At 62.4% G+C, this 56,004-nt stretch carries 56 protein-coding genes, 1 pseudogene and 1 riboswitch (2 of these 58 running past the window's edge); of the genes and pseudogenes, 22 read left to right on the forward strand and 35 right to left on the reverse strand.

Annotated elements, in window-relative coordinates:
- The 7 genes from JAB4_RS20755 to JAB4_RS20785 form a co-directional block, all read right to left on the reverse strand.
- On the reverse strand, window positions 1–351 hold the 5' end (the start) of the coding sequence (locus tag JAB4_RS20755; RefSeq protein WP_070223938.1) for an ATP-binding protein. The gene continues 1,113 nt to the left of window position 1, outside the view; 351 of the gene's 1,464 nt are visible here — the first part of the coding sequence; it begins with the start codon at window positions 349–351; its stop codon lies beyond the left edge, outside the window.
- A 14-nt stretch (window positions 352–365) separates the two neighbouring features.
- Window positions 366–1,205 (reverse strand): HDOD domain-containing protein, encoded by an 840-nt coding sequence (locus JAB4_RS20760; protein ID WP_070223940.1) that lies wholly within the window; start codon window positions 1,203–1,205, stop codon window positions 366–368.
- Window positions 1,202–1,534, reverse strand: a complete 333-nt coding sequence (locus JAB4_RS20765; RefSeq protein ID WP_070223942.1) for a hypothetical protein — start codon at window positions 1,532–1,534, stop codon at window positions 1,202–1,204. Before JAB4_RS20765 ends, JAB4_RS20760 begins: the two co-directional genes overlap by 4 nt.
- Complete coding sequence (locus JAB4_RS20770) at window positions 1,531–2,397, reverse strand: response regulator (RefSeq protein WP_083286963.1); 867 nt, start codon at window positions 2,395–2,397, stop codon at window positions 1,531–1,533. Before JAB4_RS20770 ends, JAB4_RS20765 begins: the two co-directional genes overlap by 4 nt.
- Window positions 2,398–2,543: 146 nt before the next feature.
- Window positions 2,544–3,002, reverse strand: coding sequence for a hypothetical protein (locus JAB4_RS20775; protein WP_070223944.1), 459 nt, complete (start codon window positions 3,000–3,002; stop codon window positions 2,544–2,546).
- 87 nt (window positions 3,003–3,089) lie between these two features.
- The gene (locus JAB4_RS20780; RefSeq protein ID WP_070300476.1) at window positions 3,090–4,352 is read right to left on the reverse strand and encodes a DEAD/DEAH box helicase; all 1,263 of its coding nucleotides are present in this window, start codon (window positions 4,350–4,352) and stop codon (window positions 3,090–3,092) included.
- A 218-nt stretch (window positions 4,353–4,570) separates the two neighbouring features.
- A complete protein-coding gene (locus JAB4_RS20785; RefSeq protein ID WP_175444696.1) occupies window positions 4,571–5,629 on the reverse strand; it encodes a DUF4105 domain-containing protein in 1,059 nt (352 codons plus the stop codon).
- A gap of 185 nt (window positions 5,630–5,814) precedes the next feature.
- On the opposite strand from JAB4_RS20785, the gene JAB4_RS20790 reads away from it, so the two are divergent.
- On the forward strand, window positions 5,815–6,519 hold the full coding sequence (locus JAB4_RS20790) for a hypothetical protein (protein ID WP_070223947.1): 705 nt from the start codon (window positions 5,815–5,817) through the stop codon (window positions 6,517–6,519).
- A 2-nt stretch (window positions 6,520–6,521) separates the two neighbouring features.
- On the opposite strand, the gene JAB4_RS20795 is transcribed toward JAB4_RS20790, so the two are convergent.
- Window positions 6,522–7,691, reverse strand: a complete 1,170-nt coding sequence (locus JAB4_RS20795) for a mandelate racemase/muconate lactonizing enzyme family protein (RefSeq protein ID WP_070223949.1) — start codon at window positions 7,689–7,691, stop codon at window positions 6,522–6,524.
- A 105-nt stretch (window positions 7,692–7,796) separates the two neighbouring features.
- Here JAB4_RS20795 and JAB4_RS20800 point away from each other — a divergent pair, with 105 nt between their 5' ends.
- Entirely contained in the window at window positions 7,797–8,717 is a 921-nt protein-coding gene (locus JAB4_RS20800) for a LysR family transcriptional regulator (RefSeq protein ID WP_070223951.1), read from the forward strand.
- Window positions 8,718–8,759: 42 nt separating this feature from the next.
- Complete coding sequence (motA, locus tag JAB4_RS20805) at window positions 8,760–9,623, forward strand: flagellar motor stator protein MotA (RefSeq protein ID WP_035820336.1); 864 nt, start codon at window positions 8,760–8,762, stop codon at window positions 9,621–9,623.
- 26 nt (window positions 9,624–9,649) lie between these two features.
- Here the strand turns inward: motA and JAB4_RS20810 are convergent, their stop codons facing one another.
- The 4 genes and pseudogenes from JAB4_RS20810 to JAB4_RS30760 form a co-directional block, all read right to left on the reverse strand.
- A complete protein-coding gene (locus JAB4_RS20810; protein ID WP_070223953.1) occupies window positions 9,650–10,048 on the reverse strand; it encodes a VOC family protein in 399 nt (132 codons plus the stop codon).
- Window positions 10,049–10,195: 147 nt separating this feature from the next.
- Window positions 10,196–11,662, reverse strand: coding sequence for a PLP-dependent aminotransferase family protein (locus JAB4_RS20815; RefSeq protein ID WP_070223955.1), 1,467 nt, complete (start codon window positions 11,660–11,662; stop codon window positions 10,196–10,198).
- A gap of 9 nt (window positions 11,663–11,671) precedes the next feature.
- Window positions 11,672–12,256: a LysE family translocator gene (locus JAB4_RS20820; protein ID WP_070223957.1), complete on the reverse strand. Its 585-nt coding sequence runs from the start codon at window positions 12,254–12,256 to the stop codon at window positions 11,672–11,674.
- Between the two features lie 463 nt (window positions 12,257–12,719).
- Window positions 12,720–13,336, reverse strand: a pseudogene (locus tag JAB4_RS30760) (IS5 family transposase); the annotation flags it as partial.
- Window positions 13,337–13,775: 439 nt separating this feature from the next.
- Here JAB4_RS30760 and JAB4_RS30765 point away from each other — a divergent pair.
- Both JAB4_RS30765 and JAB4_RS20835 read left to right on the forward strand, forming a co-directional pair.
- Window positions 13,776–13,928, forward strand: coding sequence for a hypothetical protein (locus JAB4_RS30765; protein WP_227742007.1), 153 nt, complete (start codon window positions 13,776–13,778; stop codon window positions 13,926–13,928).
- Between the two features lie 11 nt (window positions 13,929–13,939).
- Complete coding sequence (locus JAB4_RS20835) at window positions 13,940–14,434, forward strand: hypothetical protein (protein ID WP_070300474.1); 495 nt, start codon at window positions 13,940–13,942, stop codon at window positions 14,432–14,434.
- 777 nt (window positions 14,435–15,211) lie between these two features.
- Here the strand turns inward: JAB4_RS20835 and JAB4_RS20840 are convergent.
- From JAB4_RS20840 to JAB4_RS20855, 4 genes are all read right to left on the reverse strand, one after another.
- Window positions 15,212–15,598 carry a hypothetical protein gene (locus JAB4_RS20840; RefSeq protein WP_070223964.1) on the reverse strand — a complete coding sequence of 129 codons (387 nt, stop codon included), beginning with the start codon at window positions 15,596–15,598 and terminating at the stop codon, window positions 15,212–15,214.
- A 109-nt stretch (window positions 15,599–15,707) separates the two neighbouring features.
- Window positions 15,708–16,343: a Vat family streptogramin A O-acetyltransferase gene (locus tag JAB4_RS20845; protein WP_071650272.1), complete on the reverse strand. Its 636-nt coding sequence runs from the start codon at window positions 16,341–16,343 to the stop codon at window positions 15,708–15,710.
- Between the two features lie 134 nt (window positions 16,344–16,477).
- On the reverse strand, window positions 16,478–18,331 hold the full coding sequence (locus tag JAB4_RS20850) for a DUF4153 domain-containing protein (protein WP_070223968.1): 1,854 nt from the start codon (window positions 18,329–18,331) through the stop codon (window positions 16,478–16,480).
- 62 nt (window positions 18,332–18,393) lie between these two features.
- Complete coding sequence (locus JAB4_RS20855; protein WP_070223970.1) at window positions 18,394–18,831, reverse strand: hypothetical protein; 438 nt, start codon at window positions 18,829–18,831, stop codon at window positions 18,394–18,396.
- A gap of 81 nt (window positions 18,832–18,912) precedes the next feature.
- On the opposite strand from JAB4_RS20855, the gene JAB4_RS20860 reads away from it, so the two are divergent.
- Window positions 18,913–19,296 (forward strand): MerR family transcriptional regulator, encoded by a 384-nt coding sequence (locus tag JAB4_RS20860; protein WP_070224176.1) that lies wholly within the window; start codon window positions 18,913–18,915, stop codon window positions 19,294–19,296.
- A 108-nt stretch (window positions 19,297–19,404) separates the two neighbouring features.
- Here JAB4_RS20860 and JAB4_RS20865 read toward each other — a convergent pair whose 3' ends face one another.
- The 3 genes from JAB4_RS20865 to JAB4_RS20875 all read right to left on the reverse strand — a co-directional run bounded on the left by JAB4_RS20865 (window position 19,405) and on the right by JAB4_RS20875 (window position 21,945).
- A complete protein-coding gene (locus JAB4_RS20865) occupies window positions 19,405–20,046 on the reverse strand; it encodes a choice-of-anchor C family protein (protein WP_070223973.1) in 642 nt (213 codons plus the stop codon).
- Between the two features lie 136 nt (window positions 20,047–20,182).
- Complete coding sequence (gene rraA / locus JAB4_RS20870; protein WP_070223974.1) at window positions 20,183–20,677, reverse strand: ribonuclease E activity regulator RraA; 495 nt, start codon at window positions 20,675–20,677, stop codon at window positions 20,183–20,185.
- Between the two features lie 32 nt (window positions 20,678–20,709).
- Window positions 20,710–21,945: an MFS transporter gene (locus JAB4_RS20875; RefSeq protein ID WP_070223976.1), complete on the reverse strand. Its 1,236-nt coding sequence runs from the start codon at window positions 21,943–21,945 to the stop codon at window positions 20,710–20,712.
- Between the two features lie 100 nt (window positions 21,946–22,045).
- On the opposite strand from JAB4_RS20875, the gene JAB4_RS20880 reads away from it, so the two are divergent.
- Entirely contained in the window at window positions 22,046–22,846 is an 801-nt protein-coding gene (locus tag JAB4_RS20880; RefSeq protein ID WP_070223978.1) for a helix-turn-helix transcriptional regulator, read from the forward strand.
- Window positions 22,847–22,950: 104 nt separating this feature from the next.
- Here the strand turns inward: JAB4_RS20880 and fliD are convergent, their stop codons facing one another.
- From fliD to alr, 4 genes are all read right to left on the reverse strand, one after another.
- Window positions 22,951–24,336, reverse strand: a complete 1,386-nt coding sequence (gene fliD / locus JAB4_RS20885) for a flagellar filament capping protein FliD (protein WP_070223979.1) — start codon at window positions 24,334–24,336, stop codon at window positions 22,951–22,953.
- A 228-nt stretch (window positions 24,337–24,564) separates the two neighbouring features.
- Window positions 24,565–24,885, reverse strand: coding sequence for a PilZ domain-containing protein (locus JAB4_RS20890; RefSeq protein WP_071650264.1), 321 nt, complete (start codon window positions 24,883–24,885; stop codon window positions 24,565–24,567).
- Window positions 24,886–25,016: 131 nt separating this feature from the next.
- Window positions 25,017–26,393 carry a DNA repair protein RadA gene (gene radA / locus JAB4_RS20895; RefSeq protein ID WP_046683923.1) on the reverse strand — a complete coding sequence of 459 codons (1,377 nt, stop codon included), beginning with the start codon at window positions 26,391–26,393 and terminating at the stop codon, window positions 25,017–25,019.
- Window positions 26,394–26,466: 73 nt separating this feature from the next.
- Window positions 26,467–27,558 carry an alanine racemase gene (gene alr, locus JAB4_RS20900; protein ID WP_070223984.1) on the reverse strand — a complete coding sequence of 364 codons (1,092 nt, stop codon included), beginning with the start codon at window positions 27,556–27,558 and terminating at the stop codon, window positions 26,467–26,469.
- Between the two features lie 259 nt (window positions 27,559–27,817).
- Between alr and lplT the strand changes: the two genes are divergently transcribed.
- The gene (gene lplT / locus JAB4_RS20905; RefSeq protein ID WP_070223986.1) at window positions 27,818–29,080 is read left to right on the forward strand and encodes a lysophospholipid transporter LplT; all 1,263 of its coding nucleotides are present in this window, start codon (window positions 27,818–27,820) and stop codon (window positions 29,078–29,080) included.
- 36 nt (window positions 29,081–29,116) lie between these two features.
- Here lplT and JAB4_RS20910 read toward each other — a convergent pair whose 3' ends face one another.
- The 4 genes from JAB4_RS20910 to tsaB are packed head-to-tail and all read right to left on the reverse strand — an operon-like array spanning window position 29,117 to window position 32,148.
- Window positions 29,117–30,043, reverse strand: coding sequence for a DUF1853 family protein (locus tag JAB4_RS20910; protein ID WP_070223988.1), 927 nt, complete (start codon window positions 30,041–30,043; stop codon window positions 29,117–29,119).
- Window positions 30,036–30,938: a uracil-DNA glycosylase gene (locus JAB4_RS20915; RefSeq protein ID WP_070223990.1), complete on the reverse strand. Its 903-nt coding sequence runs from the start codon at window positions 30,936–30,938 to the stop codon at window positions 30,036–30,038. Before JAB4_RS20915 ends, JAB4_RS20910 begins: the two co-directional genes overlap by 8 nt.
- Window positions 30,935–31,426: a ribosomal protein S18-alanine N-acetyltransferase gene (gene rimI, locus JAB4_RS20920; RefSeq protein ID WP_070223992.1), complete on the reverse strand. Its 492-nt coding sequence runs from the start codon at window positions 31,424–31,426 to the stop codon at window positions 30,935–30,937. The genes JAB4_RS20915 and rimI overlap by 4 nt, the downstream gene beginning before the upstream one ends.
- Entirely contained in the window at window positions 31,423–32,148 is a 726-nt protein-coding gene (tsaB, locus tag JAB4_RS20925; protein ID WP_070223994.1) for a tRNA (adenosine(37)-N6)-threonylcarbamoyltransferase complex dimerization subunit type 1 TsaB, read from the reverse strand. The genes rimI and tsaB overlap by 4 nt, the downstream gene beginning before the upstream one ends.
- Before the next feature lie 186 nt (window positions 32,149–32,334).
- Between tsaB and dapC the strand changes: the two genes are divergently transcribed.
- From dapC to JAB4_RS20965, 8 genes are all read left to right on the forward strand, one after another.
- Entirely contained in the window at window positions 32,335–33,564 is a 1,230-nt protein-coding gene (dapC, locus tag JAB4_RS20930; RefSeq protein ID WP_070223996.1) for a succinyldiaminopimelate transaminase, read from the forward strand.
- A 17-nt stretch (window positions 33,565–33,581) separates the two neighbouring features.
- On the forward strand, window positions 33,582–34,409 hold the full coding sequence (gene dapD / locus JAB4_RS20935) for a 2,3,4,5-tetrahydropyridine-2,6-dicarboxylate N-succinyltransferase (RefSeq protein WP_070223998.1): 828 nt from the start codon (window positions 33,582–33,584) through the stop codon (window positions 34,407–34,409).
- A 231-nt stretch (window positions 34,410–34,640) separates the two neighbouring features.
- Window positions 34,641–36,188 (forward strand): FAD-dependent oxidoreductase, encoded by a 1,548-nt coding sequence (locus JAB4_RS20940; protein ID WP_071650265.1) that lies wholly within the window; start codon window positions 34,641–34,643, stop codon window positions 36,186–36,188.
- Between the two features lie 115 nt (window positions 36,189–36,303).
- Window positions 36,304–36,996 (forward strand): hypothetical protein, encoded by a 693-nt coding sequence (locus tag JAB4_RS20945; RefSeq protein ID WP_070311408.1) that lies wholly within the window; start codon window positions 36,304–36,306, stop codon window positions 36,994–36,996.
- A 263-nt stretch (window positions 36,997–37,259) separates the two neighbouring features.
- Window positions 37,260–37,616, forward strand: coding sequence for an ArsC family reductase (locus JAB4_RS20950; RefSeq protein ID WP_070224002.1), 357 nt, complete (start codon window positions 37,260–37,262; stop codon window positions 37,614–37,616).
- A gap of 69 nt (window positions 37,617–37,685) precedes the next feature.
- A complete protein-coding gene (gene dapE, locus JAB4_RS20955) occupies window positions 37,686–38,822 on the forward strand; it encodes a succinyl-diaminopimelate desuccinylase (protein ID WP_070224004.1) in 1,137 nt (378 codons plus the stop codon).
- Window positions 38,823–38,878: 56 nt separating this feature from the next.
- Window positions 38,879–39,769, forward strand: coding sequence for a 50S ribosomal protein L3 N(5)-glutamine methyltransferase (prmB, locus tag JAB4_RS20960; protein ID WP_070224006.1), 891 nt, complete (start codon window positions 38,879–38,881; stop codon window positions 39,767–39,769).
- Window positions 39,770–39,907: 138 nt separating this feature from the next.
- Window positions 39,908–41,902, forward strand: a complete 1,995-nt coding sequence (locus JAB4_RS20965) for an ATP-binding cassette domain-containing protein (protein WP_070224008.1) — start codon at window positions 39,908–39,910, stop codon at window positions 41,900–41,902.
- A gap of 41 nt (window positions 41,903–41,943) precedes the next feature.
- Here JAB4_RS20965 and JAB4_RS20970 read toward each other — a convergent pair whose 3' ends face one another.
- The gene (locus tag JAB4_RS20970; RefSeq protein ID WP_070224010.1) at window positions 41,944–42,444 is read right to left on the reverse strand and encodes a chemotaxis protein CheW; all 501 of its coding nucleotides are present in this window, start codon (window positions 42,442–42,444) and stop codon (window positions 41,944–41,946) included.
- A gap of 193 nt (window positions 42,445–42,637) precedes the next feature.
- On the opposite strand from JAB4_RS20970, the gene arfB reads away from it, so the two are divergent.
- Window positions 42,638–43,036 (forward strand): alternative ribosome rescue aminoacyl-tRNA hydrolase ArfB, encoded by a 399-nt coding sequence (gene arfB / locus JAB4_RS20975; protein WP_034749850.1) that lies wholly within the window; start codon window positions 42,638–42,640, stop codon window positions 43,034–43,036.
- 3 nt (window positions 43,037–43,039) lie between these two features.
- Here the strand turns inward: arfB and JAB4_RS20980 are convergent, their stop codons facing one another.
- Window positions 43,040–44,899, reverse strand: a complete 1,860-nt coding sequence (locus JAB4_RS20980) for a flagellar assembly protein A (protein ID WP_227742008.1) — start codon at window positions 44,897–44,899, stop codon at window positions 43,040–43,042.
- 269 nt (window positions 44,900–45,168) lie between these two features.
- Window positions 45,169–45,558, reverse strand: a complete 390-nt coding sequence (locus JAB4_RS20985) for a hypothetical protein (RefSeq protein ID WP_070224012.1) — start codon at window positions 45,556–45,558, stop codon at window positions 45,169–45,171.
- Between the two features lie 263 nt (window positions 45,559–45,821).
- Here JAB4_RS20985 and ompR point away from each other — a divergent pair, with 263 nt between their 5' ends.
- Window positions 45,822–46,523 carry a two-component system response regulator OmpR gene (ompR, locus tag JAB4_RS20990; protein ID WP_223278807.1) on the forward strand — a complete coding sequence of 234 codons (702 nt, stop codon included), beginning with the start codon at window positions 45,822–45,824 and terminating at the stop codon, window positions 46,521–46,523.
- Between the two features lie 13 nt (window positions 46,524–46,536).
- A complete protein-coding gene (locus tag JAB4_RS20995; protein WP_070224014.1) occupies window positions 46,537–47,895 on the forward strand; it encodes a sensor histidine kinase in 1,359 nt (452 codons plus the stop codon).
- Between the two features lie 150 nt (window positions 47,896–48,045).
- Here the strand turns inward: JAB4_RS20995 and JAB4_RS21000 are convergent, their stop codons facing one another.
- Together JAB4_RS21000 and JAB4_RS21005 are read right to left on the reverse strand one after the other, a co-directional pair.
- A complete protein-coding gene (locus tag JAB4_RS21000; RefSeq protein WP_070224016.1) occupies window positions 48,046–48,525 on the reverse strand; it encodes an Imm26 family immunity protein in 480 nt (159 codons plus the stop codon).
- A 93-nt stretch (window positions 48,526–48,618) separates the two neighbouring features.
- Entirely contained in the window at window positions 48,619–48,924 is a 306-nt protein-coding gene (locus JAB4_RS21005; protein WP_070224179.1) for a hypothetical protein, read from the reverse strand.
- Window positions 48,925–49,066: 142 nt separating this feature from the next.
- Here JAB4_RS21005 and JAB4_RS21010 point away from each other — a divergent pair, with 142 nt between their 5' ends.
- From JAB4_RS21010 to JAB4_RS21020, 3 genes are all read left to right on the forward strand, one after another.
- A complete protein-coding gene (locus tag JAB4_RS21010; protein WP_070224018.1) occupies window positions 49,067–50,224 on the forward strand; it encodes an iron-containing alcohol dehydrogenase in 1,158 nt (385 codons plus the stop codon).
- A 78-nt stretch (window positions 50,225–50,302) separates the two neighbouring features.
- A riboswitch (TPP riboswitch) is annotated at window positions 50,303–50,400 on the forward strand.
- A gap of 85 nt (window positions 50,401–50,485) precedes the next feature.
- Window positions 50,486–52,645, forward strand: coding sequence for a TonB-dependent siderophore receptor (locus JAB4_RS21015; RefSeq protein WP_070224020.1), 2,160 nt, complete (start codon window positions 50,486–50,488; stop codon window positions 52,643–52,645).
- 12 nt (window positions 52,646–52,657) lie between these two features.
- Window positions 52,658–54,754 (forward strand): prolyl oligopeptidase family serine peptidase, encoded by a 2,097-nt coding sequence (locus JAB4_RS21020; RefSeq protein ID WP_139143555.1) that lies wholly within the window; start codon window positions 52,658–52,660, stop codon window positions 54,752–54,754.
- On the opposite strand, the gene JAB4_RS21025 is transcribed toward JAB4_RS21020, so the two are convergent.
- The 3 genes from JAB4_RS21025 to JAB4_RS21035 all read right to left on the reverse strand — a co-directional run.
- Complete coding sequence (locus JAB4_RS21025; RefSeq protein WP_070224022.1) at window positions 54,751–55,287, reverse strand: ATP-binding protein; 537 nt, start codon at window positions 55,285–55,287, stop codon at window positions 54,751–54,753. The two genes, JAB4_RS21020 and JAB4_RS21025, sit on opposite strands and share 4 nt — an antisense overlap.
- Complete coding sequence (gene pnuC, locus JAB4_RS21030; RefSeq protein ID WP_070224181.1) at window positions 55,287–55,898, reverse strand: nicotinamide riboside transporter PnuC; 612 nt, start codon at window positions 55,896–55,898, stop codon at window positions 55,287–55,289. Before pnuC ends, JAB4_RS21025 begins: the two co-directional genes overlap by 1 nt.
- 85 nt (window positions 55,899–55,983) lie before the next feature.
- Window positions 55,984–56,004, reverse strand: the final stretch of a protein-coding gene (locus JAB4_RS21035) for a DUF2867 domain-containing protein (RefSeq protein ID WP_070224024.1). The gene runs 498 nt beyond the window's last position; the window shows 21 of its 519 coding nt (coding positions 499–519); its start codon lies off the right edge, out of view; the stop codon is at window positions 55,984–55,986.

Raw genomic sequence — 56,004 nt, forward strand, 5'->3', positions numbered from 1 at the left:
GGCAAAGAAATCCTCGGCCTCGAAGGCGCCGGGGATCACGGGAGAACGCTTCAGCTTGCCAAGGTAAAGGTCATTTTCGCCGAGCGCGATATCGTCGGCCACCAGCAGGTCGGCCAGGCAGGCGCGCGGCTGCGGATAAAACGCCTTCCAGTGGTCGCGCGTGCCGACCATTTCGGCGGCCGTAAAGCCCAGCAACTGTTCGCAGGCGCTGTTCCAGTGCGTCACCACGTGGTTCGTATCGATGGCGAAAGTGGCCACGGGATGGCCGTCGAAAAATGCCGACAGCGCGATGGTGTCGCCCTGGCGGCGTTCCGGCATGGCGGGCAGCGCCTGTCCTGCATCTGTTTCCATGGCCTCTATCCTGTTCATGCCAGCATGATCCGCGACATTTCATCGAAGGTGTGTTCCGTTTGCGCCAGCAGCGCCAGCCAGGCCTGCTCATCCAGCGCGACGCTGCGCCAGCCCGCCGGCGACAGCGGCGGCACCAGCGCATCGTCGACCCCGGCCAGATCGAGCGCCAGGGCGACGGCATTGGCCATGTGCACGGCCAGCGGCAAGCCGCCCGCTTCCAGCCGGTCGATGGCATGGTGGTCGGCCACCGCCTGCTGTATTGCCTCGGGAAACTTCCAGTAGGCGGCCAGGGCGCGGCCCACCTGCGCGTGGTCGATGCCGATGACGGCCAGTTCCGCCTCGGCCATCTGGCAGTCGTGCGCCTGGCGGTAGCTGCGCACGAGCGCGTGCTCGGCCGGGAAGCGCGTCACCAGCACCAGGGTGCCCAGGTCGTGCAGCAGGCCGGCCGTGAACGCCGTTTCGGGATTGACGCGCAAGTGCGGCGCCAGCAGGCGCGCGGCGATGGCCGTGGCCAGCGAATGGCGCCAGAATGCCTGGAAATCGAAGCCGCCGCTCACCGGCGCGAAGCTGCCCGTCAGGGCGCAGGCCGTGACGACGGTGCGGATGCTGTGAAAGCCCAGCACGGATACGGCTTGCGGAATGCTGGTGACCTTCGATTGCATGCCGTAGAACGAGGAATTGGCGATACGCAGGGTCTTCGCCGCCAGGCCCTGGTCCAGCTCGATCTTTTGCGCCAGCACGTGCACGTCCGTGTCGTCCTGATCCATGCTCGACAGCAGTTCCAGCACGACCACCGGCAGCGAAGGCAGTTCCTGTATCTGGCGGATGATATGTTCAAAGCTGAGCCGTGTCATGCCGCGCCCCCTTGCCGGTAGCGCTGCACCAGCGCCAGCAGCTGGGCCCCGGCGGAATCGGGCGGCGTGGCGCGGAACAGCACGGCCAGCCGTTCCAGGCGGCGCAAGCGTTCCTGCTCGGCGTGCGCCTGCGCGGCGGGGTCGGGCGCCTCATCCATGACGACGTGGCAGCGTTCCACATTGCGCCGGCGCAAAGCCGCCAGGTTCGCCGCCGTCAGGGTGGCGCCCTGGGCCAGCAGCACGGCGCCGCTGGCGTCGTTCAAGGCCTGCGCCAGCACCATGCCTTCCTGCGCCTGCTCCATGGAAATTTCGCGTCCGCTTTCACTCATGTATCCGCTCCATGACGACTCAGGGTGACCAGGCTGCCGCGCGAGCGCGAATGCAGGCCCATCGGATGGACCGCCACGGTATACGGCTGGCCATCGATGGCTGCCAGGCAAGGCGCGCCCTGCCCGTCAAACAATTGCGGCAAGACGATCGCCGCCTCGTTGCCCAGCAGGGCCGCGCCCCGTTCGAACAGGTTGGCCGCCGCCGCGTTGATGAAGGCGATCATGCCGTCCTCATCGAGGCCGATCACGGGCAGCGGCAGAAATTGCAGCAATTCGCGCGCGATGCCGAGGCTGACCTCGTCGCGGCTGATCTGATGCTGCTGCTGGCGCACCAGCGCCTGCATGGCGGCATTGGCCGCCGCCAGCGCCTGGTTGGCGTCGCGCAGCTGCGCATTGAGGCGCACATTGTCGTCGTCGATGCCCTTCAGGCGAAAGGCTTCGGCGATATGCTCGCGCAGTTGATGGTCTTCCCAGGGCTTGGTGAGAAACTTGAAGATGGCGCCCTCGTTGACGGCGTCCGTGACGGCCTGCAACTCGGTATAACCGGACAGCATGATGCGGATGGTTTGCGGACACAGCAGCTTGGCCTTGCGCAGGAAGTCGGCGCCCAGCATGCCCGGCATGCGCTGGTCCGACACGATCACGTCGACGGCATGGCTGGCCAGCACGTCCAGCCCTTCCTGGCCGCTGTTGGCCGTAATGATATGGTAGCCATCGCGCCGCAGCAGGCGCTTGAGGGAAGCGAGGATATTCGGCTCGTCATCGACCAGCAGCAAGGTGCGCGGCGGCGCCGCAGGCTGCTGCCCGGCGTCCGCCGCCAGCGCCGCCATACCCGGCATGCCATGCTCGTCGTGCACATCCATCGGACCATCCTCTCATCGCCATGGCGATATCGGAGCTTGCCTGGAGGGGAATCTGCCGCGCGAGACAGTCTTGCGAGTCTTGCGCGGCAGCCAGCTTGCGTTGAAATTATACGACTAAATATTCCTTCATTGCACTTATCCTGCACTTATCCGCGCCGCGCCGGACAAGGCGTGTTGCGGTAGAACACAAAGCCGCCCAGGCCGATGGCTTGCGTGTCGGCCTTCACGGCGTACACCAGCGTGTTCCTGGCCGCATCGACCCTCAGCAGATTCTTGTGCAGCACCGTTTGCGCGTGCGACAGTTCCAGAGACGGCGTCGGCGCCAATGCCAGACTTAGTTCGGACGTGGCCGCGTCATACGTCCAGCGGCCCGGGTTGAAAAAGGCGAAGCCGCCGTCGAAACGCAGGCTGCCATCCTTGAACTGGGTCAGGCAAATGCCGGGAAATTCGCTGGGCGGGTTGTACCAGGTGGCGGCCACGGCGGCATCGGCCGGCGTCTTGCCCGGCATCTGCATTCCGGTGCTGTCAGTTTTGCCGCCCAGGCCGGCGCAACCGGCCAGCGCCAGCGCGCCCGCCAGCACGCCCGCGCGTATGGTGTATATCATGTGCATTGCCGTCCCCTTGCTTTATAGAAACACAATCTTAAAGCGGGATGGCTGGCCGTTCAAGCGGCCAGCGCACATAAGGCCAATTTAATTGTCCCCGGCCGCCTTCGCCGCCATGGCAGCCGCTTCGCGCAATTTGTCCTTCTTGCTCTTGCGCGCGCCCTTCACGCCGCCGTTCACCGCATCGGTGACGGGATGCACGGGCGCAGGCAGTTCCGTCGGCTCGAAACCGGCCACCACTTCGCGCACGATGCGCAAGTCGTTGCGGTTTTCGATCAGGCGGAAATGCGCTTCCGTGTCGGCCGTCACGAAACTGATGGCCGTGCCGCTTTCGCCGGCGCGGCCCGTGCGGCCGATGCGGTGCGTGTAGTCGACGGCCGAACGGGGCAAGTCGTAGTTGACGACGGCTGGCAGGCCGGCGATGTCGATGCCGCGCGCGGCCACGTCGGTGGCTACCAGCACCTGCAGCCGGCACGCCTTGAAGTCGGCCAGCAGCTGGCTGCGCGTGCCCTGGCTGAATTCGCCGTGGAAGGCGCCCACGTGCAGGCCCGCGCGCTGCAGCTTGTCGGCCACGTGTTCGGCTGCGTACTTGGTGGCGACGAACACCAGCACGCGCTCCCACTGCTGCTGCAGGATCAGGTAGCGCAGCAGCTGCGTGCGGCGCGGCATGTCGACCGTGATGGCCCGCTGCACGATGTCGGGCTTGTCCTGCGGTTCGGACGCCACCTCGATGCGCACGGGCTCCTTGAGCAGGCTGTCGGCCAGCGCCTGCACGCTGTCGGGGAAGGTGGCGGAAAAGAACAGGTTTTGCCGCTGTTTGGGCAGCAGCGCCAGGATGGCGTTGATCTCGTCGCTGAAACCCATGTCCAGCAGGCGGTCGGCTTCGTCGAGCACGCACAGCGACACGCCGCCCAGCTTCACGGCGTTCTGGCGCACCAGGTCCAGCAGGCGGCCCGGCGTGGCGACGACGATATCGGCGCCGCCGCGCAAGTCCATCATCTGCGGATTGATCGACACGCCGCCGAACAGCACGGAAATCTTCAGTTTCACGGGTAGCGGCTTGGCCAGCGCGTGCACCGTCTGCCCCACTTGCGCGGCCAGCTCGCGCGTGGGCACGAGGATCAGCGCGCGCACCTGGCGCGGGCCGGAAGCGGGCGCCATCAGCGCCTGCAGCAGCGGCAGCGCGTAGGCGGCCGTCTTGCCGGAACCCGTCTGCGCCGCGCCCAGCACGTCGCTGCCGCGCAGGATAGCGGGAATGGCGGCCGCCTGGATGGCCGTCGGCGCGGCATAGCCGGCCTTGTCGACGGCACGGACCAGGGCGGGAATCAGACCCAGGGAGGAAAATGGCATAGCGGGCCTTCTTTATTCGTAAAGTGAGACCGGCCGCAATGTGCGGCCGGTCGGAATAGCGACAGTATAAGGCAATGACCGTTAACGCCCAACCAAACCTACTGCGCGTCGGCATAGGCGGCCTGCGATGCTCACTGTACTATTCGTACAGTTCCGCTTCTCGGCCACCTCTTCCTTCCGCTCGCTACGGTTTGATTGAGCGTCGTTGCGACAGTAGATCATTGCTTGGGCATTTGCAGCGTCGGATGGCCCGCGTCATCGTAGCCCGGCATGCCGCGCCGGATCGTATGCGAAAAGTCCGCATCGTCGTTGGCGGCCCGCGCGCGCGCCGTGATGTGACCGCCATCGCGCAACTGCTGGAAGGTCTGGCCAGGTACCAGGCCCTTGACGTCGAACAGATAGCGGTCGAGGTAGCCCGAGGCCATCAGCCGGTAATCGAGCGGCAGGCCCGGCACGATGCGGCGCACCATCTCGAAGACGATGGTGGTGCAGTTGGCCGTCAGGGTGTTGTAGAAGCGAGGCTGGTTCTTCAGCGCCTGCGCCTCGTCCAGGTAGGCGAGGAACAGCGAGCGCATGGCCGCTTTCGGCATCATCACGCGGTACAGATGCATGTCCTCGCCGCGCGCATTCGTGCGCACGCGCAGGATGTCGCGCTCGTCGGCGGCGATCAGGCTCATTTCAAAATGCTTGAAAAAGCCGCCGATGGCGGAAAAGCTCTCGCCCTTCTCCTTGCGGATTTCGATGGAAAACGTCAGAAAGCGGCCGTCGGCAAAGCCGAACGAGATCAGCGTATGCGCGATGTAGGGCCCCGTCCAGTACGACAGCGCCGTGTCCACCGTGCGCAGTTCGTCGAGGTCGTAACTGCGCTGCTCCCACTTGACCGTGTAGTCATCATCGCTGCGCCAGTCGAAATTGCGCACATTGTCCAGGGTGACGAGATTGCCCTTGACCGTACCCGTGACATTGCGCGCCACGTCGTCAGCCCACACGCGCTGCTGTTTCGGCGCGATCAGGCTCCACCACACGAGCAGCAGGATAAAGCCGGCCGCATACGGCAGCAGCACGCGCGCGTCGCCGCGCGTCCACCACAGCGCGATGCTGGCCACGCCCAGCGCGGCCCACAGCAAGGCGCCGATGGCTTGCGCCGCCGTGCCGCCGGACAGCTGGTACCACAGCGCCAGCGCACCCCACAGTGCAGTCAACAGGATAATCAGGGAAACGGCCATTTTGCCAATGCTGGCCAGCACGGAGCGGGCATGGTGTGATAAGAAAGTCATGCCCTGATTATAAGGGCAAGCGCAGGAAGAGGTGCGTCCGAGCAAGTACAGCCGAACAACAGGCACTGGCCGCACATCATTGCTTGCCTGCTAATTTATTTCATGAGAGCATATTGCAAAAATAAAATGTATAGACAAGGCATCCTGTCACCGCAGTGCGGCCTTGCCGATTTCCGGAGACACCTTTGCAAGCCCCTTCCCTCTACGCCCTCGCCGGCAGCCTCAATTCCCTGTTCATCATCGTCAGCCTGTTCGGCCTGTGGTCGCAGCTGCAAAAAATCTGGCGGCGCAAGCGCGATGCCTGTATCGGCGCGGGCAAGACGACGGACATCCTGTCGCTCAACCAGTTCACCGTCAGCTTCCTCGCGTATTGCGCGTTCTTCGTCTACGGCTATTCGATCACGCCGTTCAACCACTACATCGTCTGGCCCCGTTTGCTCGCTTCCCTGATCGCGCTGGCCATCCTGCATGAAATCGAGCGTGACCGCCGCAGCCTGACATCGCGCCATGCGCTGCTGGCCTGCGCGCTGCTGCTGTGCGCGGGCGTGGCGGGGCTGGCCTTCGGCCCCACGTTCAGCGATGAAAAGCGCGTGATCTCGCAAAGCCTGATCGTCGCCGTCACCGTGATGCTGGCGCAGGGCTATGCGCACCAGATCCGCCTCATTTACCGGTCGGGCAGGACGGGCGCCGTGTCGTTAAAGATGAGCCAGTTCATCCTGGCGATGGATGTCAGCACCATCTTCTTTGCCTGCGTCATGGGCCTGTCGACGGGCTGGCCATTGCTGCTGCTCGCCAGCGTCAGCGCCACGACCAAGCTGATCATCATGTGGCTGTTCCGCTGGGAGAAGAGCAGCCGCGCCGCGCAGGTCAAACGGCAGGCACCGGCCTGAGGTTATTGCCCGCTCAGCGCGCGCATTTCCGCATACAGGTTCGCCTTGCCCTCGAAGCCGATGCCGACCAGGTCCGGCATGGTGATGTGGCCGTTTTCCACGCGCACGCCATCGGGAAAGCCGCCGAACGGCTGGAATAAATCCGGATACGATTCGTTACCGCCCAGGCCCAGGCCCGCCGCGATATTCAAGGACATCTGGTGGCCGCCGTGCGGGATGCAGCGGCTGCGCGACCAGCCGTGCTGGTGCAGCATGTCCAGGGTGCGCAAATATTCCACCAGGCCGTAGCTGAGGGCGCAGTCGAACTGCAGCCAGTCGCGGTCGGCGCGCATGCCGCCGTAGCGGATCAGGTTGCGCGCATCCTGCATGGAAAACAGGTTCTCACCCGTCGCCATGGGCTTGTCGTAATAGCTGCGCAAGGTCGCTTGCAGCTCGAAGTCGAGCGGATCGCCCGCCTCTTCATACCAGAACAGATCGTACTGGCGCAGCGCCTTGGCGTAGGCGATCGAGGTATCGAGATCGAAGCGCCCGTTGGCGTCCACGCACAGCTTCTGCCCATCCTGCAGCACCTCCATGATGGCGTCGATGCGGCGCAAGTCTTCATCGAGCGAGGCGCCGCCGATCTTTTTCTTGACCACCGTGTAGCCGCGGTCGACATAGCTGCGCATCTCGTCCTGCAGGGCGGAAAGGCTCTGGCCCGGGTAGTAATAGCCGCCCGCCGCGTACACGAACACCTGTTTGTCGGGCACGCCCGTGCCGTGGCGTTCGGCCAGCAGCTGGAACAGCGGTTTGTTCTCGATCTTCGCCACGGCATCCCAGATGGCCATGTCGATGGTGCCGATGGCCACCGAGCGTTCGCCGTGGCCGCCCGGCTTTTCATTGGTGTACATGCAATCCCAGACCTTGTGCGGATCGAGGTTGGCGCCGTCCTCCGTGACGAGCGAAGCGGGATCTGCCTCGAGGATGCGGGGAATGAAACGCTCGCGCATCAGCATGCCCTGGCCATAGCGGCCGTTCGAATTGAAGCCGTAGCCGACGACGGGCTTGCCGTCTCGCATCACATCGGTGACGACGGCCACCAGGCTTAAGGTCATCTTCGTGAAATCGATGTAGGCGTTGCGGATGGGGGAAGAGATGGGGATGGTCTTTTCGCGGATCTCGACGATTTTCATGCGGCTCTCCTGTGGATGAAAACAATGACGCCAGCTTACCGCGATACAAAGCCATATAATCGATATCAATTTAAAGCATTATTCACTTGAAGTGAAAGATGAACCATGAAAACGGATGCCACCACGGAAATGGCCTTCTTTGTGCTGCTGGCCAAGCTGGGCAGCCTGTCGGCCACGGCGCGCGAGCTGGGCATCACGCCGCCCGCCGTCAGCAAGCGATTGGTGCTGATGGAGCAGCGCCTGGGCGTGCGTTTGCTCAACCGCAGCACGCGGCGCATCAGCCTGACGGGCGACGGCGAAAGCTATCTGCGGCAGGCGCGGCAGATCCTCGACGATATCCGCGCCATGGAGGAGTCGCTGGCCAGCGGCGGCGCCGAGCCGCGCGGACTGCTGCGCGTGAATGCCACCCTGGGCTTCGGGCGCACGGTGATCGCGCCCCTGCTGTCGCAATTCGCGCTGCGCCACCCGCAGCTGGAAGTGCAGCTGCAGCTGACGGACAGCCCCATCAACCTGGTCGAGCAGGCGTACGACCTGGGTATCCGCTTCGGCGACTTGCCCGACACCCGCCTGTCGGCGCGGCGCATCATGTCGAACCGGCGTTTCCTGTGCGCCTCGCCCGCCTACCTGCAGGCGCACGGCACGCCGCGGACACCCGACGACCTGGCGCAGCACCGCTGCATCGTGCACCGGCAGAACGACGACGCCTATGGCATCTGGCGCATGAGTAAGGGCCGCGCCAGCCACACGGTGAAGGTGCGCGGCACGGTGGCCAGCAACGATGGCGACGTGGTGCTGGGCTGGGCGCTGGACGGGCACGGCATCCTGCTGCGTTCGGAATGGGACCTGGCGCGCTACCTCGACAGCGGCCGCCTGCGCGTGGTGCTGGCCGACTATACGCTGGCGCCGGCCGACCTGTACGCCTACTACCCGAGCCGCCACCAGCTGCCCGCCAAAGTGCGCGCTTTTATCAATTTTCTCATCCAGCAATTGCAGCCGGAAGCGGCCACAGCGGCAGAATCAGGTTAAACTATAATATTGCGATATGGCAATATTATGAAGGAGTAGGTTTTGCTAGTCATACTCGGATTTCTCGTCGTGCTGTTTTCCGTCTTCGGCGGCTTCGCCATGCAGGGGGGACACTTGGGCGCCCTGTTCCAGCCGCTGGAACTGCTGATGATCGGCGGCGCCGCGCTGGGTACCTTCTTTGTCGGCAATGACGCCAAGGCCATCCGCGCCACGTTCGCCGCCCTGCCCACCCTGTTCCACGGCTCGCAATACACGAAGGCGCGCTACATGGAACTGATGGGGCTGATGTATGAAATCCTCAGCAAGATCCGCAAGGAAGGCTTGATGTCGGTCGAGGACGATATCGACGACCCCTACCGCAGCGCCATCTTCGTGAAGTACCCGTACACGCTCGGTGACGAGCACATCCTGGAATTCATCACCGATTATCTGCGCCTGATGGTGTCGGGCAATATGGACGCCTACCAGATCGAAAACCTGATGGATAACGAGATCGAGACGCACCATGAAGACGCGGAAATGCCGATCCAGACGATTTCGCAGCTGGCCGACGCCATGCCGGCCTTCGGCATCGTGGCCGCCGTGATGGGCGTCGTGCACACGATGGCCTCCGTCGGCTTGCCGCCGGCCGAGCTGGGTGTGCTGATCGCACAGGCGCTGGTGGGCACCTTCATCGGTATTTTGCTGGCCTACGGCTTCATCGCGCCGCTGGCGAGCTTGCTGCGCCGCAAGCACCATGAAACGGCGAAGATGTACCAGTGCGTGAAAGTGACGTTATTGGCCAGCCTGAATGGCTACGCGCCGGCGCTGGCCGTGGAATTCGGCCGCAAGGTCATTTCCGCCACGGAACGCCCCTCGTTCAGCGAACTGGAAAACCACGTGCGCCAGGTGCGCACGAAGAACTGATCCCGCCTGCCTGCTTACCCCGCGCGTCAGGCTTGCGGCGCCGTCCAGACCAGGTTCCACAGGTGGCCGTCGATATCCTCGAAGCCCTGGTCATACATGAAGCCATGGTCTTCGGGCGGATGCGGTATGCGGCCGCCCGCGGCGGCGGCCTTGGCGATCAGGCTGTCCACCTCTTCCCGGCTTTCGCAACTGAGGCAAATGACGACTTCATTGGCTTGCCGGGCATCCGCGAGCGGCTTGTCGATCAGGGACTGGAAGAACGGTTCGGTCGTCAGCATGGCCTCGATGCTGCCTTCGACGATGTTCATGAACGCCGCGTTCTCGCCGCTGAAACGGGAATTGAAGGTGAAGCCGAGCGCGGAAAAGAAGGCCCTGGATTTATCCAGTTCCTTCACGGGCAGGTTGAGGATGATCTGTTTGTTCATGGCGATTCCTTGCTTCCTTGGTGAAGGTGGGATGGGCAAGCGGTACGCCTTCCCTGCGACGGGTGACGGCATACCAAATTGACACGCTTACGAAAAAATCGTTCCTCCAGAATATCAATAAATACTGAAGAAAGGCGCGGACTATGCTCAGGACTTGCCCTCGATGCTGGCGGCGGCGCGGGCGCGGGCCAGGCTTGAGCGCGCGCCAGCCACCGCGCGCAGGCGTTCTTCCAGGTAGGCGCTCACGCGCGGATGCTGGCTGAAGGCGACGTTGAAGCGGATGTGCTGATCGGGCGTGTCGTTGGCCGAAAACGCGGCGCCGCGCATCAGCAGGATCTTGTTGCGGTAGGCATCCTGCACCAGCAAGTCCACGTCCAGCCCTTCAGGCATGCTGCCCCACAGGAAAATGCCTGCGTCGCCGGGCTGCTCGAACAGCACGCCGGCCGTGCTCAGCTGACGCGTGCTGGCGTTGCGCGCCACCATGATCTTGCGTTGCAGCCGCTCCAGGTGCTTGCGCAGATTGCCAGCCTTGAGCACTTCCAGCAGCACGTATTCGTTCAGCGCAGGCAAGGTCATGATGGAATGGATCTTGGTGCGCATCAAGGGCTTGAGCAGGGAAGGCGCCGCGGCCAGGTAGCCCATGCGCAGGGCCGGGCTCAGCGCCTTGCACAGGCTCGAGTAGTAGATCACGCCGTCCAGTCCGGACAGCGACGCCAGCCGCGTGCTGTGGCCCGGCTGGAAATGGCCGTGCACGTCGTCTTCGGCGATCAGGAAGCCGTACTGCTGCGCCATGATCAGCACCTTGTGCAGGTTGGCGGCGCTGCTGCTCCACCCGGTGGGATTGTGCAAGGCCGTCTGCATGAACAGCAGGCGCGGACGGTGCGTGCGGCAGGCCGCTTCCAGCTCGTCCAGATCGAGGCCATCGGGGCGGCGCCGGATGGGCACCAGGCGCACGCCGTCCTGGCGCAGCCTGCCGAACATCAGGAAGTATCCGGGGTCTTCCACCAGCACCGTATCGCCGGGCTGCAGGAACGTGCGGCAGATCAGATCGATGGCATGGGTGCCGCCGAACGTGGTGAGGATGTGGCTGGCATCCGCCGCGATGCCGATGCCGCGCAACAGCAGCGCGATCTGCTCGCGCAGTTCGGCCAGCCCTTGCGGCGGGCAGCGCGAAGCCATGCCGGCCGCGCTGCGCGCCAGACCGCGTTGCACGGCGGCCGCCGGCAGCGCGTCCTGCAGCCAGGTAGGCGGCAAGGCGCCGCTGCTGGCCAGCAGCACGCCCGGCCGCTGGTCGTTCACTTGCTGGCTCAGCCAGACCGGCTCCTGCTCCTGTCCCGCTTCCAGCGCCACCTCGTCGGGAATGGCGCGGCCGGCGTCGGCCGGTGCGCAGACGAAGAAGCCTGTCGTACCTTGCGTATCGATGACGCCTGCAGCCACCAGCCGGTCATACGCGACCACCACGGTGTTGGTGCTCACCGCAAGCTGCGTGGCGAGCTGGCGGATCGACGGCAGCCTGGTCCCGCCAGGCAGCACGCGTTGCACGATCTGCTGGCGCAATGCGGCCTCGATCTGCTTGAACAGGGGAATGGGTGAGGAGCGGTCAATGGCGAACATGGCGCAAGTCTAGCGTAAAAACGTCAGGGCGAGGACCAGCAGGATGGCGCCCATCGCCAGATTGAAGATGCGCTGGTTGCGCGGTGCTTTCAGCACGCTGCGGATCGACACGCCGAACAGCGCCCACATGGCGTTGCACGGCATGCCCACCACGGTGCCGGTCACGGACACCAGCAGCGCGCCGGCTAGCATGTTGCCGTGCGCAGGCATGAAGACCGACGCCATGGTGATCGCCTTGATCCAGCTCTTGGGATTCAGCGCCTGAAACAGCGCCGCCTGCGCAAACGACACGGCCTTCGGCGCACTGCTTCCCGCCACCGAGGCGCCGGCCAGCTTCCACGCCAAAAACATCAGGTACAGCGCGCCCGCGATCCGCAGCAGCTGCTGCGCCATCGGGTACGCGACGAACACGCTGCCCAGCCCCACGCACATGAGCATGGTCTGCACAAAGATGCCGGCCTGGATGCCGAGGATCACGGGCAGCGCACCGCGATAGCCGAAATTGGCGCCGGTGGTAGCCAGCATGACGTTATTCGGCCCGGGCGTGGCGGACATTACAAAGCAATAGCTCATCAGGGGCAGGAGTTCGGTCATGGCAGGCAGTCGCAGCGTGGAGAAGGCCCCAGTCTAGAAGCGCATCGCGGCGGCGACAAGGCACAAGGCGGCGCGTACAAGCACATGCTGTATCAGTTGAACCACTGCTACAGCGGCGATACTGCCGCAAGCTGTTCGTACATGCCATCCCTCTCCACCCGTTACGGCAAGGGAAGACCCGCTCTTGCTTGAACGCGGCAAGAGTCTCGGTAGGCAGGAGATAGACAGGCCAGACCCGATCTCATCGTTGGACCAAGCAGCTACGAGATCGCATATCAGGAGTCTGGCAGGCCTCCCAGGCCGCTGCCACGCCCCATCGCGTTCTCATCTGCCAGAACTATGGATCAGCACTTAGCTGCCGGTGGCGCTTTACGCCAATGGCACCGTCCGCTTCTGCCCCAAAGCGGAAGTTCGCCCTATTCAACGGTTAACGAGTTGAAGAACCGCTTTTGGCGACGCCGCTGTCCATCAACTGACTGCGGTCGTATGCCGCGTCCCCAAACAGATGCTTTACCCACGGCCAGCGCTTGATCAAACCATCAAGCACCATATCAAACACCATCTGCGCGCCAGTAGAGTCGGCGATATCGGCTGGCGTCAGGTTCATCGCCAGCAGGCGACCATGTGTGTCGACCGCGATATGACGTTTGCGCCCGCTGAGTTTCTTGTTGGCATCATAGCCTCGAGTTCGCGCGCCTGGCGCTTTCACGCTTTGGCTATCGACAATACCGGCACTCGGTAGCACCTCCCGCTCACTGTACAAGCGATCAAGCATTAGCGCCAAGTCATGAATAGTACGAAACAGCATGCGCCGCATCAGCCGCCGAAACCCGTAATAGAGCATCTAACAGGGCGGAAATTATTAGGCAGCATGCACCAGTCGCATCCGGACCGTACCATGTAACGCCGCGCATTGATCACCGTGCGCAAATCCGTCTTGCGAGGTTTTCCCGTCTTCGCTTGCTTTTACAGCAGCGGCGCGATCAGGCTCCACTCTTCATCTTTGACATCCGAGGGATAGCCACGTTTGACTGCCGTCCTCACCTGCTGATGCCGGCTTCGATTCTCTTGCGTCCAAATCGTCAATCGCTCCAAAACATCAAAGATGCTTTGACCCGGAAGTTGCCATGAAGTTTTTAAAGCGTCACTTAGCTGTCAAATTTCACACGCAACGGTATAAAGCACGGTTTTCTAGAACGCTTCAATTAACACAATTTTTTAGCCAACATTCTCTCCATTTATAACATTACAAAAATGTAATGATTTCAAATTAATTTAAGTTCTTGTACTATTGCTTCCGGGAATTTTTACGACGCGGCAATGACATTATTGGAAATTTCGGTATCTTCGAAAACTAGCAAGTATGTCGAGTCAATCGAGTCTCTTTTAAAAGAACACCAAGCCAAAGATAAAATTCAACATGATTTTCTAGATAATGATTGGCCAGTTATAAAAAATCGATTGATTAGTTTTAAATAATATAGTTATTATTAATATTTAGACATATCTGCCGCACGCGTTGTCGCGCAATATCGATTACCAACAGCGCATTGTACTGGTACGCACCAAGCTGATTAGTGCAGCCATCTACCCGACGATAGTATTATGCGTGGGTGGTGGCGTTAGTCCTTTCCTGATCTGTTATGTGGTACGACGTTTTGCAGAGGTGTAGAAAGGCGCTGGATGCAACCTGCCCTGGATGTCGAGGTAATGCTCGATTGGAACCAGTTCGCCACCGAGCACAGCATATTAATGGCGGGCTGTGTAGCAGTGGCGGGGCTGCTTCTCATGACAGCCGTGAGGCGAATGCAACGCGGAGACGGGTTGCTGCGCCTGCTGGCTGCCTTGTCAGGTATCGGCGAACGCATGCGCATTTATGAATTGTCGCGACTGTACCTAACGCCGGGCATGCTGTCCGAAGGCGGCATTACCATCGTGCAAGCCATGGTATCGATATGGCCTTCCCCCGTCGTCACGGACACTTTCGCTGGGCGCATTTTAGATTTTCAAACTGCACTGGGCTGCCGTCATCATGGGGCAGCCGGTTGCCTTGTGATACGCAATGAGATCCGAATTTTTGAGCGCTTCGTCGTTTGTCATAGGTTTATAGATACCGGTCGTCCAATCGTCCGCTTCTGGCTGATTGTACACCTACGATTTTATCGACGTTCCGTTTAGCTGGTTCATCAACGCATCGAGCTTGCCCTCTAGCTTCAAATTAGACGCCCCAATGAAATACCAGATGCAAGCGAAATTCACGATTGGAATCAACGCCAGGACCGTCCAGAGCACTGCGTTCCTTCCTTTGTCCTTCGCTAGAAGATAAGCAGAAACTGCCATCATTAGCGACATGAACACTAGTGGTAGAAATGAAACAAATATGTGTGGGGCGTTGTTTTCCATTAGTTTTATCTAGGTTTGATGGTTTAAATACGTTGGAAAGTCGAGCTAGGATACGTCCGAGCAACCTGCTTTTAACCTCCTGAACGGTTGCTTCTGGCCTATAGAGGCACTAGAGCATAGCGGCTTGCCAAGCGGGAAAACTCACACATTGTCATGTTGCCGCGATTGTTTGCTTTTGGCCGATAACGGAAGCACTATGCAGCTCTCCAAATTGATTCGAACTCTTGATGGGAAATCACACTGTACCCTGACTCTGATAAATCGAGAGGCTTTTCTGATATCCCGCCAAATTCGTCGCTCTCATTGTCGGCACTATAGCAAAGCTGCGGACCAGAATTGTACTGTTCAATTTGTCGGGTAACCCAGCCTGCACCATCGACTTCAAAGTACCACCAGGACGTACCCCATGCATCGTACCTGTCACCTCTAGTCTCTTCCCAGTGTCTTTTTACGTAACTTGGCATACTTGAAATGAGTAGTGAACGGAAACTAACGTCAGCCGTCCGCTTCTGGCCGATTGTTACCATCAAATAATGGATCTTTCCCACAAACTTACGCGCGTCCAAACGTTTCTAGGGAGCCAGCGAGTTTGTAGTCGGTAAGTCCATAAAGCTTCTTTAGTAATGCATCGATCGCTTGAAATAGCATGTTAGGGGCAGCTGACTTGTACTGAACACATGCCAGCCGGCCGGGCGACCAATCGATGATCTGTGCAGGCTGAAGTCCTGCAAAAATGTCGGTGATGAGTGAGACCGGTGACGAATTTTCCGTATAAGAGAAATCCATGTAGTCGCCGTAGATCAGTATCCATACGTCAGGACGCCCAACAACGCTTAGTCTCGCGTAAAACTCCCTTGATGGAAGCTCACTATGGAGATTTAGGCTGCCAAAGGCTGCCAGCAAGATCCGGCGAACTTCTTCTTTTGATTCCTCTTGCATTGCTAATCCTACTCAGTTGATGAATGACTTTAATGCGCTGCATCTCGCATGTTTGCACGACCGTCCGCTGCTGGCCAAAGCCGGCACGGCATCGGCCACGTCCATGACCTCAGCGGGCGGCACCACAGAGTGCGTCAACGTCCCCTCCCCGGATCAGGTCGAGGTGCCTGCTTATCCATTCTGCCGGGCGATCCCACCAGGCGATGTCCAATAGCCGTTGCACGGAAGCGGCATCGAAGCGCTCCCGGACGACACGTGCCGGATTGCCGCCGACGATGGCGTAGGGCGGGATGTCGGCAGTGACAACCGAGCGCGCGGCGATGATGGCGCCATCGCCGATGCGCACCCCGGGCATGATGAGTGTGTCGTAGCCTATCCACACGTCGCTGCCGATAACCGTATCGCCCTTGTAGGGCAATTCGCCCTCGACAGGTCGTGCAGTTTCCCATCCATTGCCGAAAATGAAGAATGGGTAGCTGGAAATCCCGTTCATTTGATGGTTGGCGCCGTTCATGATGAACTTCACCCCGCGCGCGATGGCACAGAATTTGCCGATTCTGAGACGATCGCCGATGAACGGGAAATGGTACAGGACATTGTCTTCGAAATGCTTGACGCCGTCGGGATCGTCGTAATAGGTGTAGTCGCCGATTTCAATGTTGGGCCGGGTGATAATATTCTTCAGAAAGCAGATTTGCGGGAATCCCGGCATTGGATATGCAGTGTTTGGATCAGGACCTTCCATGCTCTCTCCGTTTTGAATATTCCGGGTGAAGTACGCCATAGCGGACGGCCCGAGTCGCGCAGCCCACGAAGCCATTACCTTAATGGCAAGCAAGTGCTTTTATCCGGCGCTTCAGCCCGCCCTCTTCCGGCCATTTACGGCGTTGGCGGCGCCGCCGCCGTCTCCTCCGGGCAGCTGACCTCGTCCTCCTGCGTGTACAAGGTCATCGGTACGCGCTGGCCGTCGACTTCCAGCTCGCGCACTTTCGGCGGCACCAGCTGGAACTCGCCCGCCTGCAGTTTTTCGCGCAGGGGCTTGCAGCGCAGGGCGTCGGTGGGGATTTGCCCGCGCGCGGTCCAGCTGCCGTCGTCCTTCTCGGCCAGCAAGACGGATGAGGCCCGCGGGTCATTGCTGATCAGCAGCACGTCCTGCTTGCCGTCGCCATCGAAATCGAGCAGGTAGGCGTCGCACTGGGGCCCTGCCCGCTTCAGGCAGGCGGGCAGGCGCCAGGCCGGGCTCACTTGCGTCCAGTCCTGGCGCAGGAAACTCTGCGGCAGCTTGGCCGTGGCCGGGCGCAGGGTCAGGTTGATCGATACGTCGCTCAGCGCGCCCGTCTCGTCGAGACGGTTCTGGCGCTTGAGCATGGCCTCGGCGCGCGCCCGCACGATGGCGGCGTCCGGGCCCGTCGTACGCGTCTTGAGTTCCTGCAAGGCCGCCTGGCCGTAGCGGGCGCCCTGGAAGCGCAGGTATTCGAAATCGAACTTGTCCACGCCAACCTTGCCGCTTTCCAGGCGCGCCATCTGGCTGGCCACGGAAATGCGCGCCGGGTCGGCCAGCGGCGAGAACAGGGCGAACAGCACCAGCAGGGTAACAAAGGCGGTGGCCACGTTGACGTTGGCGATCAGGTGCAGCCAGTCGCCGTACTTGCTGGCCGCCCAGGCATAGCCGGCGGCGTAGCAGGTGGCGACCAGCAGGCAAGCGGCGGCGATCAGGCGGTCGGAGGTCCAGCCATGCGACATCACGCGCAGGGTCAGCGCATAGATGGCAATGCCCACCACCCACGGCAGCAGCAAACATGCCAGGCGCGTACCGAGGCGGATGCCGCGCGCCACGCCATGGCCCACTTCGCCATTCTGGAAGGCGGCATTGATCAGCACCACCAGCACGCCGGCCATGCCCAGCAGCACAGACGCCGCATGGCGCGTGGCCCACAGGCGCTCGAAGCCGATGAATGGCAGGGTCAGCAGGAAACCGGAAACGAGCACGGCGGCAATCGGCACCAGCCATGACAGCAGCACCAGCAGCAAGGTGCGGATGCCGCGCACGATGGATGGGCGCACGTCCGTGATGTGGACGGCGAACGAGAACGCGAAGCAGATGACGGGAATCACGAACCAGGCTTGGCCCAGCAGCTTTTTCAGGAAACTGAGCTTGATCAGCAGAAACAGTTGCCCGCCCAGCCACAGCACCAGCCACAGACCCAGCACGAACAGCAGGGAAAACAGCAGCTGGATGCCCAGCTTCCAGGCGATTTCAAAGTAGGTGGGATAGCGCGCGATGCGCTGGCCATCCTGGGCGCTGGCCAGCACCAGCGCATGGGCGATATACAAGCCGACGACACAAAAACCGAACAGCTGGGCGGAAATGACGCGCAGGGGCGCGCCCGGCTTGTAATTACCCCAGATCACGTGTTCGGCGCCGCGCGCCACGTCGTGCCAGGCCAGCACGGCCAGCACGACGGCCGCGCCCGCCATCCACAGCGCGATGCGCTTCACCGACATATGGCCCAGGCTGGACACCAGCAGAATGGGCAGCAGCAAGCTGATCAGCATCAGCGGCCCCAGCAGGTAGGCTTCCGTGGCGGGCCACACCTTGTCCTGCGCCGTGCTGTACAGCCAGTACAGCAGCAAGCCTTGCAGCAGGCCCGTCACCAGGCGCGTCACCGCGATGCGCGGCGCCACCACCGGATCGAGCAACGCCATGTTTTTTCCTGCGGCATCCTGCTGCATAGTCATTCCTTTAATAGTCGTTTATTGCTGTAAAGCACGGCCATTATTGCATTTCGTTATATTCATCTCAACAGCGATTCGTGCGCGCGCCCTTCCCGCCCATCCCCGGCGCGGTGCAATGGCAGGCTTTGCGCGAGGCCCCAGGCCAGTTCCGGCACGAGGAACAGCCACAACAGGGGCTGGCCCGTCTCCAGCAGCGCCCACGCCATCCAGGTGGAAAACAGGTAGCGGGCCGCCGCGTCGTAGCGGCCGAAGCGCGGCTGCGGGTCGAGCATGCGCAGCACGGACCAGACCATCACCACGCTGCCAAACAAGCTGCTGATCAGCAGATGCAAGGGCTCGAAGAGAGGCAGCGGCGCGCCGCCCAGGCCCACATTGAGGGCGTTCAAGTGTTCGCGCAGCAGCAAAAATGTCCACGGCGTGATAAACGGGGCCGTCATGAGCACATCATAAATGGCGCTGGCGCGCACCACGCGGCGGAAGGCGGAAACGGACAACATGGGAACTCCTGTCTATGAAAAGCGCCCATGATCAAGCTTGGAGTACACTCCATGGTCAAGCATTTTATGAAAGAAAAAACCATGCAGATCGGCGAGATGGCACAGGCGACGGGCTTGAGCCGCGATACCCTGCGCTTCTATGAAAAACGGGGCTTGCTGCGCGCGCGGCGCGGCGCGAACGGCTACCGCGACTACCCGCCCGAAGCGGCCGACTGGCTGCGCTACCTGCGCACGGCGCAGCAGCTGGGCTTTACCCTGGCGGAAATCGAGGCCGACATGCCGCTGCTGGCGGCCGCCGGCGATCCCGCCACGGCGGATCTGCTGCGCGCGGCGCTGGCGCGCAAGCTCGGTGAAATCGATGCGCGCATCGATGGACTGACGCAGTTGCGCGGCGAACTGGTGCGGCGTATGGGGGCGGCAGCGGCGGCGTGCCCGTTGCGCGGCGATGCCGGTGCGAATCCCTGAACTGCTGCCGTGGCTGTTCCTGCTGGGCGCAGGCAGCGCACAAGACCCCTGACGTAAAAAAACCGCCTGTGCATGGCAGCAGGCGGTTTGATGTCGGGCAACCCCGGCTTACTTGGCAGCCTTGCGGCGGCGCAGGAAACCCATCAGGCCCAGGCCGGCCAGCAGCATGGCGTAGGTTTCCGGTTCCGGCACGGCGGCCATCACGGACACGTTGTCGATGACGGCGCCCGAGTAATTGTCGAATGGCGTGCCGGCCTTGGCGGCACTGGCAAACGACAGGGTCGCCAGGCCGGTGGAAGCGGCAGTGAAGCTCAGGGTGTTGCTGTACAAGGTGTTCGACGCGGCAGCGGTCGAGTAGAAATTACCGGCCGCGCCACCGAAATTGACGCTCACGCCCTGGCCTGCGGGGCCGCCGGAATTGCGCGCCATGTCAAAGCTCAGATTGTAAGTTTGGCCGGCAACGACATTGAAATTTTGCGACAGGAAACCAGGACCAGGCGTTCCCAGCATATCGATGCTGTAGCCATCGATGGCGTTATACGCATTGCGGATCAGGTCGACGGAGCTGGCGCCCACGGTCCAGCCCGTAATGGCCGAGGAACCGCTGTTGACGACTTTAAAACCGCTGTCGAAGGTATAACCGGAAGCGACCGTGTCAAAATTGCCGTTCGTAATCAGGTTGACGGGGCTGGCGCTGGCGGTGCCTGCGGCAAACAGGGCGACAACTGCTGCGATGGTGGCGATTTTCATGATCTGATTTCCTTGCTTTGTTGATATTAAAGTTTCCTTAAGTGAAATCATATCTCAGCGGTGATGAAAATCAAAGAACTTTGCAGAAATATATTGAATGTAGATAATTTGCAACGCTTTCAGGCGCGCTGCGCCGTCAATCGAGTTCCTGCCTCGCCACCAGGATGCCGTCCGCATCGGCATAGATCCAGTCGCCCGGATGCACGGCCACGCCGCTGAGCTGCACGCGCACGTCGCGCTGGCCGGCGCCCGTCTTGTTGCTCTTGCGCGGATGCGTGGCCAGGGCGCGCACGCCGATCTGGCAGACATTGATTTCCTCGCTGTCGCGGATGCAGCCATCGACAACGATGCCGGCCCAGCCATTGCTTTCGGCCAGCACGCCCAGTTGGCCGCCCACCAGCGCGCGGCGCAGGCTGCCGCCGCCATCGATGACCAGCACGTGGCCCTGGCCCGGCGTTTCCAGCGTGCTGCGCACGAGGGCGTTATCCTCGAACACTTGCAAGGTGGTGGCGGGCCCGCTGAAACGCACGCGCTGGCCGAAAGCGCGGTACACGGGCGGCAGCACGGCCAAGGTGCCGTCGTCGAGCATGGCCGCATAGTCGTCGCACAGGTCGGTGGTGGCAAAGGTCATGGAGATTCCTTTCGTAGCAGATGGCACCGATTCTATGCCTTTTGCAGCGCGGCGGCACGTGTTTTGCCGCCCACTCCCACGGCCGTGGCAATCGCAAGCGCCTGGAACAGGCCGATAAACACGAACAACAGGGCCGGATGGTCGCCATCCATCAGCGCGCCAAAGAACAGCGGACCGACGGCCAGGCCGCTGTCGAGGCCCGAATACACGACGCCATACACGCGCCCGGTGGCATTCTTCGGCGCCGCCGCGCGTATCATCAAGTCGCGCGACGGCCCCGCCACGCCCGAGGTCAAGCCGATGGCGCCCATCAGCACCACCGCGCCCCAGGCCGGCACGACGGCCATGGACAGCAGCACGGCCAGCAGCGCGGCGGCGGAAAAGGCGATCGCCACGTTGCGGTCCGGCTGCTTGCTGCGCGCGCCCACCACGCCGCCGGCCAGCATGCCCACGGCCGAGGCCAGCATATAGGCCGTGTAGGCGCTGGTGGCCAACGCCAGGCTCATGCCGTACAGCTTGACGAGGGCCACGCTGGCAAAGCTCTGGATGCCGCCCAGGGCGATGGCGGTAATGAAGAAGAAGGCAAAGCACATCCACACGGCGGGCAGGCGCAGGAAATCCAGGGTGCCTTCGCCGCCAGCCGGCTGACCCGCTGCGGCTTTCTTGACAGGCTCGGGGCGGATGGCGTGACGGTTCAGGAACAGGATCAGCAGCACGCCGAACGGCAGCACGGCCGCGCATTGCAGCGCGATTCGCCAGTCATAATGGGTGGCGACATACGTCATGAACAGCGGTGCCAGGGCCCAGCCGATGTTGCCGCTGATGCCATGCACGGAAAAACCGTAGGCCACGCGGGCCGCCGAAACGCGCTGGTTGAGGATGGTATAGTCGGCAGGATGGAACACGCTGTTGCCCATGCCGGCCAGCATGGCGCCCAGCATCAGCGCGGCATAGCTGTGCGCGGTGGACAGGGCCAGCGCCGACACGCCCAGCAGAAAGACGCCGGAAAACAGCACGGCGCGGGCGCCGAAGCGATCGACGACAAAGCCGGCCAGCGCCTGCCCCACGCCCGAGATGATGAAAAACACCGTCATCAGCAGGCCCAGCTCCGCATACGACAGGTCGAATGCGGGTTTCAGCCAGACGAACAGGGCCGCGAGGATCAGATGGTAGAAGTGCGACACGCCATGCGCCAGCCCCACCAGGGCGATGACGCGCGCATCGCCGCGCAAGGTTGGAAGTTCGGATGCTGAGTTAGTTGTTATCATGTCATACCCTGTCTTATACTGGTGAAGCTCAAGTGTATGCAAAATATCATCGTCTGTTTTCCGACAGGATGACATAATTTATCGAATTAAGGCCAAGCTGATGGGTGTACCTATCCTCCACCATACCCGCATGTGTCCGCCGCGGGAAGCGCCCAGCGCGACCATCCCCGTGACGATGATCGCGCGCGACCTGCAACCCGATGAATTCTTGTTACCGCATACCCACCCCTGGGGCCAGGTCACGATGGCGCTCGAAGGCGTGCTGCGCATCACTGCCAACAACAGCAGCTGGGTGCTGCCGCCCATGCGCGCCATCTGGATCGCGCCCAACGTGGAGCATGCCGTCACGATACTGGAAAAAACCCGCTTGCGCCCCCTGTGCATCCACGCCGCACGCGCGCCGTTCGCGGGCCAGGATTGCAAGGTGCTGGAAGTGTCGAACCTGCTGCGCCAGCTGATCATGGCGCTGGAACAGCTGGATCCGGGCCAGGAACCGGCGCGCGAGGCCTTGCTGGCCGAACTGATCCTCGATGAATTGAAACGCTCGTCCACGCGCCCCATCCGCGTCCCCTTGCCCAGCGACAAGCGCCTGAAGACCCTGTGCGACAGCCTGATCGAAAAACCGGGTCTGAATCAGACCCTGGAACACTGGGCGCAGCTGGTCGGCGCCTCGGAACGCACCCTGGCGCGGCTGTTCGAACGCGAATTGGGCATGAGTTTTGGCCAGTGGCGCCAGCAGGTGCGCCTGGCGCACGCGGCGCCCCTGATCGCGCGCGGCGTGCCGCTGTCGCAGGTGGCCGAAGAACTGGGCTACGCCAGCCAGTCGGCCTTTTCCGCCATGTTCAAGAAGACTTTCGGCAGTTCGCCATCGGCCTTCTTTGCCCAGGGCGAACGAATATAGCAAGCGCGCCGATATCGTGCTCAGGGCAAGGGGCAGCGCCGCAGACAGTACGCTGGTACGGCAAGGCGGCGCAACACCGCCATGGGCGCTTTAGCGGTGCGCCCTCAGGCCATGAAGTCGAAGAGGGAATTCTTGCCGGTATAGCCCGGCAAGGCCGAGTTCGTTCCCATCTGTTCCTGGGCCGAATAGGCTTTGATCAGCGCCTGCGCCTGGGCCGTCAGCGCCTTGGCCAGCACGGCTTTCTTGTTGGTCAGCGTGGTGATATCCTTGCCGACCGTCTGCACTTCCTTGCGGATGATGCTCGTTTCGCCTGTCAGCTCGCCGATCTTGCTGGAAAACTGGTCGGCCACGCCCTTGCCGTTATTCGTAAACAACTTGCTGACGGCATCCGGGTCGGCAGCGATGGCGGCCTTGAGTTTTTTATCGTCGAGCACCAGTTCTCCGCTCTTGCCCAAGGTCACGCCAGCGCTGCTGAGGATGGAGGCGGGCACGCCCGTGCTGGCCGTGCGCAGCACTTGCTCCATCTGCGAACGCACCTGGCCCAGGGCCGTGTCGGATTTCAAGTCGCCCTGCTGCAGGCTTTGCAGCTTGCTGTTGAGTTCATTGTAGGCCGTGACGAAGCTGGCCACATTGGTCGCGATCTGGCTGCTGTCCTTGGCGATGACGAGATCGGTCGTGCCCTTTTTCCTCAATTCGATGGTGGCGCCCTCGACCGCCGTCGTCAAGGTATTCGTGGCGCTCTTGATCTCCTTGCCGTCGACGGTGAGCAGCGCATCCTGCGCGGCAGCCGTCTGCTGCAGGCCCTTGCCGGCGCCGGGTGCATAGCTGAGCAGGTTGCTGACGGCAGCGTCGCCGGACACGCTGATGCGCATGCTGCTGTCGGCGCCGCTCTTGCCATTGATGGCCAGCGAATAGCCATCGGCGCCCTTCACCACGCTGGCGTCGACGCCCTGCTGCTTGAGCGCGGCGGCGATACCGTCAAGGCTATTGTTGCTGCTGTCTATCGTCAGCGAAATGACCTTGCCGCTGCCGGGCGTAAATTGCTTGCCGTCGGCCGTGCCCACTTCGATTTTGACCAGCGCCGGCGCCCCCGTGCCGATGGCCGCGCTCGACGATTTCTGCGCGCCGCTGAGCAGTGTCTGTCCCTGCGCGAGTTGCTTGACGTTCAGCTCATGGCTGCCGCTGACGGCCTTGTCGGTGGTGGTGGCGCTCAGCACATCCTTGGTGCTCGACGTGGCCGACGTGGCCAGGCCGCTGCCGGCCATGTTCTTGGCCACGGTCTGGAATTTTGCCAGCGCCGATTGCAGCTGGCCCAGGCCCGAGAATTTGGCCTGGTCGCGCGCCAGGCTGGCGTTGAGCTTGACGACGCCCGTGTTCTGCGACTGCATCTGGCGCTCCACCTTCGCATACACATCGGCCGAGATATTGCCCTGCGTCGTCTGCTGCGTGTTGTTGGTGTAAGCCCTGCTGTTGATGGTCGAATTAAACATGGTAGGCATTCCCGTCGGGTGTATGGTCATGGCACACGGTTCAGGTCTTGACCGTGCTGCGCTGGAAACGGACGGCAGGCGCGCGTGGCGCGGCAAGGTCCCTCTTCTGGTTGATAATTATGCAGTATTACCGGAATATCAAAACAGCGAACAGAACAGGTTTTTCCTGACTGCAAACCCATATGCACCATTTTAGCGCATTTCATTTGCAGCCGATCTTATCTTGTTTCAGCGCATGAATCTCGAAATGGCGCTGCTGACAGCCATGTCCAGCTGCGGGAAAGTGAGTCCCACCTTGAAACCTGCACTGCTGAAAATGCAGTGCGAGACGGACACGCGCGCCTCAATGATGTGCGCCGCGCCATCGTAAAACAGCTCGAACAGCACCTTGCCCTGCTTGCCTGTCGGCAGCGGTTCCGCGATGACGGCCGTCATGCCGCCCGGCCCCACGTCAAGGGTGCGCGCCGCCACAGGGTCCGCGCCGTCCATCACCAACATTGCCTTGGCACGCAATATCTTGCGTGCGCCCTGCCTTTGCTCAACTAACACTATATTCCGCTTCTCTATTAATTCATTGTCGACGCGAACTCGCTACGCGAATTCATCGGACAAATATTATAGTTCCAAACGGAAACTTTGTTTGACTTACCTCAAGCTTGGCATTTAAACCATACCAACTCTTACTCCAGGTCGCGCAATTTATTGAACGCTTCGTCAATGCGCTCGACGCCGATGACCTTGAGGCCTTCGATGACTTGCTTCGGCAGGTTGGACTTGGGCACCACGGCCAGGGTAAAGCCCAGCTTGGCCGCTTCGCGCAAGCGTTCCTGGCCCCGCGGCGCGGGGCGGATTTCGCCGGCCAGCCCCACTTCGCCAAACACCACGAGCCCCCGCGGCAGGGGCTTGTTGCGCATCGACGAGTTAATCGCCAACAATACGGCCAGGTCGGCCGCCGGTTCCGTGATCTTGACGCCGCCGACGGCGTTGATGAACACATCCTGGTCGAAGGCGGCGATGCCCGCATGGCGGTGCGCCACGGCCAGCAGCATGGCCAGGCGGTTCTGTTCCAGGCCGACGGACAGCCGGCGCGCATTCGGCAAGTGACTCGTGTCGACGAGGGCCTGGATTTCCACCAGCAAGGGGCGCGTGCCTTCCTGCGTCACCATCACGCACGAGCCAGGCACCTGGTTGTCGTGCTGCGACAGGAACAGCGCGGACGGGTTCGACACCCCTTTCAAGCCCTTTTCCGTCATGGCGAACACCCCCAGCTCATTGACGGCGCCGAAACGGTTCTTGATGGCGCGCACGAGGCGGAAACTGGAGTGGGCGTCGCCCTCGAAATACAGCACCGTGTCGACGATATGCTCGAGCACGCGGGGGCCGGCCAGCGCGCCCTCTTTCGTCACGTGGCCGACCAGAATGATCGTCACGCCCGTCTGCTTGGCCGCCCGCGTCAGCTGCGCCGCGCATTCGCGCACTTGCGCCACGGAACCGGGCGCCGAGCTGAGGGCGTCCGAATACACGGTCTGGATCGAGTCGATGACCACCACTTCCGGCTTCAGGTCGTTCAAGGTGGAGAGGATCTTTTCCAGCTGGATCTCCGCCTGCAATTTGAGTTCCTTGGCGTCGATGACGAGGCGCTTGGCGCGCAGGGCGATCTGCGCGCCCGATTCTTCGCCGCTGACGTACAGCACGCGCTTGTGGTGCGACATGTTCGCCAGCGCCTGCAGCAGCAGGGTCGACTTGCCGATGCCGGGGTCGCCGCCGATCAGCACCACGCCGCCCGCCACCATGCCGCCGCCCAGCACGCGGTCGAATTCCTCGATGCCCGTGCCGAAGCGGGGCACGTCGATGGCGTCGATATCGTCGAGCGACAGCACGGGCGCCGTCTGCGCCAGCGACATGTGCTGCGGATTCGAATAGCGGTTGTTGCCGCCCGTCTCGGGCAGGGTTTCCACCATGGTATTCCACTGGTTGCACGAGGTGCATTGCCCCATCCATTTGTTGCTGATGGCGCCGCAATCGCTGCAGGTGTAGATGGTCTTGACTTTTGCCATGGTGTACTTTGCCCGGGTAAATGAAATGACTGGTTATATATACAGTATATACAAACCGCGCTTCCGCGTCACCCTACGCTTCGATCACCGGTACGCGCGGCGCCAGTGCGCACATGAGCTCGTAGCCGATGGTGCCGGCGGCCAGCGCCACCTCGTCGATCGGCATGCCCTGCCCCCACAAGGTGACGCTGCTGCCGACCTTGGCGCCCGGCACGTGGGTCAGGTCGACCATCAGCATGTCCATCGACACCCGGCCGATCAGCCCCGTGCGCACGCCGTCGACCAGCACGGGCGTGCCTTCGGGGGCGTGGCGCGGGTAGCCGTCCGCGTAGCCGCAGGCCACCACGCCCACCTTGACGTTGCCGGCCGCTTGGTAGCGGCTGCCGTAGCCGACCACGTCGCCGGCGGCGATGTCCTGGATGCCGATAATGCTGCTGCGCAAGGTCATCGTGGGCAGCAAGCCGAACGCCTGCGCGGACGTGCCGCCCGGGGCGCCGCTGGGCGTGCCGCCATACAGCATGATGCCGGGGCGCACCCAGTCGCTGTCCAGATGGTGCATCAGCACGCCGGCCGAATTGCACAGGCTGCGCGGCAGCGGCGTACCGATGCTGGAGGCGCCCGCCTCAAAACGCAGCATCTGCTGTTCCAACGGCAAGCGCGTGGGACCCGCCTCGTCCGCATTGGCGAAATGCGTCATCAGGGTGATCGTGCCGATATGCGGCATGGCGCGCAAGCGCGCATACGCGGCGGCGATGGCGTGCGGTGTGAAGCCCAGGCGGTTCATGCCCGTATTCATTTTCAGGTGCACGTCGATGGCGTGCGGCAGGCGGGCCGCTGCCAGCATGGCGATCTGTTCTTCGCAATGCACGCTGCCATTCAATCCATATTGCGCCATGACAGGCAAATCGCTGGCGTCGAAAAACCCTTCCAGCAGCAGGATGGGTTTGGTCCAGCCCAGTTCGCGCAAACGCACGGCGTAATCGACCTCGACCAGCGCCAGGCCATCGGCGTCGGCAAAGCCCCGCATGGCCCGTTCCAGGCCGTGGCCATAGGCATTCGCCTTGACGACGGCCCACACTTTGGCGCCGCGGGCGCCGGCACGCGCGCGCGCCAGATTGTGTTGCATGGCATCGAGATGGATGGTGGTGAAGAGGGGCCTGGGCATATGCGTCGTTCACGGCAGGTGGGAAAGCCGTATTTTACCGGATGGGCCGCAAGCGGGAGCCGCAAGCAGGTCCGCAGCGCGCCCGAGACCGGCGCCCAGGACACCATGTATAAAATGCTCACATATATGTGTATTTTTCTACGGCAGAAAAATTAAGCTTCGCTTAGGCAAGACTATGCAAAGCAGCCCCTGCCAAACTTGGGGTTTGCTGTTTTTTCGTGGTATAAAGCAAGCCAGATATGATTTCAGGCAATCCAGAATGAATCGTGGTTTTTATACCATCATGGCGGCGCAGTTCTTTTCCTCGCTGGCAGATAACGCCCTCTTTTTTGTCGCCGTCGATTTATTGGTGTCCATGAAATCCCCGGCGTGGATCACGCCGCTGCTCAAATTGTCGTTCGTGCTGTTTTACGTGCTGTTGGCCGCTTTTGTCGGCGCCTTCGCGGATGCTTTACCAAAAGGCAAGGTCATGTTCATCGCCAACATGGTCAAGATCTTCGGCTGCGCCCTCGTCTTCTTCCACGTGCATCCGCTGCTGGCCTACGCCGTCGTCGGTTTCGGCGCGGCCGTGTACTCGCCCGCCAAGTACGGCATCCTGACGGAACTGCTGCCGCCGGAAAAGCTCGTGGCGGCGAATGGCTGGATCGAAGGCTTGACCGTCACTTCCATCATCCTCGGCACCGTCATGGGCGGCGCGCTCGTCAGCGGCCACGTGTCCGACATGCTGCTGTCGATCGACATTCCGCTGATCGACACGGGCATCACCAGCAAGACGGAAGCGGCCTTGTGCGTCGTGGTGGGCATCTATGTGCTGGCGACCCTGGCCAACCTGAAGATTCCCGACACGGGCTGCGTGTATCCTCACCAGGAACGCAATCCTATCAAACTGATTACCGATTTTGCCAATTGCTATTCCATCTTGTGGAAAGACAAGCTGGGCCAGATCACCCTGGCCGTGACGACCCTGTTCTGGGGCGCCGGCGCCACCTTGCAGCTGATCGTGCTGGAATGGGCCAAGCAGTCGCTGAACATGCCGTTCGACAAGGCGACCAGCCTGGTCGGCGTGGTCGCCATCGGCGTGGCCGCCGGCGCCGTGCTGTCGGCACGCTTCATTCCGCTGCGCAAATCGCTGACCGTCATTCCGCTCGGTATCGCCATGGGCGTGATCGTCATGATGATGACGCAAGTACACTCCGTGTGGATCGCCTACCCGCTGCTGATCCTGATCGGCGCCCTGTCCGGCTTCTTCGTCGTGCCCATGAATGCCCTGCTGCAACACCGCGGCCACGTGCTGATGAGTGCAGGCCATTCCATCGCCGTGCAGAACTTCAACGAGAACCTGTCGATTCTCACCATGCTGGCCGTGTATTCGATCATGATCCGCTTGCACCTGCCGCTCAACATCATCATCACCCTGTTCGGCCTGTTCGTTGCCGGCACCATGTACGCCATCATGCGCAAGCACAAGCTGAACCAGGCTGAGCATGACAACTTGTCATTGATTGGCGAGCAGAAGCATTAACTTCCGGGGTCAGACCCGCCGGGTCTGACCCCAACATTACGCAGGTAGCGCACCCGCTATCCGCCGTGCGGCAGCCTGCTGCGTCCAGTCATGCGGCACGACAAAACCGCGCGTGCGCTCCACTTCCCAGCCTTCGATAGTATCCACGGTGGCAACCATCACCGGTTGCGCCAGATCAAACAACTGCGTGCGCAGGGCCTCCACGTCGAGCACTTCCACGTCGCGGCCCTTGAACGGCGCCAGCCATTGCAGGCGCGGCAGCACGACATAACGCTGCTCGGGCAGTTGGGCCGGCGTACACCAGAAACCGTGCCCATGTTCCGGGGAAATGCCGTCCATGGCGGGCGTCACGCCTGCCGGATAAAACAGCCAGCCCTTGACCAGCGCCTGCGCCGCGCGCACGGGCTGCGCCAGCAGGCTTTGCGCGGCCGGATGGCGGGACAGGGCCAGTTGCTTGTCGAGAATCTTGCGCATCTTCAAGCCCAGGGTGTCGGCCAGGTTGGGGCCGATCAAATGGTTGAAGTCGCCGGGATCGGGCGCGCCTTCGAGCAGGTAGAACTTGGTGGCAAATTCCCAGTGCAGCAGGTCATTTCCGTCACGCAACAGGAAATCGAACTCGCCCACCGTGTCGTTGCGGTTGACTTGCACTTGCAAGCCATGCGCGGCCAGCAAGCCGTGTTGCTCAAAATAAAAGGCCAGCAGCTTTTCAGCATACAGGCCCAGGCGGGAATAGAATTTCAGTCCTAACGCCGCATCGAGCGGCGACGGATCGTCCTGCAGCGCGCCCAGCCACGCCGCCACGGCAGGCGTGACGGGGGGCAAGCTGGCGATGCGCCCGCCCCAGTGGGGGCTGGCAGGATCGAGCAAGTCGGGCGAATCGAGCAGCCAGGCCAGCGCCCGCACGCGGGGGTGCGTCAGATGTCCCCAGCGCTGCTCGAAGCGGACCTGGAATGTATCAACCACCGTGCGTGCTTTTCGCCAGGCACAGGTCGGCCCAGGCACGCGCCTTGGCCTTGCCCGTCCCGTCCTGCAACAGTTGCTCTGGGTGGAAGGTGGCCACGACGGACGCACTGCCCAGCTGGCGCACCTTGCCCCGTACGGGTTTTTCGCCGGGATTGATGCCGGCGGCGGCCATCGAACCGAGGGTGACGATGGTGCGCGGCTGCAGCAGGGCCAGTTCGCGGTCAAAATACGGACGGCAGGCGGCCGACTCGGCCTCGGTGGGCAAGCGTTCCTGGCCCGTCTCGTCAAGCGGACGGCATTTCAGCAAGTGCGTGATGTACACATCGCTGCCCGCATCGACGTCGATGGCTTTCAACATATTGTCGAGCAACTTGCCCTGCTCGCCCGGCAAGGCGCGCCCTTCCCGTTCTTCCAGGCGCGAGGGGCTGCTGGCCAGCATCAGCCAATCGCCCTGGCGGTCGCCACGGCCCATGACGACGCCCTTGCGCGTCTTGCACAAGTCGCAGCGCGCGCACTTGGCGACGGCCGACGTCAAGCCTTCCCAGTCGAGGGCGGCGATGTCAGTATCGCTCAGCTGTCTGGCGGGCGGCGGCGGAGGCGCATCGTCGAACCAGGCCGTGTCGTCGGGCGCGGCGGCAGGCACTGGCGTAGCGGCAACGGCGACGGGCGCAGCAACCTCCACAGTGTCCACGACTGCCACCTCGGCCAGCATTTCGATCACAGGTGCCGGAACAGCGACGGTTGCGGCAACTTCGGCCACGGGTTCCGCCACGGCCACTTCTGCCTCCACGGCGGCCTCAGCGACGACGTCGACAGCCTCGGGTGCGGCGCCCTGGCGCAAGCGCCACAAGGGGCCGACGCCCATTTCATCGAGAAAAACGGCGCTGCGGCTCATAAGGTATAACGCATCACGATGGCGTCCTCACGTTGCGAGTTGCTGGCCGGATAGTATCCCTTGCGCCGGCCGATCTGTTCAAATCCATAACGCTGGTAAATATCAAGCGCGCGGACATTCGACGGACGCACTTCCAGCAGCATCGATTCCATGCCCAGCTGGCGCGCGCAGGCGCAGGACTGGTTCAGCAGGAAGCGGCCCAGCCCCTGGCCCTGGATGGCGCCCTCGACGGCAACGTTGAGCAAGTGCGCCTCATCGACGACCAGCATCAGCAAGAAATAGCCAAGCAAGGTGCCGTCCACGTCGCGCAGCACCCAGGCTGGATAGCCGCTCTTGAGGGAATCGACAAAGTTGCCGTGCGTCCAGGGATGCGGGTAGACGCGCTGTTCCAGCGCCAGCACCTCAATCAAGTCCGCTTCCTGCATCGGCTGATAGTCGAGGCGCAGCAAGTCCCAGCCTGCCGCGCTGTCCTTGCCCGTCTCCATCATTGTGCCGACTCCGCAGCGGCCTTGGCCTGTTGCATGTCGAGGCGTTCGGCACTGGTATAAGCGATCTTGTTGCGCAAATACAAAGGCTGCGCCTCGGCCGCCGTCACGCACTGGCCGGCCGCAAAGGCGATGCGCGCCAGCTGCGCCACTTGCACGGCGTGCGGCATGATGGCGGCATCGGCCGTGGCGGCGCATGGCAGCGCGGCCAGCGCTTCGGCATAGGCACCAAAGCCGTTGCCGCAACCAACCACGTCGCCTTGCGGCGCCACGCCGGCCGGCGCGCTCAAGGCCGGCGGCAGGACGGTCTGTAAACCATCTTGATAGTCATATTGCGCCCAGTACACTTCGCCCATACGGGCGTCGAGCACGGTCACGATGCGCTGCGCGCCATGCTGCTGGTGGCAAGCGAGGGCCATGGCGTCGAGCGTGACGACGGGCACGACAGGCAAATTGGCGCCATAGGCCAGACCCTGCGCGATGCCGCAGGCCGTGCGCACGCCCGTAAACGAGCCGGGGCCGGAGCCGTAGGCGATGGCGTCGACGTCGGCCAGGGTCACGCCCGCTTCAGCCAGCAATTCCTGCACCATCGGCAAGATCGACTGGGAATGGGTGCGCACGCCCGACGAGGCGCGGGACAGGACGACATCGCCGCGCAACAAGGCGCAGGAGGCGAGTTCGGACGAAGTTTCAATGGCAAGCAGGGTGGGAAGTAAGGTAGACATAGCGTATTTTACCTTGCCAAGCCCGGGAGCGACATGCCGAGCAGGTCAACAACAGCCCACTTGCACAGCCTGCGCCCGAGGACGGCTATAATAAAAGGCTAAGCTGATTGCTTGACCGGCGTCATTGCGCCATGCCAGGCAATCCATACGCCACACTATCACCCCACTCTTGCCCTGGTCCGCTCCGTGAATCCACTTCTTGCTAAACTGCAACCATATCCATTCGAAAAGCTGCGCCAGCTGTTTGCCGGCGTGACCGTCAATCCCGAGTATGCGCCCATCAGCCTGGGCATGGGCGAACCCAAGCACCCGACGCCAGCCTTCATCGAGCAGGCGCTGGTCGACAATATCCACGGCCTGGCCAGCTATCCGACCACCATCGGTTCGGAAGCCTTGCGCAGCGCGATTGCCGGCTGGCTGGAACGCCGCTACGGCATCCCCAAGCTCAATCCTGCCACGCAAATCCTGCCCGTGAACGGTTCGCGCGAAGCGCTGTTTGCGCTGGCGCAAACGGTGATCGATCCATCGGCCGGTTCGCTCGTGATCAGCCCGAATCCGTTCTACCAGATCTATGAAGGCGCCGCCTACCTGGCCGGCGCCGAACCGTATTTCGTCAATTCCGACCCGGCGCGCAATTTCGGCTGCGACTACGACAGCGTACCGGCCAGCGTGTGGGAAAAGGTCAAGCTGCTGTTCCTGTGCTCGCCCGGCAACCCGACGGGCGCCGTGCTCACCTTGACGGACTGGGAACACCTGTTCGCCCTGTCCGAGCGCTACGACTTCGTCATCGCCGCAGACGAATGCTATTCCGAGATCTACCACGGCGACACGCCTCCGCTGGGCGCGCTGCAGGCGGCGCACATGCTGGGCCTGTCCACCATCGAGCGCCCGTATGCGCGCCTGGTGGTGTTTTCCAGCCTGTCGAAGCGCTCGAACGTGCCGGGCATGCGCTCGGGCTTCGTTGCCGGCGACGCGGAAGTGCTGAAAAAATTCCTGCTCTACCGAACCTACCACGGCGGCGCCATGAGCCCTGCCGTGCAGGCGGCCTCCGTCGCGGCCTGGAACGACGAAACCCATGTCGAGGAAAATCGCGCCAAGTACCGCGCCAAGTTCGACGCCATCACGCCGCTGCTGCAATCGGTGATGGACGTGCAATTGCCGGACGCCGGCTTCTACCTGTGGGCCGACGTCAGCCGCACGGGCCTGTCCGACACCGAATTCGCGCAACGCCTGTACGCCGAATATAATGTCACGGTATTGCCTGGCAGCTACCTGGCGCGCGACGCGCACGGCATCAATCCGGGCCGCAACCGCATCCGCATGGCCCTGGTGGCCGAAACGGCCGAAGGGCTGGAAGCGGCGTTGCGCATAGTAAAATTCTGCCAGCAGCTTTCCGCATCCGCATCAACCAACTAAATAAACAAGACATCATCATGAGCCAACAACTGCAAACCATCATCGACCAGGCCTGGGAAAACCGCGCCGAGATCAATCCGCGCAACGGCACGGCCGAACTGCGCGACGCCGTCTCCCACGTCATCAATGGCCTGGACAACGGCAGCATCCGCGTGGCGGAAAAAACCTCGGGCGACTGGGTCGTCAACCAGTGGGTCAAGAAAGCCGTGCTGCTGTCGTTCCGCCTGGAAGACAACGTCGTCCTGCCATCGGATGGCACGATGCAGTTCTACGACAAGGTGCCGACCAAGTTCGCCAACTACACGGCCGAAGACTTCGCCAAGGGCGGTTTCCGCGTGGTGCCGCCTGCCGTCGCCCGCCGCGGCAGCTTCATCGCCAAGAACGTCGTGCTGATGCCGTCCTACGTCAACATCGGCGCCTACGTCGATGAAGGCGCCATGGTCGACACCTGGGCCACCGTCGGTTCCTGCGCGCAGATCGGCAAGAACGTCCACCTGTCCGGCGGCGTCGGCATCGGCGGCGTGCTGGAACCGATGCAAGCGAACCCGACCATCATCGAAGACAACTGCTTCATCGGCGCCCGTTCGGAAATCGTCGAAGGCGTGATCGTCGAAGAAAATTCCGTCATCTCGATGGGCGTGTACATCGGCCAGTCGACCAAGATCTACGACCGCGCCACGGGCGAAGTGACCTACGGCCGCGTGCCGGCCGGTTCCGTCGTGGTCTCGGGCAACCTGCCTTCAGAAGACGGCAAGTACTCGCTGTACTGCGCCGTGATCGTCAAGCGCGTGGATGCAAAAACCCGCGCCAAGACCGGCATCAACGAACTCCTGCGCGGCATCTGATGACACCTCTGTAAACCTGCTGCGCGTCGCGGGGCGCGACCGGCGATGCTCACCGTACGCATGTACGGTTGCGCTTCTCGGCCACGCCGCGCATCCGCTCGCTACGGTTTGCAGAGGCGTCGAGACGCACGTAAAAAATCATGTCCTGCCATCCGGCGGGACATTTTCATTTCCAACTAGCAACTTCAATCGTCCCGCTGTCCTCTCCCATCCTGTCCTATACTGGATGGCATGAATACTCCTCCCGTATTGATCGTCGGCGCCGGTCCTACCGGCCTCATGCTTGCCTTGCGCCTCGCGCGCCATGGCGTCGATTGCCGCATCATCGATAAAAACAGCGGCCCCGGGCAGGCGTCGCGGGCCATGGCCGTGCATGCGCGCACCCTGGAGTTTTACCAGCAGCTGGGCTTTGCCGACGAACTGGTGCACCTGGGCATCAAGATCAATGCCATGCACATCCACGAAGGCGGCGAAGAGTTGGTAAAACTGGCGCTGGGCGAGATCGGCGAAGGGCTGAGTCCCTACCCTTTCGTGCTGAGCCTGCCCCAGGACGAGCATGAACGCTTTCTGATCAGCAAGCTGGCGGCGGCCGGCGTGCACGTGGAATGGAATGTCACGCTGGACTTGTGGACGCAGGACGATAGCGAAGTGCAAGCCATCCTGCTCAACAATGGCGAACGACAATATTGTACGTTTGACTATATCTGCGGCTGCGACGGCGCCCGCAGCAAGGTCCGCGAGATCGCCGGCTTTGACTTTTCCGGCGGCACCTACGACCACCTGTACTACGTGGCTGATGCGCAAGTGGCCGGCAACAACACGGATTTGCATGCCCACCTTGGCGCGAACTCTTTTGCGCTGATGTTGCCCGTGCGCACCAGCGGCATGCAGCGCCTGATCGGCATCCTGCCCGACCGTCCCGACGGCGCGCCGGCACCCGTCTTCGACGATGTGCGCGGCGACGTGGAAAACCTGCTGGGCATCCGGGTCGAACACGTGAACTGGTTTTCCACCTATAAAGTCCATCACCGCGTGGCGGGCCAGTTCCGTGCGCGCCGCTGCTTCATTTTGGGCGACGCGGCCCACCTGCACAGTCCCGTGGGCGGCCAGGGCATGAACACGGGCCTGGGCGATGCCGTCAACCTGGCCTGGAAGCTGGCGCAAAAGCTGCATGGCCAAAGCAACGACGCCCTGCTCGACACCTATGAAAGCGAGCGCATCGTGTTTGCCCGCAAGCTCGTCGCCACCACCGACCGCGCCTTCCAGGCCATCGTCGCGCAGGGCATCGCCGGACAGTTCCTGCGGCGCTGGCTGGTGCCGCACACGCTGCCCTTCCTGTCCGGCTTTGCGCGGGCGCGCCGCTTGCTGTTCAAGACCGTGTCGCAAATCGAGATCAGCTATGAAGACAGCGCCCTCTCCGCCGGCCATGCGGAATACCTGCGCGGCGGCGACCGCCTGCCGTGGTTCTCGGACGGCACGCAAGACAATTTTATCGCCCTGCGCAGCATGGATTGGCAATTACACATCTATGGCGAGCCGGCGCCCGAACTGCTCGACGAGGCACGCGTGCTGAAACTGCCCGTGCATTGCTATACCTATAACGTGGCCGCCAAGCTGGCCGGCCTGGGCCGCGACGCGGCCTACCTCGTGCGCCCCGACGGCCACATCGCGCTGGCCCTGCACTTGCAGGAAAGCGGCGCCCTGCGCGCCCTGGCCTTGCGGCTGGGCCTGCATTTCGGTTCTTCGGAATGTGGGAAGACGACGCCCCGGCCTGTGTAAGAGACAACGCCGCAGGTTTGTGCTGCATCAAGGCAGATAGAGTTAATCTCCTTGCTTTGTTTGCTTTGTTTGACTTGCTATCCTATGCTGAGACTTGCCTTTCAAGGATACGGCCATGTCGAACACACATCGCAACCACTCAACAAATGACCAGCCAGCCTGCGAAGCCGAAGATGCTGAATCGGCATCCCCGCTGGCTGAGCAGCTGGGCGCCACACTGGCTGCCAGCGCCACAGGCTTGCGCTTCAACATTGCGCAAGACACTTTCCAGGAAGCCTATGCATCGCTGCTGGACGCCGTGCCGCGCGACGACCGCCCCGCGCTGCTGGCGCAAATGCGGCACGATCTCGATATCGTGGCCGAGCGGGAGCTGAGCATGGCTTCCGGCAACGATACGCAGACAGGCCACGTCAGCACCCGGCAATTCATGCGCGGCCTGGAAGAACAGGAACGGCATCAGCGTGAAAAAGACGTGGCCTCGCACAGCTTGCTGTCCGGCCCCGAATTGCGCGCCCGGCTGGCAGTCACGCCGCAGGCACTCAGTGCGGCACTGAAAGCCAGACGCCTGTTCGCCTTGCGCGGCGCCTCCGGCGAATATGTTTATCCGGCATTTTTCGCCGATCCCCGCCATGACCGCCACACCCTGGAAAAAATCAGCAAAATTCTCGGTGACTTGCCCGGCGCCGCCAAATGGGACTTTTTTACCGTCCCGCGCCTGTCGCTGGGCGGCAAGTCGCCGCTGCAAGCCTTGGCAAAAGGAAAACTCGACGCTGTGATGGCGGCCGCCCGCGCCTACGCCGACGAATAGCGGCGCAACCGTGGCAACATTGCGCCACGCCCAGGCTGGCGATGGCGTCCGCCACGCCGCTATCCGCGCACCGCGACTTCGGCCAGGTGGCCACGCAACTGGGCATTCGCAGCGCCTGGCCCTGAACCTGCCCGTGACATGCAACCGTGTTGCACTGCCGCATCGACTGCGCATCGACTGTATAATGGCGGCTACCATCGCATTTTGACCTGGCGCAAGCGCCGCGATCAAGCGAACCGCATTCATTCCCCTTAGCCCTACCCATGACGACCATTACACTCTACGGTATCCCCAACTGCGATACCGTCAAAAAGGCCCGCACCTGGCTGGCCGCGCAGCAACTCGATTTCACCTTCCACGACTTCAAGAAGCAGGGCCTGGAACGCGCCACAGTGGAAGCGTGGCTCGGGCAATTGCCGTGGGATGTGCTGGTCAACAAGAAAGGCACGACCTGGCGCGCCCTGTCCGACGAGCGCAAAGCCGCCACCGTCGACGCCGCCAGTGCCCTGGAACTGATGCTGGAAAACCCATCCATCATCAAGCGCCCCGTGCTGGACAAGGATGGCCAGTTCAGCGTGGCGTTTTCCGATGCGCAGTACAAGAGCATTTTTTCAGTTTAAACCCGACACCTGCAAAGCTGGGGTCGTACGGGGACGCCGAGTCCCAAGGGTACGCCCCCGCTCCACACCATGACCACCTCCAAAACCCTCGCCCTGACCGAAAAACTGATCGCCCTGTCCTCGGTCACGCCCGACGACAAGGGCTGCCAGCAGCACCTGATCGACCTCCTCACCCCGCTGGGCTTCGTCTGCGAAACGATCCAGTCGAACGACGTCACCAATCTGTGGGCACGCCGTGGCACGACGTCCCCCGTGTTCGTCTTTGCCGGCCATACGGACGTGGTGCCGACCGGCCCCGTCGAGCAATGGCGCTCGCTGCCCTTCATTCCCACGCACCGCGACGGCAAGCTGTACGGCCGTGGCGCGGCCGACATGAAGACGTCGATCGCCGCCATGGTGGTGGCTTGCGAGGAATTCATTGCCGCCACGCCCGAACACACGGGCTCGATCGCCTTCCTGATCACCAGCGACGAGGAAGGCCCGGCCACGGACGGCACCGTCATCGTCTGCGAGCAACTGAAGGCGCGCGGCGAGCAGATCGACTATTGCCTCGTGGGCGAGCCGACCTCGAGCGCGCAGCTGGGCGACATGATCAAGAACGGCCGCCGTGGTTCGCTGTCGGGCCGCTTGACCATCAAGGGCGTGCAAGGCCATATCGCCTACCCGCACCTGGCGAAAAACCCGATCCACGAAGCGGCGCAGGCGCTGGCCGACCTGGTCGAGGAAAAATGGGACGCGGGCAACGAGTATTACCTGCCGACCTCGTGGCAAATGTCCAACATCAACGCGGGCACGGGCGCCAACAACGTGATCCCGGGCGACATGGTGATTGACTTTAACTTCCGCTTTTCCACGGCCAGCACGGCCGAAGGCTTGCAGGAACGGGTCCACGCCATCCTCGACAAGCATGACTTGCAGTACGATTTGCAGTGGACCCTGAGCGGCCTGCCCTTCCTCACGCCGCGCGGCACCTTGAGCGATGCGCTGTCGTCGGCCATCCTCGAAGAAACGGGCCTCACGACGGAGCTGTCGACCACGGGCGGCACCTCGGATGGCCGGTTTATCGCGCAAATCTGCCCCCAAGTGATAGAATTCGGGCCGCCCAATGCCAGTATTCACAAGATCGACGAGCACATCGAACTGCGCCACATCGATCCCCTGAAGAATATTTACCGGCGCACGCTGGAGCATTTGCTGCCCGTCTGAACCAGAATACCGAGGCCCGTCACGGCGGGCCAGAACACCGTCTTTTCGAGAATGCCATGACCCCGAACCCGTTTTCCACGCCACGCGACCTGCTGCGCTACGCCGTTACCCGTTTTAATACCGCCAAGCTGTTTTTCGGCCACGGCAGCGCCGAAGCGTTCGACGAAGCGGCTTATCTGATCCTGCACACCTTGAAGTTGCCGCTCGACAAGCTCGAACCGTTTCTCGACGCCAAGCTGCTGCCGTCGGAAGTGGCCAGCGTGATGACGGTCATCGACCGCCGCAGCATCGACCGCGTGCCAGCCGCCTACATCACCAAGGAAGGCTGGCTGGGCACGTATAACTTCTACGTCGACGAGCGCGTGATCGTGCCCCGCTCCTTCATCGCCGAGCTGATCCCTGAATACTTCTCGCCGTGGGTGGCGGAACCGGAAGCCGTGGAAAACATCCTGGAACTGTGCACCGGTTCGGGCTGCCTGTCCATCATGATGGCCGACGCCTTTCCGAACGCCCAGGTCGACGCCGTGGACATTTCCGCCGACGCGCTGGCCGTGGCCAAGCGCAACGTCGACACGTACAAATTGCAAGACCGCGTGAACCTGATCGAATCAGACCTGTACACGAACGTGCCGGCCAAGAAATACGATTTGATCATCAGCAACCCGCCGTACGTGAATTCCGCGTCGATGGGCGCCCTGCCCCAGGAATACCTGGCCGAACCGCAAATCGCCCTCGACGGCGGCAGCGACGGCATGGACCTGGTGCGCAAGATCATCGCCGGCGCAGCCGAGCGCCTGACGGACGACGGCATCCTGATGATTGAAATCGGCAACGAACGCGCCTACGCGGAAGCGGCCTTCGGCGAGCTGGGCCTGACTTGGCTGACGACGAGCGCCGGCGACGACATGGTATTCCTGCTGACGGCCGAGCAGCTCAAGCTGGTTTGATCGACTTGGTAGGTCGGATTAGCGTAGCGTAATCCGACATGCCTGTGCGGCACCCGTCGGATTACGCCCTTCGGGCTAATCCGACCTACACGATGTTTTTACGGCGAGGGGTAAAGCCCAGCCTTTACAAAGAAAAAAATGATACGTTTCCTACAAGTAAGCCTGATGCGCGGCATCAAACCGTTGCTCGAACAAGTCGATGTCACCCTCAATCCGGGCGACAAGATCGGCCTGATCGGCGCCAATGGCGCGGGCAAATCGAGCCTGTTCGCCATGATGCGCGGCGAATTGCACCCTGACCAGGGCGAGATCGATTTCCCGGCCAAATGGCGCGTGGCTTACGTGGCGCAGGAAACGCCGCCGCTGGACCGTGCCGCGCTCGATTACGCCATCGACGGCGACGTGACCTTGCGCAAGCTGGAAGCGGAACTGGCGCGCCTGGAATCGGAACCGGCCACGTCGGAAAACGGCATCGCCATCGGCGAGATCTACAGCGCCATGGCCGATGCCGATGCATATACCGTGCAGTCGCGCGGCGAGCAATTGCTGCTGGGCCTGGGCTTTACCCTGGACCAGATGCAGCAGCCTGTCGCCAGTTTCTCCGGCGGCTGGCGCATGCGTCTGAACCTAGCGCAAGCGCTGATGTGCCCGTCCGACCTGCTGCTGCTCGATGAGCCGACCAACCACTTGGACCTGGACGCCATCATCTGGCTGGAAGACTGGCTCAAGCGCTACGCCGGCACCTTGCTGATCATTTCCCATGACCGCGACTTCCTCGATGAAGTGGTCAACGTCGTCGTGCATATCGACGAGCGCAAGCTGAAACGCTATTCGGGCAACTATTCGAGCTTCGAGCGCCAACGCGCAGCGCAGATGATCCTGGCCGCCGGCGCGCTGGAAAAGCAGCAGCGCAAGCGTGCCCATCTGGAATCGTTCGTGAACCGCTTCAAGGCGCAAGCCTCGAAAGCCCGCCAGGCGCAAAGCCGCATGAAGGCGCTGGCGAAGATGGAAGAACTGGCGCCGCTGCGCGCCGCCGCCGAATTCTCGTTCGAATTCCGCGAGCCTTTGAGCGCCCCGAACCCGCTGCTGGTGATGGAAGACGTCGATGCGGGCTACAAGATCGAAAACGAAGCGACGGGCGAGATCACGCACAAGACCATCGTCAACGGCATCAAGTTTTCGCTGCAGATCGGCCAGCGTATCGGCCTCCTGGGCCAGAACGGCGCCGGCAAATCGACGCTGATCAAGACCATCGCCGGCGAACTGATGCCATTGACGGGAGACGCCACCATGGGCAAGGGCCTCAACATCGGCTACTTCGCCCAGCACCAGGTGGAAATGCTGCGCCACGACGAATCGCCGCTGTGGCATCTGGCGAAGATCGCCCCGACCGTGCGCGAGCAGGAACTGCGCAACTTCCTGGGCGGCTTCAACTTCCCCGGCAACATGGTCACCGCGTCGATCGCGCCGTTCTCGGGCGGCGAAAAAGCCCGCCTGGCGCTGGCCCTGATCGTCTGGCAGCGGCCGAACCTGCTGCTGCTCGATGAACCGACCAACCACCTGGATCTGGAAACGCGCGAAGCGCTGACGGAAGCGTTGGCCCAGTTCGAAGGCACCTTGGTCGTCGTGTCCCATGATCGCCATTTGCTGCGCGCCACCACGGACGAATTCATCATCGTGGCCGACGGCAAGCTGCAGCCGTTCGACGGCGACCTGGACGACTACAAGGATTGGCTGTTCAAGACCAAGCTGGGCAAGGGTACCGATGTGCTGCCGGCCGCCGGCAAGGCCAACAAGACCGACTTCCCGGTAACGTCGTCCGTCCCTGCGCCGGCCGCCGCCCCTGCCGCGCCCGTGCGCGACAAGCGCCAGGAAGCGGAAGACCGCCAGAAGGCGGCCGCCCTGCGCAAGCCGATCGAAAACAAGATCAAGCGCCAGGAAGAGCAGATTGCCAAGCGCAACGCGCAAAAGGCGGAAACGGAAGAAAAGCTGGGCGAGCCGACCATCTACGACGCGGCCAACAAGGCCAAGCTGAAACAGTTGCTGGCCGACCAGACCTTCTTCACCAAGGACCTGGCGCAGCTGGAAGCGGAATGGCTGGACTTGCAGGATCAGCTGGAAAAACTCGGTTAATCAAGCAGCGACAAAAGACGACCTTCAGGTCGTCTTTTTTTTTAGGCCACCTGCATGGGACCGGGGCTGCGGATTGCCATCAGGCGGTCGATGTCGACGAGGATCAAGCGGCGTCCCGCCACCGTGGCCAGGCCCAGCAGGTAATCGGCCTCCGCCTCGCCCAGGCCGGGCACGGCGGCGATGTCGGCGGGCGCCAGGCTGACGATATCGGTGACGCCGTCGACCACCATGCCCATCACGCCATTACTCAGCTGCAGAATGATCACGTCGGTGGCCGGGTCTGGCGCGCCGTGGGCGCTGCCGAACGCGGCACGCATATCGACGATGGGGATGATCACGCCGCGCGAGACGGCCACGCTGTGCAGCACTTCCCCTTCCGAAGAAAAACGGTCGAGCTCCTTGAGGGCACGCAATTCCCGCACGCAGCGGTAATCGAGGCCGTATTCCAGGCCGCCCAGCCGAAAGCTCAAGTACTGCGTCAGGGATTGCGCGGTGCCGCGTTCCGCCGTCGCTGCGGCGCCAGGCTTGGTCGTGGGCTGCATGGTGTTCCTTTCATCCGGTAAGCGCTGCCAGGATGCGCAGTGGCGCAACGTTGGCCCATGCTAACCAGCATCCCCGCCTCCAGCGTTGAGAAACATCAACTTTCCCGGAAGACATCATCGACTGGCCGCCCGCCCTTGCGCCGGCGCAGCCATCTTCCCTTACAATACCCACATCACTCCCTACAGGCAGGCCATGCAACACCTCGTCAACCCCGCTGAAGTTGAATTTTCCGCCATCCGCGCCCAGGGCCCGGGCGGGCAGAACGTCAACAAGGTGTCCAGCGCCATCCATCTGCGCTTCCCCATCGCCGCCTCGTCGCTGCCGGAAGCATACAAGGAGCGTCTGCTGGCCCTGCGCGACAGCCGCATCAGCAAGGATGGCGTACTGGTGCTCAAGGCGCAGCAGTCGCGCAGCCAGGAGCAGAACAAGGAAGAAGCCTTGCGCCGGCTGCAGGAAATCATCGACAGCGTCACGTTCCTGCCCGCCGTGCGGCGCGCCACCAAGCCCACGCGCAGCTCGCAGCGGCGCCGCCTCGACAGCAAGAGCACGCACAGCGTGCTCAAGCAGTCGCGCGGCAAGGTCACGGATTAAACGCTAGGGCGGCGGCGCATACGTCCAGTCCAGGCTGCCCGTGCTGTCCGCGAACACGGCTTGCGTGGCCGGCGTGGCGCTGCGCAGCAAGGCCTTGATTTCTTTCGGCGGCCGGTCGTAGACCTTGGCCGGCCCGGGCGGCACGACCAGGGCGCGCACCGTCGTTTCTCCATCGACCAGGCCCAGGCTGCAGCGCGACTGGCCAGCCGTCGCCTGCCGCTCCTGGCGCAGCTGCGCCACCAGGGCCAGCATCTGCGCCTGCAGGATTTCCGACTGCTTGACTTCCACGCGCAGCCGCGCCACCTCCTTCAGGACGGGAGCGATGCGCGCGGCCAGCTTGTCGTATTGCAGCTGTTGCGCCGGCTGCAGCTGCAATTCGCCGCGCCGCAGCTGGCCCGCCAGGGTCAGGTAGTTGCGTACTTCCGGCAACTGCGCGATGGCATCGATTTCCTGCTGGCGCTTGTGCTGCACCTGCTGGTACTGCGCGGCCTTGGCCAGACTCTCGGCGATCTGTTGCTCCAGGGCGCTCAAATCGGGCACGAGGGGAAATAGCAGCATTTCCACCTGCTTGCGCGGGCCGGCGCTGCCGATGCGGATGGTGCGCGCCGCCACGGCGCAGCCTTCGGCCAGTTCGATGACGACCTCGTCGGCGATGATCTCGCAATTGCTGGCGCTGTCGATCACCACGCGCGTGCCGGCGATGACACAGCTTTCGGCGCGCTTCACATGCACTTCGCCGCTGAGTGCCTGCAGCACGGAACCGGAAGCGACGCCCTCGACGCGCACGTCGCCGTGTTCATTGAACGCCGTGCCGCCCACCAGGTTGCGCTGCAACAAGATCAGTCCGCCATGCGAGTGCAAATGGCCATACACGTCGCCATGGATGGTGATATCGCTGCCGTCGAGCTGACGCTGCTCCTGCACGTCGCCATACTCCTCGTAGGCGGCGCGCAGCTTCAGATTGCCCGTGGTGCGGCTGCTGACGCCTTCGCGGCTGACGATCTTGTTCTCGATGGAGATCTTGCCGCCCTCATCGACATTCACGTAACCAGCCTGGGTGGCCACGACGAAATCGCCATCGCTGAAATGTCCGACCGCCGTGCCCGGCCCCGCCACTGTGGCCAGGTCCAGCGCCAGCGGCGCGGGCGGCGGCAGGGCCTTGCCGGCCAGGTCATAGCCGGGCAAGCCGGGCGCACCTGGCAGCAGACGCAGCAGGCGCGCGTGTTTTTTGACTTGCGGAAAGCGGTTCTTGAAGCTGAGCAAATCGAGGCGGCCATCGGAGCGTTCGCGCGGCGCATCGTCGCGGTGGATGCCTTGCGACACCTCCACCAGTTGGGCGTCGCGCCCCGGCTGCGGCGGCAGCACCCGCGCCACCGTGATGCGCTCGGCCTTGCCGCTGGCGAGAATGGCGCGCACGGCCACACTATCGATGCCGTAGTGCACACCCTTGCACCACAGGTCAGCCACCAGCTCGTCAAACTCGCGGCGCACAGGCACCTGGCCATCGGCGTCAGGAAGCAATGCTTCAAAGTAAAACTCGGCGCTGTCGCCGTGGATCTTGACCTGTTTATACAGGGCGCGGCGCTGGGGTGAAAATGGCGCCACGCGCACGGCGATGCGCAGCAAGGCGTCACCCTTGGGCGCGGCGCGGGGCGTGGGGGCATGAAACAGGGTCAGCAGGAACAAACCGTAATCGAGGCCAGCCAGCAACTGCCCCGACTGGAACAGCTGGTCGACGGCGGCGCGCAGCTGCGCCGGCGCCAGCGACAGGTCCAGGAACACGCCCCCGTCGCGCTGGACCAGGCCGTACGGCAGGCCGCCTGCGGGGGCCGCATCAGGAACGGGTGTGTCGTCGTCGCTCACCACTTGCCTCCCCCTGCAACACATTCGGAGAATTGTCTCAGTGCACTAGAACAATATCACGGGGCGTGGCGGTATGCCGGATTAGCATAATCCTGGCGCAACAAACAGGGGAATGAAAAATGGAGATGGATGTTTCAGGTAAAGTCACGACATCTGGCAAGACCGTAGCGAGCGGAAGTGAATTGTGGCCGAGAAGCGGAACTGTACTTTAGTACAGTGAGCATCGCAGGCCACAAGTCGCGACGCGCAGTAGGTATTGCCGGATGTCATCAACGACGCGGCGGATTCGAGTAAATATCCTGGCCCACTTCGTTGATCTGGCGGCGCAGGTCGCGGCGCTCGTCGGGCGTCATGCGGCCCGTCCGGCGTGAGGCGTCCGCGCCCTCGTTGGCGCGGCGCTGCTCTTCGGCGCGGGTGTCGAAACTGCGTGCGTCACGCTGTTCGCGCAGTCGCGTATCATTGCTATTGCTGCGCTGTACCTGTTCATACCGCTGGGCCTGCATTTGCTGCTGGTCGTCACGGCGTGGCGGCGGCTGGTTTTGCGCCAGCGCCAGGCTGGCGGCAAACACGGAACAAACGGCAAATGCGGACAGCACAGTCGTACGTGCGGCAATAGCTGCGCTGGGAGCGGCGTGAATTTTTTTAGTAAAGATATTCATTGAGTTCCTCTTCCGCGATGCCGTATAAACTAAAGCTGATTTCCACTGTGGCCCCAGTGTATGATGCTTTACACGGTGCAGTAAGAGTAATTGGGTAAAGTTTGTAACACTTTGTAATGGGTCGCCACAGCCCCTTGCCGACGCCGCGCGAGGCGTTACTATAGCAACTAATATAAGATAACACGACACCCTAAATGACCACAACCTCCACTACCGGCAGCAATACAACAACGCAATCGATCCATGGCCACCAGGCAAAAATCATGGTGGTCGATGACGATGTGCGCCTGCGCGACCTGCTGCGGCGCTACCTGACCGAACAGGGCTTCAATGTCTTCACGGCAGAGAGTGCGACGGCCATGAACAAGCTGTGGCTGCGCGAACGCTACGACCTGCTGGTGCTCGACCTGATGCTGCCGGGCGAAGACGGCCTGTCGATCTGCCGCCGCCTGCGCGGCGCGGGCGACCAGACGCCGATCATCATGCTGACGGCCAAGGGCGAGGACGTAGACCGCATCGTGGGCCTGGAAATGGGCGCCGACGACTACCTGCCGAAACCATTCAACCCGCGCGAACTGGTGGCCCGCATCGGCGCCGTGCTGCGCCGCAAGGGTCCCGATGAAATCCCGGGCGCGCCGTCGGAAACGCCGCAAACCTTCGAATTCGGCGACTTCGTGCTGGACCTGGGCACGCGCACCTTGAAAAAGAATGGCGAAACGGTGCCGCTGACCACGGGCGAATTTTCCGTATTGAAAGTGTTTGCCCGCCATGCGCGCCAGCCGCTGTCACGCGAAAAACTGATGGAACTGGCGCGCGGACGCGAATACGAAGTGTTCGACCGCAGCCTGGACGTGCAGATTTCTCGCCTGCGTAAACTGATCGAACCCGATCCGTCGAGCCCGCTCTTCATCCAGACCGTGTGGGGCCTCGGCTACGTCTTCATCCCGGACGGACAGCCGCGCTGATCGCTGGCGAGGCATGATGAAGCTTGTTCCCGATATCAGCCTGGCGCGGCTGAAAAGCGGCCTGTTCTGGCGCACCTTTTTGCTGCTCGGCACCTTGACCACGGTCAGCATGATCACCTGGATCGGCATGATTTCCGTCATCCAGCGCGAGCCGCAGGCGCAGCAGATTTCCGCCCAGATCATTTCCGTCGTCACCATCACGCATGCGGCACTGACGCACTCGGCGCCCGAGCTGCGCCGCGAGCTGCTGTTCGACCTCGTCAGCAACGAAGGCATCCGCATCTTCTCGCTGGAAGAGGACGACCGCATCGAGCCGCCGCCCGACAATTACCTGATGCCCGAGATCGAGGCGCTGGTGAAGGCCAAACTGGGCAAGGACACGCGCTTTTCCGCGCGCGTCAACGGCGTGGCCGGCTTCTGGGTCAGCTTCAAGATCGACGACGACGAATACTGGCTGATGCTGGACCGCGAGCGCCTGCGCGGCCTCACGGGCTTCCAGTGGCTGGGCTGGGCCAGCCTGGTGTCCCTGCTGTCGCTGCTGGGCGCGGCCATCATTTCCAGCCTGATCAATCTGCCGCTGTCGCGTCTGACGGCGGCCGCGCGCGACATCGCCAAGGGCAAGCAGCCGGCGCCGTTGCCGGAAAAAGGGCCGATCGAAATCATCGAGGCAAACCGCAGCTTCAACCAGATGGTCGATGATCTGAAACAGGTGGAATCGGACCGCGCCGTGATTCTGGCCGGCATTTCGCACGACTTGCGCACGCCGCTGGCGCGCATGCAGCTGGAAGTGGAAATGGCCAACCTGTCGGACGAGGCGCGCGAAGGCATCCAGTCCGATATCGGGCAGATGGACGCCATCATCGGCCAGTTCCTCGACTACGCCAAGCCAACGGAAGCGTCGAGCTTTACCGATGTCGACCTCAGCGGTTTGCTCCACGATATGACGCGCGAAGCGATGCGCCTGCCGGATGTGAAGCTCAACGCCACCATCGCCGATGGCGCGCATGCGATGGGCAACCCCACCGACTTGCGCCGCGTGCTGAACAACCTGATCGAGAATGCGCGCCGCTATGGCAAGACGCCGGGCAGCGACGTGACGGAAATCGACATCGCCTGCCAGGTGCGCACCAGCCACGGCGCGAAAAAGGTGATCATCGAGGTACAGGACCACGGCACGGGCGTGCCGGCGGAAAAGATCGAGCAGCTGATGAAACCGTTCACCCGCCTCGACACGGCGCGCGGACAAGCCAACGGCGCTGGCCTGGGCCTGGCCATCGTCGACCGCGTGCTGCTGCGCCACGGCGCCGAACTGCAGGTGCGCAACCGCGAAGGCGGCGGCCTGGCGTTTCAGATCAGCTTGCCGGCGGCATAAGCGGCGTAGGTCGGATTAGCGAGGCCTTGCCTCGCGTAATCCGACAACATTGTTGACCTGGGCCGCTGGTGGTGTCGGCTTACGCGCTTTGCGCTAAGCCGACCTACGCCGTCCGATGCAGGTTCCGGCACCAAGGCCGCCCGGCAGCCATCACGCCGACGCCTGCTCCTGCGCCAACAATTTACTCATCAACAATTCCGTCGCCCCGTAGCCGTACAGGGAATCGCTTTCCATGCCCGGCGTGTCGAAGGGAATCGATTCCTCGCGGTTCAGCTTGGCAGGATCGGCGTCCGCATAGCTGGCGCGCCAGGCGCGCTGCAAGGATTCATTGCGGCGGATAAAGGCCGGCATGGGCCAGGCATCGCGCTCCCAGTGGAGGCTGTCGCCCAGCAGGGGCCAGCGCTCGTTGAGCAGGGCCATGTCCCCCGTGCGCAGGCGGCGCACGGCCTGTTCCGGCCGCAAGCCTTCCAGCTCTTCCAGCGCGGGCAAACTGTCGCGCTTCGGCCCGAACATATACGCCAGCATGATGCGCCCGGCAGGCGCCCTGCGCGCCACCACGCCGACGGCATAACCGCCGCCCGGCAGGGGCACGGCAAACCAGCTGCCTTCTCGGTATGGTAATGATTTCATTTCTGCAGACTCCCCCAAAATCGTGTTCGGGGCACAGTCTACGCGAAGCAAAGGCTATGTGGCGCATGGTACGCCACAACAACAAACCAATAGTTACAATATTTTCTCGTCATAGTGATACTGGGCAACAATTGGCCCCGCCTTGAACAGCGCTTCTTTCATGGCCGCATCAAGGCGCGCGTCGCGGCGGCGCATCCATTCGAGCAGCATGGCCGCTTCCTTGCGGCTCGTGTCGCCCGCATGCGCCAGCACGCGGCGCAGTTCGGGGTCCGTGCACGCCTCGAAACGCTGGCTGTTCAAGTCCAGCGCCTGCAGCGCGGCGATGGTGGCGCCAATGGCGCGGTGCATGTCGAGCGCGGTGGCCGGCAAGCCGGATTCTTCCAGTGGGACGGTGGTCATGCGCATTCCTTTTCGCGTGGTGGTGACATCGGCTGCATTCTCCACCGCGCGGGCGAAAAGCTCAAGCGTCCACGACACGATTTCACCCGTTCGGCCATAATCATGGCTCAGCAACAGCCTATACCTCGGCAGCAGGAGCCCCATGTTCAATTTCGACTTTTACAATCCGACGCAAATCCTCTTCGGCCAGGGCCAGATCGCCGCCATCGCCGGCCTGATCCCGCCCCAGGCGCGGGTCCTGATGACCTACGGCGGCGGCAGCATCAAGCAGAACGGCGTCTACGATGAAGTCAGGGCGGCGCTGGCCGGCCACACGGTGCTGGAATTTGCCGGCATCGAACCCAATCCCAGCTATGAAACCCTGATGCAGGCCGTGGCCATGGTGAAAAGCGAGCGCATCGATTTCCTGCTGGCCGTCGGCGGCGGCTCCGTGGTCGATGGCACCAAGTTCATCGCCGCCGCCGCCTTGCATGAAGGCGAAGCGTGGGACATCCTGGCCAAAGGCGGCAAGATCGTCGAAGCCGCCCTGCCCTTCGGCACCGTGTTGACGTTGCCGGCCACGGGTTCCGAAATGAATGGCTCGGCCGTGATCACGCGCAAGGCCACGCAGGAAAAGCGCTCGTTCATGAGCCGCAAGGTGTATCCGAAATTCTCCGTGCTGGACCCGTCGAAGACGTTCACCTTGCCGCTGCGCCAGGTGGGCAATGGCGTCGTCGATGCGTTTGCGCATGTGATGGAACAGTATTTGACCTATCCCGTGAACGCGTCCGTGCAGGACCGCTTCGCCGAAGGCATTTTATTGACGCTGATCGAGGAAGGCCCGAAAGCCCTGTCGCACCCGGACGACTACGACGTGCGCGCCAACGTGATGTGGAGCGCCACCCTGGCCTTGAACGGCCTGATCGGCGTAGGCGTGCCGCAGGACTGGTCCACGCACGCCATCGGCCACGAATTGACGGCCCTGTACGAGCTCGATCATGCGCAGACGCTGGCCATCATCCTGCCCAGCATGCTGCGCGTGCGCAAGCAGGCCAAGCGCGCCAAGCTGCTGCAATACGCGGCCCGCGTGTGGGGCCTCGATGGCGGCGACGAGGACGGCCGCATCGAGGCGGCCATCGCGCGCACGGAATTCTTCTTCCGCCACATGGGCGTCAAGACGCGCCTGGCCGACTATGGCCTGAACCATGCCAGCGTGGACGCCGTCGTGGCCGCTCTGGAAGCGCACGGCATGACGGCGCTGGGAGAGCAGCGCGAAGTGACGCCCGCCGTCAGCCGCAAGGTGCTGGAACTGAGTCTGTAGCGCAGTTTGCAAATTCGCGCCACAGTGTTGTAAAACGGTCGGCCAGTGGGACAGCTGGCCGTGCTTCATGCTAAGCTGTCATTTCGCTAGGGGTCCTGGAGCAGTCATCCGGGTGAGAGATACCCTTCGTACCTGATCTGGATAATGCCAGCGAAGGAAAGCGCAAAGTACCTCCCTCCTTTGATAGCTCCTGCGTTGGCGCCAGCCGAACAAGCAGCCTGCCGTGCTCTTTCCCGAGACGGCTTGAACCACGAGCAATCTATGTCCACACCGAATTTATCTGCGCATTTTTCCCGTCCTGTCCTGACACTGGCCATCCTGCACGCGTTTGCCGCGCCTGCCTTCGCCGCGAATGACAGCACCGAAGCGGCCGACCCGCAGGCGCAAAGCATGGCCGAAGTCGTCGTCACGGCCAGCAAGGCGCCGGCCGCCAAGCGCGCCTCCGTCGGGGGCTTTAGCGACGCGCCGCTGCTGCAGACGCCCGCGTCCGTCACCGTCATTTCGCAAAAGGACATGCAGGACTTGCAGATCCGCAATCTCAGCGATGCCGTCAAGCTCGACGCCAGCATCAATGACGCCTACAACGCCGTCGGCTATGCGGAACAGTTTTCCATCCGCGGCTTCAAGCTCGACAACAATTCCAGCTACCGCAAGGATGGCGTGGCCATTCCTGGCGACACGCAAATTCCGCTGGAAAACAAGGAACGCATCGAAGTGCTGAAAGGCCTGGCCGGCTTGCAGGCGGGCGTGGCCGCGCCGGGCGGCGTGATCGACTTCATCGTCAAGCGCCCCACCGCGGCGCCGCTGCGCACGGTGACCGTGGAAACGCGCGAACGAGGCACCCTGTACGGCGCCGTCGACCTGGGCGGACGCCTGGAAGACACGCGCTTCGGCTACCGGGTCAACGTGGCGGCCGAGCGCCTGCGCTCCTACATCAAGGGCGCGGACGGCAACCGCAAGTTCATTTCCGGCGCCTTCGACTGGCAAATCTCGCCGCAAGCGCTGCTGCAACTGGACGCCGACTACCAGGACAAGGCGCAGGCCACGGCGCCCGGCTTCCAGCTGCTGAACAATAAGACCTTGCCGACCGGCATCAGCGCCGACGCCATGCTCAACCTGCAGCCGTGGACGCGCCCCGTGGAAACCGTCACCAGCAATATCGGCCTGCGCTTCCAGTACGCGTTCAATGACGACTGGCACGCCACCGTGTCGGCCAACCAGCACTCGTTCAAGCGCGACGATTACACGGCCTTCCCGTATGGCTGCAGCGGACAGGACCTGTACCCCGGCTTCTGCGGCAATGGCGATTACGACGTGTATGACTACCGCAGCCTGGGCGAGACGAAAAAACCGCTGAGCGCGCAAGCCATGATCCAGGGCAAGTTCGCCACCGGCTCCCTGCGCCATGACTTCACGGCCGGCATCTCGACCTTCCGCCGCAAGGACCGCGCCGGCCTGTACGTGTACGACTGGGTGGGCGTGAGCAACATCTACCAGCCGCAGATCGTCGGCACGTCGCCCGGCGTCACTGGCCCCGTGCGGCTGGTGCGCAAGGATACGGAAAACTCCGTCTTCGTGCAGGATATCGTCAGCCTGGCGCCGAACTGGAAACTGCATGGCGGCTTGCGCCATATCAATGTCGATGGCTACCAGTACGTGCTCAAGGCCGACACGGAAATCCGCGCCAAGCACGATTTCCTGCTGCCGAATGTATCGCTCGTCTATACCCCGCTCGACAATGTGTCCGTGTATGCGGCCTATTCGCAGGGCATGGAACATGGCGGCACGGCCGACCGCAAGGCAATGAATGCCAATGAAGAACTGTCACCGAGCCGCTCGAAGCAGATCGAACTCGGCGCCAAGATGGATGTGACGCCGGACTTCATGCTGGCGGCCAGCCTGTTCCAGATCCGCAAGGGCCTGGAATTCCAGAACACGGCCGGCTACTTCGTGCGCGAAGGCCAGGCCCAGCACCGCGGCCTGGAATTGTCGGCCCAGGGCAAGGCAAGCGCCAACCTGAGCCTGGGCGCTTCCGTGACGGCCCTGAACAGCCAGCAGTCGGGCACGGGCAATGCGGACCTCGACGGCAAGCGCGTACCCAACGTGCCCGCCTTCAAGGCGGCCGTGCATGCGGACTACGCCGTACAACAGGTGGCGGGCCTGAGCGTGAACGGCAGCTGGGAATATGCGGGCAAGAAAGCGTTTGAGTACAACAACACGACCTTCGTGCCGTCGTACCACGTGTTCAACCTGGGCGCCGCTTACGCCACGCGCATCGCCGGCACGCGCGCCGTGCTGCGCGCCGCCGTCAACAACGTGGCCGACAAGTTCTACTGGCGCGACGTGACGCCGGAATCGGACGGCTATCTGTATCCGGGCGCCAGCCGCACGTTCAAGGTGTCGGCGCAGTTCGATTTTTAATTTCTGTAAAGATTGATCCAGGGCGCAAGAGACCTGGCACGGGGACGACGGCGAGGATGGCGAGGAAGCTGGAAATATTTCCTAATAGGAATTGATTTTATTGCTACAATAAATATCATTATTTGCAACTACCCACCCTTGCCGATGCCTACATTGCCACGCGCCTTGCCCTTACTCGTCGCCGTCCTGTTCCCGACTTTGGCGGCCAGCGCTGCCTGGTCGGCAGAGCGACTCATCCCCATCGAACACTTCACCAAGCGCGATGCCGTCAGTAAGCTGCGGCTTTCGCCAGATGGCAAGCATTTGGCCGTGACGGTGCAAGTTCCCCAGGGTGAACGCATGGTTCCCACCATCGGGATCTACAGCCTGCCCGAGATGCAACTGGTCGGCACGCTGCGCCTGCGTATCTTTGAAGTGCCGATGAGCTACTTCTGGCTGAACAACCGGCGCCTCGTCATGCGCAAGGGCGAGGAACAAGGCTCCCTCGAAAAGCCCATGTCGACGGGAGAAATCCTCGCCTTTGACCTCGACGGCAACAAGCAGGAATATTTGTATGGCTATGAAATGTTTCGCTCATCAAGCCGCGGACAGTATCAGGATGATTATGGCTACGCCTATATCAATACCATTCCCCGGCCGCGCACGGGCCATGTCTTTCTGTCCGCCCAGGACTGGGATCGCGACCGCTCGATGCTGTATGACGTGGACAGCAAACAGGGCGTGCGCAAGCTGATCGCCAATATTGCTGCGCCGCGGCTGAGTTACATCTTGCAGAATAATCAGGTGCCACGTTTTGCCTATGGCTGGAACGACGAGCTCACCCCCATCTTGTATCGCTATGACGATGCCAGCAGCGAATGGCGTCTGCATACGATGCAGAAAGGCAGAAATTTCATTCCATTCCAGTTCACGCCGGACGACAGCGCGTTTTTCGCCTTTCAGAACAACGATAACGGCCCGTATTCGCTGATACGTCAAGAACTTGCCAGCGGCAAACAAACTGTCCTGGCGCAGGATGCCGTCGGCGACGTCAGAACTGCCATGCTGGCGCCCGACGACACGCCATTTTCCGTCGTCATCGACATCGGCAGGCCACGCACCGTGTACGTCGATCCTGCCAGCGATAGCGCCAGACTGCACCAGCAATTGAGCGCCTCGTTTCCGGACGATCATGTCCAGTTCATCAATTTCACGGACGATGGCGCCACCTTGCTGTTTGCCGTTTCCAACGACCGCGATCCGGGCAGCTATTACCTGTATCACAAAGCCAGCAACAAGGCCGACCTGCTGTATGCGACCATGGCCGACATCGATCCGGAACAGATGGCCCCGCGCCGGCCGATTGCCTTCAAGGCACGTGACGGACTGGACCTGCATGGCTACCTGACCATGCCGAAGCATGCTCCCGGCGTCAAGCTGCCTCTGGTGGTGATGCCCCATGGCGGCCCGCACGGCATCGCCGACACCTGGTATTTCGATAGCGACGCCCAATTCCTTGCCAGCCGCGGCTATGCGGTGCTGCAGGTAAACTACCGTGGCTCCGATGGTCGCGGCGAGCGGTTCCGGCGCGCCGGCTATCGCCAATGGGGTACGCTGATCCAGGATGACATCCTCGACGGCCTCGCGGCCGTACTGGCGCAGGGTGAAGTCGATGCCAGCCGCGTCTGTTCGTATGGCGCCAGCTTCGGCGCGTATGCGGCCATGATGCTGCCTGTCCGTGCGCCTGGCGCCTTCAAATGCGCGATTGGCTATGCCGGCGCGTATGAACTGAAGCTGCTGCAGGACGCCCCCATGACGCGCCGCCTCAAGTATGTGCGGCGCGAGTTCCAGGACTATCTGGGCGAGGATACACGCGAACTCGATGCCATTTCACCGAGCCAGCAAGCGCAGCGGATCAAGGTGCCGGTGTTGCTCATCCATGGCGACAAGGATGAGACCACGCCGCCCGTGCAGGCCGAGCTGATGCGCAAGGCGCTGATTGCCGCCAATAACGCGCCCGAATGGATGATGGTGGAAGACGAGGGGCATGGCTTTTACAAGACGCGCAACGCCACCGCGATGTATCGGAAACTGGAAGCATTCCTGCACCAGCATATTGGCAGGCCTTAACGCTGCAGGACTGCCGCAGCCCTCGCCATCCAGCCGTCAACCTGCTTCAAGCGCTGCGCGAGTGGACCGTTGACCAGCAGGTAGGCGATGCCGCGCGCGTCCAGCTCGTCGAGCAGATAGCGGTAGATCAGCTGGCGCACGGCTTCCGATTCGCGCTGCAAACCGTCTGGCGTCCAGGGGCTGTCGGGGGCAGTCACGATGGTCGCGTGGTATTGATGGCCGGCGGCCAGCGCCGCCAGTTGCGCATCGGCGCCATTGAAATAATGGCGGCTGTAGACCGCCGTCATCAAGGGCGTCGTGTCGCAGAACAGGAAGTTGCGCGCCTGTGCGGCCGCGGCCGCTTCGCGTTCAACTTGCGTACGCGCAATCCCATATTGGTCTTCCGCCACAGGCACCCTGCCCTGCGTGGCGACGAATTCACGTAAATACTCAGGCACCCAGACGGTGCCGTAGCGCTCGGCCAGGGCCGCCGCCAGGGTCGACTTGCCCGACGATTCCGCGCCCAGGATGGCCACGCGCACGCAGCGGCCCATCACTTGAGGACCATTGCATCGGGCGCGGCCGGCGCCGCTTTTTTCCACGCCAGCAAGCCGATCGTGGCCATGACGACAAACACCGCATACAGGATGGCCGTCAGGGTCAGGTCCTTGTGCAGGTACAGCCACACGTACAGCACATCAACGACGATCCAGACGATCCAGTTTTCCAGCTTCTTGCGCGACAGCAGGAATTGCCCCACCAGGCTGCCAGCCGTGAGGAAACCGTCCGCGTGAGGCACGTCCGTGTCGGTCGAGGTCAGCAGCCAGGCCAGCAGCACAAAGCCCGCCAGCCACGCCAGGGCGCTGCCCAGCCAGCCGCGCATGCCCAGCCGCGTGACGGGCAGGGTCTTGCCGCCGCTGGCCGGATGCAGCCACTGGTACCAGCCCCAGAACGAGACGCTGATGAACAGCAGTTGCAAGGCCATGTCGCCATACAGGCGCGATTCGAAAAACACGAAACCGTAGGCGGCCGAGGAAATGATGGCGAACAGCCACGCCCAGTGATTCTGGCGGATGTTCAGCGCAACGGTTGTCAGTGCCAGGACAAAGGAAATCAGTTCAAGCGGCGTGGTGGCAAAACCCAGCAGGAGAAGCGTATCGTTCATGGGAATCGTGATGAGGCTGGTGGTGCAGTATGCAATACCGGCCATGAATAAGCAAGATTGCCCTTGCCGTCCGCCCCTCCCCGCCTCAGGCGAAGCCTGCCCTGGC

It is taken from the genome of Janthinobacterium sp. HH102 (genome assembly GCF_001758625.2).
GTDB lineage: Bacteria > Pseudomonadota > Gammaproteobacteria > Burkholderiales > Burkholderiaceae_D > Janthinobacterium.

Excerpts from the sequence above, each read along its gene's own strand:
- JAB4_RS20760 (WP_070223940.1), bottom strand. The coding sequence starts at position 1,205 with ATGACACGGCTCAGCTTTGAACATATCATCCGCCAGATACAGGAACTG.
- JAB4_RS20765 (WP_070223942.1), bottom strand. The coding sequence starts at position 1,534 with ATGAGTGAAAGCGGACGCGAAATTTCCATGGAGCAGGCGCAGGAAGGC.
- JAB4_RS20770 (WP_083286963.1), bottom strand. The coding sequence starts at position 2,397 with ATGGATGTGCACGACGAGCATGGCATGCCGGGTATGGCGGCGCTGGCG.
- JAB4_RS20775 (WP_070223944.1), bottom strand. The coding sequence starts at position 3,002 with ATGATATACACCATACGCGCGGGCGTGCTGGCGGGCGCGCTGGCGCTG.
- JAB4_RS20780 (WP_070300476.1), bottom strand. The coding sequence starts at position 4,352 with ATGCCATTTTCCTCCCTGGGTCTGATTCCCGCCCTGGTCCGTGCCGTC.
- JAB4_RS20785 (WP_175444696.1), bottom strand. The coding sequence starts at position 5,629 with ATGACTTTCTTATCACACCATGCCCGCTCCGTGCTGGCCAGCATTGGC.
- JAB4_RS20795 (WP_070223949.1), bottom strand. The coding sequence starts at position 7,691 with ATGAAAATCGTCGAGATCCGCGAAAAGACCATCCCCATCTCTTCCCCC.
- JAB4_RS20800 (WP_070223951.1), top strand. The coding sequence starts at position 7,797 with ATGAAAACGGATGCCACCACGGAAATGGCCTTCTTTGTGCTGCTGGCC.
- JAB4_RS20810 (WP_070223953.1), bottom strand. The coding sequence starts at position 10,048 with ATGAACAAACAGATCATCCTCAACCTGCCCGTGAAGGAACTGGATAAA.
- JAB4_RS20815 (WP_070223955.1), bottom strand. The coding sequence starts at position 11,662 with ATGTTCGCCATTGACCGCTCCTCACCCATTCCCCTGTTCAAGCAGATC.
- JAB4_RS20820 (WP_070223957.1), bottom strand. The coding sequence starts at position 12,256 with ATGACCGAACTCCTGCCCCTGATGAGCTATTGCTTTGTAATGTCCGCC.
- JAB4_RS20835 (WP_070300474.1), top strand. The coding sequence starts at position 13,940 with ATGCAACCTGCCCTGGATGTCGAGGTAATGCTCGATTGGAACCAGTTC.
- JAB4_RS20840 (WP_070223964.1), bottom strand. The coding sequence starts at position 15,598 with ATGCAAGAGGAATCAAAAGAAGAAGTTCGCCGGATCTTGCTGGCAGCC.
- JAB4_RS20845 (WP_071650272.1), bottom strand. The coding sequence starts at position 16,343 with ATGGAAGGTCCTGATCCAAACACTGCATATCCAATGCCGGGATTCCCG.
- JAB4_RS20850 (WP_070223968.1), bottom strand. The coding sequence starts at position 18,331 with ATGCAGCAGGATGCCGCAGGAAAAAACATGGCGTTGCTCGATCCGGTG.
- JAB4_RS20855 (WP_070223970.1), bottom strand. The coding sequence starts at position 18,831 with ATGTTGTCCGTTTCCGCCTTCCGCCGCGTGGTGCGCGCCAGCGCCATT.
- JAB4_RS20860 (WP_070224176.1), top strand. The coding sequence starts at position 18,913 with ATGCAGATCGGCGAGATGGCACAGGCGACGGGCTTGAGCCGCGATACC.
- JAB4_RS20865 (WP_070223973.1), bottom strand. The coding sequence starts at position 20,046 with ATGAAAATCGCCACCATCGCAGCAGTTGTCGCCCTGTTTGCCGCAGGC.
- rraA (WP_070223974.1), bottom strand. The coding sequence starts at position 20,677 with ATGACCTTTGCCACCACCGACCTGTGCGACGACTATGCGGCCATGCTC.
- JAB4_RS20875 (WP_070223976.1), bottom strand. The coding sequence starts at position 21,945 with ATGATAACAACTAACTCAGCATCCGAACTTCCAACCTTGCGCGGCGAT.
- JAB4_RS20880 (WP_070223978.1), top strand. The coding sequence starts at position 22,046 with ATGGGTGTACCTATCCTCCACCATACCCGCATGTGTCCGCCGCGGGAA.
- fliD (WP_070223979.1), bottom strand. The coding sequence starts at position 24,336 with ATGTTTAATTCGACCATCAACAGCAGGGCTTACACCAACAACACGCAG.
- radA (WP_046683923.1), bottom strand. The coding sequence starts at position 26,393 with ATGGCAAAAGTCAAGACCATCTACACCTGCAGCGATTGCGGCGCCATC.
- alr (WP_070223984.1), bottom strand. The coding sequence starts at position 27,558 with ATGCCCAGGCCCCTCTTCACCACCATCCATCTCGATGCCATGCAACAC.
- lplT (WP_070223986.1), top strand. The coding sequence starts at position 27,818 with ATGAATCGTGGTTTTTATACCATCATGGCGGCGCAGTTCTTTTCCTCG.
- JAB4_RS20915 (WP_070223990.1), bottom strand. The coding sequence starts at position 30,938 with ATGAGCCGCAGCGCCGTTTTTCTCGATGAAATGGGCGTCGGCCCCTTG.
- rimI (WP_070223992.1), bottom strand. The coding sequence starts at position 31,426 with ATGATGGAGACGGGCAAGGACAGCGCGGCAGGCTGGGACTTGCTGCGC.
- tsaB (WP_070223994.1), bottom strand. The coding sequence starts at position 32,148 with ATGTCTACCTTACTTCCCACCCTGCTTGCCATTGAAACTTCGTCCGAA.
- dapD (WP_070223998.1), top strand. The coding sequence starts at position 33,582 with ATGAGCCAACAACTGCAAACCATCATCGACCAGGCCTGGGAAAACCGC.
- JAB4_RS20940 (WP_071650265.1), top strand. The coding sequence starts at position 34,641 with ATGAATACTCCTCCCGTATTGATCGTCGGCGCCGGTCCTACCGGCCTC.
- JAB4_RS20945 (WP_070311408.1), top strand. The coding sequence starts at position 36,304 with ATGTCGAACACACATCGCAACCACTCAACAAATGACCAGCCAGCCTGC.
- JAB4_RS20950 (WP_070224002.1), top strand. The coding sequence starts at position 37,260 with ATGACGACCATTACACTCTACGGTATCCCCAACTGCGATACCGTCAAA.
- dapE (WP_070224004.1), top strand. The coding sequence starts at position 37,686 with ATGACCACCTCCAAAACCCTCGCCCTGACCGAAAAACTGATCGCCCTG.
- prmB (WP_070224006.1), top strand. The coding sequence starts at position 38,879 with ATGACCCCGAACCCGTTTTCCACGCCACGCGACCTGCTGCGCTACGCC.
- JAB4_RS20965 (WP_070224008.1), top strand. The coding sequence starts at position 39,908 with ATGATACGTTTCCTACAAGTAAGCCTGATGCGCGGCATCAAACCGTTG.
- JAB4_RS20970 (WP_070224010.1), bottom strand. The coding sequence starts at position 42,444 with ATGCAGCCCACGACCAAGCCTGGCGCCGCAGCGACGGCGGAACGCGGC.
- arfB (WP_034749850.1), top strand. The coding sequence starts at position 42,638 with ATGCAACACCTCGTCAACCCCGCTGAAGTTGAATTTTCCGCCATCCGC.
- JAB4_RS20985 (WP_070224012.1), bottom strand. The coding sequence starts at position 45,558 with ATGAATATCTTTACTAAAAAAATTCACGCCGCTCCCAGCGCAGCTATT.
- ompR (WP_223278807.1), top strand. The coding sequence starts at position 45,822 with ATGGTGGTCGATGACGATGTGCGCCTGCGCGACCTGCTGCGGCGCTAC.
- JAB4_RS20995 (WP_070224014.1), top strand. The coding sequence starts at position 46,537 with ATGATGAAGCTTGTTCCCGATATCAGCCTGGCGCGGCTGAAAAGCGGC.
- JAB4_RS21000 (WP_070224016.1), bottom strand. The coding sequence starts at position 48,525 with ATGAAATCATTACCATACCGAGAAGGCAGCTGGTTTGCCGTGCCCCTG.
- JAB4_RS21005 (WP_070224179.1), bottom strand. The coding sequence starts at position 48,924 with ATGACCACCGTCCCACTGGAAGAATCCGGCTTGCCGGCCACCGCGCTC.
- JAB4_RS21010 (WP_070224018.1), top strand. The coding sequence starts at position 49,067 with ATGTTCAATTTCGACTTTTACAATCCGACGCAAATCCTCTTCGGCCAG.
- JAB4_RS21015 (WP_070224020.1), top strand. The coding sequence starts at position 50,486 with ATGTCCACACCGAATTTATCTGCGCATTTTTCCCGTCCTGTCCTGACA.
- JAB4_RS21025 (WP_070224022.1), bottom strand. The coding sequence starts at position 55,287 with ATGGGCCGCTGCGTGCGCGTGGCCATCCTGGGCGCGGAATCGTCGGGC.
- pnuC (WP_070224181.1), bottom strand. The coding sequence starts at position 55,898 with ATGAACGATACGCTTCTCCTGCTGGGTTTTGCCACCACGCCGCTTGAA.